The sequence below is a fragment of the Allobosea sp. CS1GBMeth4 genome (assembly GCF_900185715.1).
GTDB lineage: Bacteria > Pseudomonadota > Alphaproteobacteria > Rhizobiales > Beijerinckiaceae > Allobosea.
In genome coordinates this window covers 57,135-111,885 of the sequence record NZ_FYAS01000006.1, presented here as the reverse complement: position 1 = coordinate 111,885, position 54,751 = coordinate 57,135, and the positions used below count along the sequence as shown (strand labels likewise).

At 69.7% G+C, this 54,751-nt stretch carries 53 protein-coding genes; 33 read left to right on the top strand and 20 right to left on the bottom strand.

Annotated features, from left to right (window positions below; all coding sequences use genetic code 11):
• Positions 1 to 126 precede the first annotated feature (126 nt).
• A complete protein-coding gene (locus CS1GBM4_RS03205; RefSeq protein WP_186417243.1) occupies positions 127 to 555 on the bottom strand; it encodes a DUF2267 domain-containing protein in 429 nt (142 codons plus the stop codon).
• A gap of 124 nt (positions 556 to 679) precedes the next feature.
• Between CS1GBM4_RS03205 and CS1GBM4_RS03200 the strand changes: the two genes are divergently transcribed.
• Complete coding sequence (locus CS1GBM4_RS03200) at positions 680 to 973, top strand: hypothetical protein (RefSeq protein WP_186417242.1); 294 nt, start codon at positions 680 to 682, stop codon at positions 971 to 973.
• Positions 974 to 1,959: 986 nt separating this feature from the next.
• Here CS1GBM4_RS03200 and CS1GBM4_RS03195 read toward each other — a convergent pair.
• Both CS1GBM4_RS03195 and uvrB read right to left on the bottom strand, forming a co-directional pair.
• On the bottom strand, positions 1,960 to 2,298 hold the full coding sequence (locus CS1GBM4_RS03195) for a DUF559 domain-containing protein (protein WP_186417241.1): 339 nt from the start codon (positions 2,296 to 2,298) through the stop codon (positions 1,960 to 1,962).
• 233 nt (positions 2,299 to 2,531) lie between these two features.
• The gene (gene uvrB / locus CS1GBM4_RS03190; protein ID WP_186417240.1) at positions 2,532 to 5,216 is read right to left on the bottom strand and encodes an excinuclease ABC subunit UvrB; all 2,685 of its coding nucleotides are present in this window, start codon (positions 5,214 to 5,216) and stop codon (positions 2,532 to 2,534) included.
• A gap of 240 nt (positions 5,217 to 5,456) precedes the next feature.
• Here uvrB and CS1GBM4_RS03185 point away from each other — a divergent pair, with 240 nt between their 5' ends.
• Together CS1GBM4_RS03185 and CS1GBM4_RS03180 are read left to right on the top strand one after the other, a co-directional pair.
• Positions 5,457 to 6,785 carry an esterase-like activity of phytase family protein gene (locus CS1GBM4_RS03185; protein ID WP_244607022.1) on the top strand — a complete coding sequence of 443 codons (1,329 nt, stop codon included), beginning with the start codon at positions 5,457 to 5,459 and terminating at the stop codon, positions 6,783 to 6,785.
• Positions 6,786 to 6,985: 200 nt separating this feature from the next.
• Positions 6,986 to 7,345 (top strand): SPW repeat protein, encoded by a 360-nt coding sequence (locus CS1GBM4_RS03180; RefSeq protein WP_244607016.1) that lies wholly within the window; start codon positions 6,986 to 6,988, stop codon positions 7,343 to 7,345.
• Positions 7,346 to 7,388: 43 nt separating this feature from the next.
• Here CS1GBM4_RS03180 and CS1GBM4_RS03175 read toward each other — a convergent pair whose 3' ends face one another.
• The 8 genes from CS1GBM4_RS03175 to typA all read right to left on the bottom strand — a co-directional run bounded on the left by CS1GBM4_RS03175 (position 7,389) and on the right by typA (position 15,619).
• The gene (locus CS1GBM4_RS03175) at positions 7,389 to 8,168 is read right to left on the bottom strand and encodes an ATP-binding cassette domain-containing protein (RefSeq protein WP_186417237.1); all 780 of its coding nucleotides are present in this window, start codon (positions 8,166 to 8,168) and stop codon (positions 7,389 to 7,391) included.
• A 10-nt stretch (positions 8,169 to 8,178) separates the two neighbouring features.
• Positions 8,179 to 9,432 (bottom strand): sugar ABC transporter permease, encoded by a 1,254-nt coding sequence (locus CS1GBM4_RS03170; protein ID WP_244607021.1) that lies wholly within the window; start codon positions 9,430 to 9,432, stop codon positions 8,179 to 8,181.
• Positions 9,433 to 9,475: 43 nt separating this feature from the next.
• Complete coding sequence (xylF, locus tag CS1GBM4_RS03165) at positions 9,476 to 10,522, bottom strand: D-xylose ABC transporter substrate-binding protein (protein WP_244607020.1); 1,047 nt, start codon at positions 10,520 to 10,522, stop codon at positions 9,476 to 9,478.
• A 205-nt stretch (positions 10,523 to 10,727) separates the two neighbouring features.
• Entirely contained in the window at positions 10,728 to 11,963 is a 1,236-nt protein-coding gene (locus CS1GBM4_RS03160; protein ID WP_186417235.1) for a hypothetical protein, read from the bottom strand.
• 150 nt (positions 11,964 to 12,113) lie between these two features.
• Entirely contained in the window at positions 12,114 to 13,052 is a 939-nt protein-coding gene (locus tag CS1GBM4_RS03155; protein WP_186417234.1) for an aldo/keto reductase, read from the bottom strand.
• A gap of 24 nt (positions 13,053 to 13,076) precedes the next feature.
• Entirely contained in the window at positions 13,077 to 13,475 is a 399-nt protein-coding gene (locus CS1GBM4_RS03150) for a type II toxin-antitoxin system VapC family toxin (RefSeq protein ID WP_186417233.1), read from the bottom strand.
• Entirely contained in the window at positions 13,475 to 13,720 is a 246-nt protein-coding gene (locus CS1GBM4_RS03145) for a type II toxin-antitoxin system VapB family antitoxin (RefSeq protein ID WP_186417232.1), read from the bottom strand. Before CS1GBM4_RS03145 ends, CS1GBM4_RS03150 begins: the two co-directional genes overlap by 1 nt.
• A 75-nt stretch (positions 13,721 to 13,795) precedes the next feature.
• Complete coding sequence (gene typA, locus CS1GBM4_RS03140) at positions 13,796 to 15,619, bottom strand: translational GTPase TypA (protein ID WP_186417231.1); 1,824 nt, start codon at positions 15,617 to 15,619, stop codon at positions 13,796 to 13,798.
• A gap of 194 nt (positions 15,620 to 15,813) precedes the next feature.
• On the opposite strand from typA, the gene CS1GBM4_RS03135 reads away from it, so the two are divergent.
• On the top strand, positions 15,814 to 16,275 hold the full coding sequence (locus CS1GBM4_RS03135; protein WP_186417230.1) for an Rrf2 family transcriptional regulator: 462 nt from the start codon (positions 15,814 to 15,816) through the stop codon (positions 16,273 to 16,275).
• Positions 16,250 to 17,155, top strand: coding sequence for an NAD(P)/FAD-dependent oxidoreductase (locus tag CS1GBM4_RS03130; protein WP_186417229.1), 906 nt, complete (start codon positions 16,250 to 16,252; stop codon positions 17,153 to 17,155). Before CS1GBM4_RS03135 ends, CS1GBM4_RS03130 begins: the two co-directional genes overlap by 26 nt.
• A 26-nt stretch (positions 17,156 to 17,181) precedes the next feature.
• Here the strand turns inward: CS1GBM4_RS03130 and CS1GBM4_RS03125 are convergent, their stop codons facing one another.
• Both CS1GBM4_RS03125 and CS1GBM4_RS03120 read right to left on the bottom strand, forming a co-directional pair.
• Positions 17,182 to 17,541, bottom strand: coding sequence for a hypothetical protein (locus CS1GBM4_RS03125; protein WP_186417228.1), 360 nt, complete (start codon positions 17,539 to 17,541; stop codon positions 17,182 to 17,184).
• Positions 17,542 to 17,612: 71 nt separating this feature from the next.
• Entirely contained in the window at positions 17,613 to 18,866 is a 1,254-nt protein-coding gene (locus CS1GBM4_RS03120; RefSeq protein WP_186417227.1) for a TAXI family TRAP transporter solute-binding subunit, read from the bottom strand.
• A 165-nt stretch (positions 18,867 to 19,031) separates the two neighbouring features.
• Between CS1GBM4_RS03120 and CS1GBM4_RS03115 the strand changes: the two genes are divergently transcribed.
• From CS1GBM4_RS03115 to CS1GBM4_RS03070, 10 genes are all read left to right on the top strand, one after another.
• Positions 19,032 to 19,505 carry a DUF1772 domain-containing protein gene (locus CS1GBM4_RS03115; protein WP_186417226.1) on the top strand — a complete coding sequence of 158 codons (474 nt, stop codon included), beginning with the start codon at positions 19,032 to 19,034 and terminating at the stop codon, positions 19,503 to 19,505.
• 37 nt (positions 19,506 to 19,542) lie between these two features.
• Positions 19,543 to 20,247: a phosphoribosylanthranilate isomerase gene (locus tag CS1GBM4_RS03110; protein WP_244607015.1), complete on the top strand. Its 705-nt coding sequence runs from the start codon at positions 19,543 to 19,545 to the stop codon at positions 20,245 to 20,247.
• Entirely contained in the window at positions 20,244 to 21,461 is a 1,218-nt protein-coding gene (gene trpB / locus CS1GBM4_RS03105) for a tryptophan synthase subunit beta (protein WP_186417225.1), read from the top strand. Before CS1GBM4_RS03110 ends, trpB begins: the two co-directional genes overlap by 4 nt.
• 95 nt (positions 21,462 to 21,556) lie before the next feature.
• Positions 21,557 to 22,288 carry an SIMPL domain-containing protein gene (locus CS1GBM4_RS03100; RefSeq protein WP_186417224.1) on the top strand — a complete coding sequence of 244 codons (732 nt, stop codon included), beginning with the start codon at positions 21,557 to 21,559 and terminating at the stop codon, positions 22,286 to 22,288.
• A 288-nt stretch (positions 22,289 to 22,576) separates the two neighbouring features.
• On the top strand, positions 22,577 to 23,260 hold the full coding sequence (locus CS1GBM4_RS03095) for a helix-turn-helix domain-containing protein (RefSeq protein ID WP_186417223.1): 684 nt from the start codon (positions 22,577 to 22,579) through the stop codon (positions 23,258 to 23,260).
• Positions 23,257 to 23,643: a DUF488 family protein gene (locus tag CS1GBM4_RS03090; RefSeq protein ID WP_186417222.1), complete on the top strand. Its 387-nt coding sequence runs from the start codon at positions 23,257 to 23,259 to the stop codon at positions 23,641 to 23,643. Before CS1GBM4_RS03095 ends, CS1GBM4_RS03090 begins: the two co-directional genes overlap by 4 nt.
• Before the next feature lie 79 nt (positions 23,644 to 23,722).
• On the top strand, positions 23,723 to 24,664 hold the full coding sequence (locus tag CS1GBM4_RS03085) for a cysteine synthase family protein (protein ID WP_186417221.1): 942 nt from the start codon (positions 23,723 to 23,725) through the stop codon (positions 24,662 to 24,664).
• Between the two features lie 47 nt (positions 24,665 to 24,711).
• Complete coding sequence (trpA, locus tag CS1GBM4_RS03080; protein ID WP_186417220.1) at positions 24,712 to 25,578, top strand: tryptophan synthase subunit alpha; 867 nt, start codon at positions 24,712 to 24,714, stop codon at positions 25,576 to 25,578.
• Positions 25,579 to 25,612: 34 nt separating this feature from the next.
• Positions 25,613 to 26,512: an acetyl-CoA carboxylase, carboxyltransferase subunit beta gene (gene accD, locus CS1GBM4_RS03075; RefSeq protein WP_186417219.1), complete on the top strand. Its 900-nt coding sequence runs from the start codon at positions 25,613 to 25,615 to the stop codon at positions 26,510 to 26,512.
• Positions 26,513 to 26,546: 34 nt separating this feature from the next.
• Complete coding sequence (locus CS1GBM4_RS03070; RefSeq protein ID WP_186417218.1) at positions 26,547 to 27,869, top strand: folylpolyglutamate synthase/dihydrofolate synthase family protein; 1,323 nt, start codon at positions 26,547 to 26,549, stop codon at positions 27,867 to 27,869.
• 3 nt (positions 27,870 to 27,872) lie between these two features.
• On the opposite strand, the gene CS1GBM4_RS03065 is transcribed toward CS1GBM4_RS03070, so the two are convergent.
• Both CS1GBM4_RS03065 and CS1GBM4_RS03060 read right to left on the bottom strand, forming a co-directional pair.
• A complete protein-coding gene (locus CS1GBM4_RS03065) occupies positions 27,873 to 28,301 on the bottom strand; it encodes a type II toxin-antitoxin system VapC family toxin (RefSeq protein WP_186417217.1) in 429 nt (142 codons plus the stop codon).
• Positions 28,301 to 28,558, bottom strand: a complete 258-nt coding sequence (locus CS1GBM4_RS03060; protein ID WP_186417216.1) for a type II toxin-antitoxin system prevent-host-death family antitoxin — start codon at positions 28,556 to 28,558, stop codon at positions 28,301 to 28,303. The genes CS1GBM4_RS03065 and CS1GBM4_RS03060 overlap by 1 nt, the downstream gene beginning before the upstream one ends.
• Positions 28,559 to 28,630: 72 nt before the next feature.
• Here CS1GBM4_RS03060 and CS1GBM4_RS03055 point away from each other — a divergent pair, with 72 nt between their 5' ends.
• Together CS1GBM4_RS03055 and CS1GBM4_RS03050 are read left to right on the top strand one after the other, a co-directional pair.
• Complete coding sequence (locus CS1GBM4_RS03055) at positions 28,631 to 29,053, top strand: hypothetical protein (protein ID WP_186417215.1); 423 nt, start codon at positions 28,631 to 28,633, stop codon at positions 29,051 to 29,053.
• A gap of 14 nt (positions 29,054 to 29,067) precedes the next feature.
• The gene (locus tag CS1GBM4_RS03050; RefSeq protein WP_186417214.1) at positions 29,068 to 29,910 is read left to right on the top strand and encodes an aldo/keto reductase; all 843 of its coding nucleotides are present in this window, start codon (positions 29,068 to 29,070) and stop codon (positions 29,908 to 29,910) included.
• 120 nt (positions 29,911 to 30,030) lie between these two features.
• On the opposite strand, the gene CS1GBM4_RS03045 is transcribed toward CS1GBM4_RS03050, so the two are convergent.
• Positions 30,031 to 30,966 carry an acetamidase/formamidase family protein gene (locus CS1GBM4_RS03045; RefSeq protein ID WP_186417213.1) on the bottom strand — a complete coding sequence of 312 codons (936 nt, stop codon included), beginning with the start codon at positions 30,964 to 30,966 and terminating at the stop codon, positions 30,031 to 30,033.
• Between the two features lie 21 nt (positions 30,967 to 30,987).
• Complete coding sequence (locus CS1GBM4_RS03040) at positions 30,988 to 32,082, bottom strand: DMT family transporter (protein WP_186417212.1); 1,095 nt, start codon at positions 32,080 to 32,082, stop codon at positions 30,988 to 30,990.
• A 243-nt stretch (positions 32,083 to 32,325) separates the two neighbouring features.
• Between CS1GBM4_RS03040 and CS1GBM4_RS03035 the strand changes: the two genes are divergently transcribed.
• Entirely contained in the window at positions 32,326 to 33,420 is a 1,095-nt protein-coding gene (locus CS1GBM4_RS03035) for an AbrB family transcriptional regulator (protein ID WP_186417211.1), read from the top strand.
• A gap of 6 nt (positions 33,421 to 33,426) precedes the next feature.
• Here CS1GBM4_RS03035 and CS1GBM4_RS03030 read toward each other — a convergent pair whose 3' ends face one another.
• The gene (locus CS1GBM4_RS03030; RefSeq protein ID WP_244607014.1) at positions 33,427 to 34,224 is read right to left on the bottom strand and encodes a WecB/TagA/CpsF family glycosyltransferase; all 798 of its coding nucleotides are present in this window, start codon (positions 34,222 to 34,224) and stop codon (positions 33,427 to 33,429) included.
• 359 nt (positions 34,225 to 34,583) lie between these two features.
• Between CS1GBM4_RS03030 and CS1GBM4_RS03025 the strand changes: the two genes are divergently transcribed.
• The 9 genes from CS1GBM4_RS03025 to CS1GBM4_RS02985 all read left to right on the top strand — a co-directional run bounded on the left by CS1GBM4_RS03025 (position 34,584) and on the right by CS1GBM4_RS02985 (position 45,191).
• Positions 34,584 to 36,038: an undecaprenyl-phosphate glucose phosphotransferase gene (locus CS1GBM4_RS03025; RefSeq protein ID WP_186417210.1), complete on the top strand. Its 1,455-nt coding sequence runs from the start codon at positions 34,584 to 34,586 to the stop codon at positions 36,036 to 36,038.
• 101 nt (positions 36,039 to 36,139) lie between these two features.
• A complete protein-coding gene (locus CS1GBM4_RS03020) occupies positions 36,140 to 36,886 on the top strand; it encodes an SDR family NAD(P)-dependent oxidoreductase (RefSeq protein ID WP_186417209.1) in 747 nt (248 codons plus the stop codon).
• 69 nt (positions 36,887 to 36,955) lie between these two features.
• Complete coding sequence (locus CS1GBM4_RS03015) at positions 36,956 to 38,215, top strand: allantoate amidohydrolase (RefSeq protein ID WP_186417208.1); 1,260 nt, start codon at positions 36,956 to 36,958, stop codon at positions 38,213 to 38,215.
• Between the two features lie 206 nt (positions 38,216 to 38,421).
• Positions 38,422 to 40,014, top strand: coding sequence for an ABC transporter substrate-binding protein (locus CS1GBM4_RS03010; protein ID WP_186417207.1), 1,593 nt, complete (start codon positions 38,422 to 38,424; stop codon positions 40,012 to 40,014).
• 172 nt (positions 40,015 to 40,186) lie between these two features.
• Positions 40,187 to 41,200 (top strand): ABC transporter permease, encoded by a 1,014-nt coding sequence (locus CS1GBM4_RS03005; RefSeq protein WP_186417206.1) that lies wholly within the window; start codon positions 40,187 to 40,189, stop codon positions 41,198 to 41,200.
• Positions 41,201 to 41,213: 13 nt separating this feature from the next.
• Positions 41,214 to 42,104, top strand: a complete 891-nt coding sequence (locus CS1GBM4_RS03000; protein WP_186417269.1) for an ABC transporter permease — start codon at positions 41,214 to 41,216, stop codon at positions 42,102 to 42,104.
• A gap of 185 nt (positions 42,105 to 42,289) precedes the next feature.
• Complete coding sequence (locus tag CS1GBM4_RS02995) at positions 42,290 to 43,993, top strand: ABC transporter ATP-binding protein (RefSeq protein ID WP_186417205.1); 1,704 nt, start codon at positions 42,290 to 42,292, stop codon at positions 43,991 to 43,993.
• A gap of 37 nt (positions 43,994 to 44,030) precedes the next feature.
• On the top strand, positions 44,031 to 44,411 hold the full coding sequence (gene hpxZ, locus CS1GBM4_RS02990) for an oxalurate catabolism protein HpxZ (RefSeq protein ID WP_186417204.1): 381 nt from the start codon (positions 44,031 to 44,033) through the stop codon (positions 44,409 to 44,411).
• Positions 44,412 to 44,498: 87 nt separating this feature from the next.
• On the top strand, positions 44,499 to 45,191 hold the full coding sequence (locus tag CS1GBM4_RS02985; protein WP_186417203.1) for a GntR family transcriptional regulator: 693 nt from the start codon (positions 44,499 to 44,501) through the stop codon (positions 45,189 to 45,191).
• A 12-nt stretch (positions 45,192 to 45,203) separates the two neighbouring features.
• Here CS1GBM4_RS02985 and atzF read toward each other — a convergent pair whose 3' ends face one another.
• On the bottom strand, positions 45,204 to 47,003 hold the full coding sequence (atzF, locus tag CS1GBM4_RS02980) for an allophanate hydrolase (protein ID WP_186417202.1): 1,800 nt from the start codon (positions 47,001 to 47,003) through the stop codon (positions 45,204 to 45,206).
• A 282-nt stretch (positions 47,004 to 47,285) separates the two neighbouring features.
• Between atzF and CS1GBM4_RS02975 the strand changes: the two genes are divergently transcribed.
• The 6 genes from CS1GBM4_RS02975 (at position 47,286) to CS1GBM4_RS02950 (ending at position 53,591) form a co-directional block, all read left to right on the top strand.
• Entirely contained in the window at positions 47,286 to 47,972 is a 687-nt protein-coding gene (locus CS1GBM4_RS02975; protein ID WP_244607013.1) for an isochorismatase family cysteine hydrolase, read from the top strand.
• 15 nt (positions 47,973 to 47,987) lie between these two features.
• Positions 47,988 to 49,601 carry a regulator gene (locus tag CS1GBM4_RS02970; RefSeq protein WP_186417200.1) on the top strand — a complete coding sequence of 538 codons (1,614 nt, stop codon included), beginning with the start codon at positions 47,988 to 47,990 and terminating at the stop codon, positions 49,599 to 49,601.
• Complete coding sequence (locus tag CS1GBM4_RS02965) at positions 49,598 to 49,813, top strand: DUF4089 domain-containing protein (RefSeq protein ID WP_186417199.1); 216 nt, start codon at positions 49,598 to 49,600, stop codon at positions 49,811 to 49,813. Before CS1GBM4_RS02970 ends, CS1GBM4_RS02965 begins: the two co-directional genes overlap by 4 nt.
• Before the next feature lie 2 nt (positions 49,814 to 49,815).
• Positions 49,816 to 51,207: an AtzE family amidohydrolase gene (locus tag CS1GBM4_RS02960; protein WP_244607019.1), complete on the top strand. Its 1,392-nt coding sequence runs from the start codon at positions 49,816 to 49,818 to the stop codon at positions 51,205 to 51,207.
• Between the two features lie 173 nt (positions 51,208 to 51,380).
• Positions 51,381 to 52,190 (top strand): RES family NAD+ phosphorylase, encoded by an 810-nt coding sequence (locus CS1GBM4_RS02955; protein WP_186417197.1) that lies wholly within the window; start codon positions 51,381 to 51,383, stop codon positions 52,188 to 52,190.
• A gap of 183 nt (positions 52,191 to 52,373) precedes the next feature.
• The gene (locus tag CS1GBM4_RS02950) at positions 52,374 to 53,591 is read left to right on the top strand and encodes a carboxylate-amine ligase (protein ID WP_186417196.1); all 1,218 of its coding nucleotides are present in this window, start codon (positions 52,374 to 52,376) and stop codon (positions 53,589 to 53,591) included.
• Positions 53,592 to 53,787: 196 nt separating this feature from the next.
• Here the strand turns inward: CS1GBM4_RS02950 and CS1GBM4_RS02945 are convergent, their stop codons facing one another.
• The gene (locus CS1GBM4_RS02945; protein ID WP_186417195.1) at positions 53,788 to 54,675 is read right to left on the bottom strand and encodes a protein-methionine-sulfoxide reductase heme-binding subunit MsrQ; all 888 of its coding nucleotides are present in this window, start codon (positions 54,673 to 54,675) and stop codon (positions 53,788 to 53,790) included.
• Positions 54,676 to 54,751 lie beyond the last annotated feature (76 nt).

Genomic DNA, 54,751 nt, shown 5'->3' with positions numbered 1-54,751 from the left:
ATCCAACGCCAAGACGCCCGGAAAGGTTCGCGGCGAACCTCGGCCACCGAGCTGCGTTGTCCCAGGCGCAGATCAGGAGCAGCCCATGCCCGACATCCGTCCCGCCGCCAGCGGCGTCGCAGCCGCTCAGCCGTCCGGAACCGCCCAGAACGCCCGCGCCTCCGGCGGCAGCGCGTCGAGCATGCGCCGGAAGGCGTCGCGGTCGACATGGCGCCAGAGCGCGGCGGCGACATCGGCGATGCCGCTCTCGGGGAGGATGCTGTGATCGGTACGGAACGCCATCGCCTCCTTCGCCAGCTCGGCGCGCGAGGCGAAGGGCTTTTGCGCCTCGCCCGGCCGCCAGCCGAGCAGGAACATGGCGCCGAGGATCGCCGGCAGGGCCTGCGCGAAGGCGACCGTCTGCGCCACGCTCAGCCGCGCCCGGAAGGTGACGAAGACGGCGAGCACCGATTGCCAGCTCTGGTTCGTCGTGGCGTGGCCGAGCTGGTCGCGCGCGTCGACGAGGAAGCGCTCGAGGTCACGCGAGGCCCGGAGGAAGTCGCCCGGCACGGTCATGGCCACAATCCTAGCGCGCCGGCACGGCGCCCGGAACCGCGGCAGATGAACGCAAGCCGACCATCCCGTTCAGGCTGGGTTCCCCCGGCGTCCGCTTGAATCGCCACAACCAAAGGAGATGTCCATGCGCAAGTTTCTCATCGCCGCGGCCCTCGCGCTCGCCGCCGCCGCCACGCCGGCAGCGGCCGGCGAGGCCTTCGGCGGCGCCGCCGCGCTCGACAGGCTCGAGGCCAGCTATGTCCGCCACACCCGCGAGCACCGGATGTGGGAGATCGAGCGCAATCTCGAGCGCCGCGACCGCTATGAGCGCCGCCACCGCTATCGCGACGATTACGGCCATGGCTACCGTCGCGGCGGCCCGCCGCCCTGGGCCCCGGCCCATGGCCGGCGCGCGCATGATCGCTACGACCGCTTCTGAGCGGCCGCCCGCGCCCTTCGCCTCCCCCTGTCCCCCAAGGGCGAAGGGCGCGGGATCCCCTCTCCTGTAAGGAGAGGGGTCGGGGTGAGGTGTAGGCGGCTGGACCAGCGCCGCGAGCGCCCACCGCGCGGCCGGGTTCAGGCTAGCGATTCCTCTCCCGAACACCTCATCCCTGCCCTTCTCCTTCCAGGAGAAGGGTTCTGCGTCGTGCCTCCCGCGCCCAAGCTTTTCCCCGCCCGCAGGCTGATCCCGCGGGCGTCGTGCAGATGAGGGGCAGCGGAGCGCCGCGAGGCGCGTTGGTAGAGATCCGCATCCGTGAGCCAGGACGCGGCGCGGATGGATTGAGCCACCATCCGCACGCCCCGTGGCGCTCCGCCAGGCGGCGATTTGAAAGCTCCGGGCCGCGCTTCTGCGAAGCCGGTGGCGGGCGCGCCGCGCGGCCCTCGGACGCCAGTAGCCTTCTTCAGGCCGTCGCGTCCTCGAGCCGTCGCGCCGGCTGGTCGCCGCCGCTTCATCTAGCGAGCTCCTCGCGCAGGGATCGTAATGTCCCCAGGTCGGTTCCCGAAGCCTCCCGGGAGCGAGGCGCAACCCTCGCCCGCAGGCGCCGCACCCACCCCACCAATCAGCATGCCTCCGGTTGGCCGCCCCTCGGGGATGGGATGGCCGGGAGTATACGGGAGGTTCGGAGGGCGGGGATAAGTTGCCGAACTATCCCCGTTGGGCGCTGGAACCTCGACGGAACCCCTCTCCCGCATCGAAGTCGGGTCTACCCGACTTCGATCACTCTGAGAGCTGATCTCGGGCAGGCCCGAGATCAGTGGAGAGGGGCAGGGGTGAGGGACCGCCGCTGATTACTGAAACACGGCGGCACCGCTGCGCCTCCTGCGGTGAGGGCGGGCCCTCATCCGGCGCTCCGCGCCACCTTCTCCCATCCGGGAGAAGGCTGGGTCGAGGTTCCGGCGCCTCTCTCTCTCAGGTTCGCCCGCCTAAACCCTCAGCGCCGCCCTGATCGCTGCGACGAACTCGTCGCGATCGTCCAGCACCTGCCGGTTGGCGAAGCGCAGCACGGTGAAGCCGTGCCGCTCGATCTCCTGCGTCCGTGCCGCGTCGTAATCCCGCTCATGATCATGCTGGACGCCGTCCAGCTCGACGATCAGCCGGCGCTCGATGCAGACGAAATCGACGGTGTAGCCGAGCAGCGGCACCTGCCGCCGGAACCGAAGGCCGTCGAGCCGGCGATGACGCAGCAGCTCCCACGCAGCCTCCTCGGCCGGCGTCGCGCGCCGGCGCAGCCTGCGGGCGAAGCTGCGTTGCTCGTTGGTCATCGGACGAGGATGCCTCGGCGGGCGCTGCAACCGCAACGGCCTCGCTGGGAATGGATCACCTGAACCTCGTCCCAACCTTCTCCCGAATGGGAGAAGGTGGCGCGGAGCGCCGGATGAGGGCCTGCCCTCGCCGATTGAGGCCGCAGCGGCGCCGTTGCGTTCAGACAATCAGCGGCGGGCCCAAGCAACCGTACCGGCTCAATAAATGCTCCGAAGCGCGATCGGCGAACTGGCTACCTCCTTCTCCCCCGCCTCTCCTCCGCCCCCTTCGGCCGCGATTCCGGCACCGGGCCCATCTCGTCGAGCGTCGGCTTCCTGACGCGCGACGTCCCGGTCAGCAGCGGGCTCGGCTTGTCGCCGCGCTTCGGCCGCCCCTCGCCGCCGCCCCAATTGTGCGGGCCCATATCGGCGTCGGTCGGCTTGCGGGCGCGGGTCGGCAGGTTGGCCGAGGCGCCATAGCTGCGCTCGCCCTTGTACTTGCCGGCGCTCGCCTCGACCTCGCCCTGCCGCGCCAGCGGGTCGTCGGCGATGGCGAGCTCGGTCGCCTGCAGGCGCTTGATCTCGTCGCGCAGGCGGGCGGCGGTCTCGAATTCGAGGTCGGCGGCGGCCTCGCGCATGCGCTTCTCGAGATCGGCGATCGCGGCTTTCAGGTTGTGGCCGGCGATGGGCGCCTCGACCAGGCCCTTGTCGACGGTGACGTGGTCGCGCTCGTAGACCGAGCCGAGGATGTCGCCGATGGCGCGCTTGATCGTCTGCGGGGTGATGCCGTGCGCGGCATTGTAGGCGAGCTGCTTCTCGCGGCGGCGATTGGTCTCGGCCAGGGCCCGCTCCATCGAGCCGGTGACCTGGTCGGCATAGAGCACGACCTTGCCGTCGACATTGCGCGCGGCGCGGCCGATGGTCTGGATCAGCGAGGTCTCGGAGCGCAGGAAGCCCTCCTTGTCGGCGTCGAGAATGGCGACGAAGCCGCATTCGGGGATGTCGAGGCCCTCGCGCAGCAGGTTGATGCCGACCAGCACGTCGAAGGCGCCGAGGCGCAGATCGCGCAGGATCTCGATGCGCTCGATCGTGTCGATGTCGGAATGCATGTAGCGCACGCGCACGCCGTTCTCGTGCAGGTACTCGGTCAGGTCCTCGGCCATGCGCTTGGTCAGCACGGTGACGAGGGTGCGGTAGCCCTTGGCCGTGACCTCCCTGACCTCGTCGAGGAGATCCGCGACCTGGTGCTTGGCCGGGCGGATCTCGACCGGCGGGTCGATCAGCCCGGTCGGGCGGATGACCTGCTCGGTGAAGACGCCGCCGGTCTGCTCCATCTCCCAGCCGCCGGGCGTCGCCGAGACATGGATCGAGGCCGGACGCATCGCGTCCCATTCCTCGAAGCGCAAGGGCCGGTTGTCCATGCAGGAGGGCAGGCGGAAGCCGTATTCGGCGAGCGTCGCCTTGCGGCGGAAGTCGCCTTTGTACATGGCGCCGATCTGCGGCACGGTGACATGGCTCTCATCGGTGAAGACGAGGGCGTTGTCGGGCAGGTATTCGAACAGGGTCGGCGGCGGCTCGCCCGGCTTGCGGCCGGTGAGATAGCGCGAATAGTTCTCGATGCCGTTGCAGGAGCCGGTCGCCTCGATCATCTCGATGTCGAAGGTGCAGCGCTGGTCGAGCCTTTGCGCCTCGAGATAGCGGCCCATGCGGTTGAGCTCGTCGAGGCGGGCCTTGAGCTCCTCCTTGATCGACTTGACCGCCTGGTTCAGCGTCGGGCGCGGCGTGGTGTAGTGCGAATTGCCGTAGACCTTGATGAATTCGAGCTCGCCGGTCTTCTGTCCCGTCAGGGGATCAAACTCGGAGATCGACTCGACCTCGTCGCCGAACAGGCCGATGCGCCAGGCGCGGTCCTCATAGTGGGCAGGAAAGAGCTCGACCGTGTCGCCGCGCACGCGGAAGGTGCCGCGCGCAAAATCGTGCTGGGTGCGCTTGTATTGCAGCGCCACCAGGTCGGCGATCAGCTGGCGCTGCTCGATGCGCTCGCCGAGCTTCAGCGAGAAGGTCATCGCCGTATAGGTCTCGACCGAGCCGATACCGTAGATGCAGGAGACGCTAGCGACGATGATGACGTCGTCGCGCTCGAGCAGCGAGCGCGTCGCCGAATGGCGCATGCGGTCGATCTGCTCGTTGATCGAGGATTCCTTCTCGATATAGGTGTCGGAGCGCGGGACGTAGGCCTCCGGCTGGTAGTAGTCGTAATAGGAGACGAAGTACTCGACCGCGTTGTCGGGGAAGAAGCTCTTGAACTCGCCGTAGAGCTGCGCGGCCAGGGTCTTGTTGGGGGCGAGGATCAGCGCCGGGCGCTGCGTCTCCTCGATCACCTTGGCCATGGTGAAGGTCTTGCCCGAGCCGGTGACGCCGAGCAGGACCTGGTCGCGCTCCTGCCGGCGGATGCCGTCGACGAGATCGGCGATCGCGGCCGGCTGGTCGCCGGAGGGCTCGAAGTCCGAGACCATCTTGAAGCGGATGCCGCCTTCCGACTTCTCCGGCCGCTCGGGCCGGTGCGGCGTCCAGGGCTTGCCGGGCGCGATGAAGGGGCTGCCGGTCTCGAGCAGATGCTGCAGCGACTTCGCCGTCAGCGAGGCGGCGGTGTCGCCGTCGGAATCGGCGAAGGCGGCGTCCGCCTTCTTGGACAGCTTCCGCTTCTTCTCCGGAGCGGCCTCGTAGCCGGCCTGCGGCGTATCCTTGAAGCCGGCGGCGCCGCCCGGCACCGCCTTGCCGCGGTTGATCGCCGGGTTGAGCAGGTCGGCGAGATAGCCGTCGAGCGGCACGAGCTCGGGCTTGCTCGCCTTGGAGTTCGGCGTGCGCAGCGGCTTCTTCGCGGCTTTCGCCTTGGCGGCGGGCGCGGTGTCGGAGATCTTGTCGACGCTTTTCGGCATGGCGGCAATATGGGGGCGATTTGCGGCCGAAGCGAGAGGGCCCGGCGCGGCGGGGATGCGATTGGTGACAGCAGCTGGCAGGAGGGCGATGCGCCGTCCGAACGGCGGCGCGTCACGCAAGCGTCACGGCGCTGTCGCGCGGCTGCAAGGTCCGGGCGCGAAGCGGGGGTGTCCCGCCCTTCCGCAACGGAGCGTCCCATGCGCCTGCGCCTCGCCGCCGCCCTCCTCCTGTCGTCCACCATGCTCGCCGGCGCGCAGGATGCGCCGCAGGGAGCGCCGAAAGAGTTCCCGGCCAGGCTGGTCGGCCATGCTTTGCTGCCGGCCGACAGCATCATCCCGGCCCCGGCCGACGCGCCGGCCGACCTCAAGGTCTCCGGCAAGTTCACGACGCCGGGCAAGCGCGTCGAGCAGATCGGCAGCGTGATGGGTCTTTCGGGCGGGCGGCCGACCGGCCTTTCCACGCCCTTCGCCGGCCAGCCGGTGCAGGGCTTCTCCGGCATCCGCTCGCTGGGGAATGGCGAGTTCCTGGTGCTGACCGACAACGGCTTCGGCTCGAAGGTCAACTCGCCGGACGCGATGCTGTTCTTCCACCGGCTCAAGGCCGATTTCGCGGCCGGCAGGATCGAGCGCGTCGCGACCACCTTCCTGCACGATCCCGACAAGAAGGTGCCGTTCCGCATCGTCCACGAGGGCACCGAGAAGCGCTATCTGACCGGCGCCGATTTCGACCCGGAATCGATCCAGCCGATCGGCGGCAAATACTGGATCGGCGAGGAATTCGGCCCCTATCTGATCCGCGTCGACGCCAGCGGCAAGGTCGAGGCCGTGTTCGAGACCATGGTCGACGGCAAGCCGGCGCGCTCGCCCGACCATTACGCGCTGACCACGCCGGCGGCGCCGAACCTGCCGGTCGCGTTCAATGTCCGCCGCTCCAAGGGCTATGAGGGCATGGCGCAGTCGCCCGACGGGCGCTTCCTCTATCCGCTGCTGGAGGGCCCGCTCTGGAACGCCGAGACCAAGGGCAATGAGGAGGTCGACGGCAAGGAGGTGCTGCGCATCCTCGAATTCGACGTGCAGAACGAAAAATGGACCGGCCGCTCCTGGTTCTTCCCGCTCGAGCAGAAGGGCCTCGCCATCGGCGATTTCAACATGATCGACGCGACGACGGCGCTGATCATCGAACGGGACAATGGCGAGGGCACCGCCGACAAGGCCTGCGCCGCCGGCCAGAAGGGCCCGGACTGCTTCCACGACCTCGCGACGTTCAAGCGCATCGTCAAGATCGAGATGAACGACGCCAATGTCGGCAAGAGCGTGCGCAAGATCGGCCATATCGACCTGATGAAGATCGCCGATCCCGACCGGAAGGCGAAGCAGGGCGCGATCGACGGCGTGCTGCCCTTCCCGTTCTTCACCATCGAGAATGTCGATGTGGTCGATCTGGCGGGCGGCATCATCGTCGTCGGCAACGACAACAACCTGCCCTTCTCCTCCTCGCGCGACCCGAAGAAGGCGGACGACAACGAGCTGGTGCTGCTCTCGGTGAAGGAGCTGCTCGCGGCGAAGTAGGCGCGTCTTCGCCAAGTCACGGTGAAGTCGAGTCCCACGAGTCGCCCAGTCGTCATCTGTCGTCATGGCCGGCTCGCGCCGGCCATGATCGTTTTCGCCCTGTTGTTGAGCCGCCTCGACTTTAGGCGTATGATGATTTCGACCAAGCGCCTCGTGCGCGGGGCGCCGTGGCCGGATGATCGTCACTGATGGAGGTGATCATGATGACCGCGACGACTGGAAAGCGGCCGCAGGACTGGCTCAACCTGATCCTCGGGGCCGTTCTGTTCATCTCGCCCTGGGCGATGGGCTTCGTGGCGGAGACCATGCCGACCCGCAATGCCTGGCTGGTCGGCGCCGTGCTCGCCGTGATCGCGATCGCGGCGCTCACCGCCTTCGCCGAATGGGAGGAATGGGTGAACCTGGCGCTCGGCCTCTGGCTGATCGCCGCGCCCTGGATGCTCGGCTTCACCGGCAACTTCACCGCGTTCTGGACGCATCTGGCGCTCGGCCTGCTGACGGCCGCGGTCTCGGCCTGGGCGGTCTGGGACTACCGGCACGAGCCGCACGCCACCGCCTGAGCGACCGGCCGGGCCCGCCGCCGGGCGGGCCCGGTTCTTCGCTCTAGCTTCGCAGCGCGCCCGGCCCCGGCACAGCACCCGGCGGGCACTTGCCCGAGATGATCATGCCCAGCACCTCGTCCTGCGTGACGTCGCGGACATGGGCGGTGCCGACCACCTTGCCGTTCTTCATCACGCTGACGCGGTCGGCGAGATCGAAGACGTCGTGCAGATCGTGGCTGATCAGGAAGATGCCGATGCCCTGCTTCTTCAGTTCGAGGATGAGATCGGCGACCTGCTTGGTCTCGGCGGGCCCCAGCGCCGCGGTCGGCTCGTCCATGATCAGCACGCGGGCGTTGAAGTAGATGGCGCGCGCGATCGCGACCGACTGGCGCTGGCCGCCTGAGAGCGCCTTCACCGGCTCCTTGAAGCGGCGGAAATGCGGGTTGAGCCGCCCCATCACCTTGCGGGTCTCGGATTCCATGGCGCTGTCGTCGAGCGTGCCCCAGGAGGTCAGCAGCTCGCGGCCGAGGAAGATGTTGGCGGCGGCGTCGACATTGTCGGCGAGCGCGAGCGTCTGGTAGATCGTCTCGATGCCGTGGCGCTTGGCGTCGCGCGGCGAGGAGATCGACACCGGCTCGCCGGCGATCCTGATCTCGCCGGCGTCGGCGCGATAGGCCCCCGACAGGATCTTGATCAGCGTCGACTTGCCGGCGCCGTTATGGCCGAGCAGGCCGACGACCTCGCCGGCATGGAGATCGAGGCTGGCATGGTCGACCGCCTTGATGCCGCCGAAGGCGATCGAGATCTCGCGCATCTCGACGAGCGGCGTGGTCATGTCCATGGCGCCCTCCTCACCCGAGCCGCTTGCGATAGAGCCCGTCGAGCCAGACGGCGAGGACGAGCACGATGCCGACGACGATGTTCTGCAGGGGCGTGTCGACGCCGATCAGCACCATGCCGGATTGCAGCGACTGCATCACCAGCGCCCCCAGCATCGCGCCGGCGATGGTGCCGACGCCGCCGGCGAGCGACGTGCCGCCGATCACCGCCGCGGCGATGACGTAGAGCTCGTCGAGCTGGCCGGCCGAATTGGTCGCGGCATTGAGCCGGGCGGTCGAGATGCAGGCGGCGATGCCGACCAGAACCCCCATCAGCCCGTAGACCAGCATCAGCACCTTGCGCGTGTTGACACCGGAGAGCTGCGCCGCCTCGGGATTGCCGCCGATCGAGAAGACATAGCGGCCGAAGCGCAGGCGCCGCGCCAGGAAGCTCATGGCGACGCCGACCGCGAGCGCGAGCAGCACCGGCACGGCGAGGCCATGGCCGATGACGAGCCCGCCGGCGGGCCAGGTGCCGCCCTTCGCCTCGACCAGGCGGCGGGCGACGCCGGCCGGAAGGGCATAGGCGTTGGCGATCGTCACCGCGCCGAGCACGGTGCCGCAGGCGAGCGCGGCGAGCGCGATCTCGGCCCAGAGCGGGCGCAGGGCGAAGCCGTAGCGCTTGCGCCGGCGCCGGGCGAAAGCCATGCCCGCGACGATCAGGGCGCAGATGACGAGGCCGATCGCCCAGGAGGCGGAGGTGCCGATCGCGCCCTCGATGCCGCCGCCGAGCGGGCGGAAGCGCGAATCCATCGGCGCGATGGTCTGGCCTTGCGTGACCCACCAGGCGCCGCCGCGCCAGACCAGCAGCCCGCCGAGCGTGACGATGAAGGAGGGAATCGCGAGATAGGCGATCAGCGCGCCCTGGAACAGGCCGATCAGCCCGCCGAGCGCGATCGCCGCCGCGATCGAGAGCAGCCAGGTGGCGGGGTGCTCGAAGCCGAGCAGCTCGGGCAGCAGCCGCGCCTGGACGAGGCCCACGACCATGCCGACGAAGCCGAGCATGGAGCCGACCGAGAGGTCGATGTTGCGGGTGACGATGACCAGCACCATGCCGCAGGCCATCACCGCGATCGAGGCGGTCTGGACCGAAAGGTTCCAGAGGTTGCGCGGCGTGAGGAAGGCGCCGCCCGAGAGCCAGTCGAAGCCGAGCCAGACGGCCGCCAGCGCGGCGATCATGCCGATCATCCGCGCGTCGAACTCGATGGCGCGCAGATGATCGGCCAGCGTTTTCGCGTCCGGCGCCGGCTGGGCCGGCGCGGGGGCGAGTTCAGTCACAGGCCTTGACCTTGCCGGCGGCGACGCCCTGGCAGACGGCGGCCTTCGGCGCCCAGCCGGCCTCGATCACGACGCCGAGATTGTCCTTCGTCACCGGCACCGGCTTGAGGAAGAGCGCGGTCATCTTCGCCTTGGCCGGCCCCTGATCCCAGGCGGTCGCGCCGGCGATCTCGTTCAGCCTGGCGCCGCCGGCGAGCTTGATCGCGATCTCGGCGGCGTTGCGCCCGAGCTCGCGCGCATCCTTCCAGATCGTCACCGTCTGGGTGCCGAGCGCGACGCGGTTGAGGGCGGCGCGGTCGGCGTCCTGGCCGGAGACCGGGACCGAGCCGGCGAGGCCCTGGGCCGCCATGGCGGCGATGGCGCCGCCCGCCGTGCCGTCATTGGCGGCGACGACGGCGTCGACCTTGTTGGCGTTGCGCGTCAGGAACTGCTCCATGTTGCGCTGTGCGTTGGCCGGCAGCCAGCCGTCGGTATAGGCCTCGCCGACATTCTTGATCCTGCCGGCGTCGATCGCGGGTTTGAGCACCTCGATCGAGCCCTGATAGAGGAAGTTGGCGTTCGGGTCGGCGCTCGAGCCCTTGATGAAGACGTAGTTGCCTTCCGGCTTCGCCTTCTGGATCTCGCGCGCCATCATGCGGCCGACCTCGACATTGTCGAAGGTCAGGTAGAAGGCCTGCGGGATCTCGATCAGCCGGTCGTAGCCGACCACCGCGATACCCTCGTCGACCGCCTTCTGCACCGCCGGGCGGATCGCCTGCGCATCCTGCGCCAGCACGATGATCGCCTTGGCGCCGCGCGCGATCAGGCTCTCGACATCGGTGAGCTGCTTGGCGGGCGAGGATTGCGCATCGGCCGAGAGATAGGTGCCGCCGACCTTCTCGATCGCGGCCTTGATCGCCGCCTCGTCGGTCTTCCAGCGCTCCTCCTGGAAATTCGACCAGCTCACGCCGACGACCGGGCCCTTGCCCTGGGCGAAGGCGGGACAGGCGCTGCCGAAGGCCGCGAGCGCGAGGCCCGCGGCGAGAAGATGGCGTCTCAACACGGCGTTTCTCCCTCGTTTGCGACCGCCTCGATGGCGCGGCTCGTCGGATTGGGAGGAAGGTGAGCCCATCGCATCGGGCCCGTCAAGCCGGCGCCACGCAAAAACTGAGGGGCGCACCTCATTTTGTGCGGCCGAGCGCGCGAGCGGCAGGCGGACCGGTTCCAAACGGGAGCTTCGGCGCCGTGCGCGAGACGGAGCGGCGTCAGCGGCAGACCGCGTTGCGCAGCGTCGGCAGGCGCAGGAGCTCGGCCGCCGTGCCGCTGCGCTGCCAGCTCGCGGGGTTGCCGTCCTCCGCCGGCGGCTCGATCTTCAGCGACACCGCGGTCCTGTCGGTGAGGCCGCACAGCGTCTCGCGCAGGATGTCGGCGGTCATCGGCGCTTCGGGATCGCTGCCGTCCTCGTTGCGCGCGACGATGGGCGGGCCGTTCGGCAGCGACAGCGTGACGGTGCGCAGCCGCGTCGGGATCGGCGCGTCGCCGAAGAGGAGCCGCATCCGCAGGGCTGCGGTCTGCTGGTAGCGCCCCTCGCCGATCGACAGCGCGAGCCGCAGCCTGCCGCCGCGATGCGGGCCGAGCTCGACCGAGCCGATCGGCGTCGCCGGGGCGACCAGCGTCGCCGGGAGCACCGCGGCCGCATTGAGGTTCGCGGGCGCTCTCGGCGCCTGAGAGGCTCGCAGCCCCGAGAAGGCGAGCGTGGCCGAGCCGAGCTCCGTCGCGATCGTGGTCGCCAGCATCTCGTCGGGCTTGAGGTAGCGCATCGTGTCGGCGGGCGTGGATACCGTCACCTCCAGGAAAGAGCGATCGAGCCCCATGGCGTCGAGATGGCGCCTCATCCTGGCGTCGATCTCGCCGGTCGCCTGCTCCTGCTTGACCGTGCGCGTCTCGGTTCTCTCGTCGACCAGTTCCTTGCGCCCGCGCACGATCTTGTAATCGCGCACCGTCGTCGTCTCGGTCTCGACGATGGTCTGCTGGTGCACGCCGATGCGCGATTGCGGCGGGATGATCCGGCGCTGCCCGCCTGCGAGGAAGAGCGTGCAGGCCGAGGCGCAGAGCGGGCTGCGCTCGTCGATCGTGCCGAGCGCGGGGTCGCGCTGGCTGAAGACGGTGCGGGCGACGGCGATGTCGAGGCCGCTCTTGCGGGCGAGCTCGCCCATCGCGATCGCGACCTCGACCGTGCCGCCGGTCGAGTAGACCAGCAGCGGCACCTTGCGCCCGTTCAGGCTCGCGAGCGCACGACGCAATTCGCCGAGCGTCTCGCTGGTGATCGCACCCTGGGCAGCGAGCCATTCCCGGCAATCGGGTTCGCATGGCTCGGGGCTGCGCGTCAGCACGATGCGCATCGGCTCCGGCTGCGGCGCGGCGGCGGGCTTGTCCTGCGCCATGGCCGGCAGGACGGTCAGAGACAGGACGAACGCCAGAAAAAGGGCGATGCGCGTCACGAAGTCAGCGGCCTCCGCTGCGGTTGCGCAAGGGAAACCCAGGCGCAGGGATTTGACAACAGCCTCCCCGCCCCGTCGCGCGGGCAGGGAGACAGGGTTGATGCTTTGGCTGTGCCGTTGGGCGGCTTTGAGGCGCTCTCGCGGCGGATGTCAGCGCGTGATCGCGTCGATCTCGGCGAGCTCCTCGGCCGTCAGCGCCCAGTCCGCCGCCTCGACGTTGGCGGCGATCTGCTCGGGCTTCGTCGCGCCGGCGATGACGCTGGAGACGACCGGCTGGGCGGCCAGCCAGGAGAAGGCGAGCTCCAGCAGCGTCCTGCCGCGCGCCTCGCAGAAGGCGGCGAGCTTCTCGGTCCTGGCCCAGTTCGCCTCGGTCAGCACCTCGCCGGCGCGCTGCGCCTCGCGCGTCATGCGCGCGCCCTCCGGCAGCGGTGCGCCGCGCCGGTACTTGCCGGTGAGCAGGCCGTTGGCGAGCGGGAAATAGGGCAGCAGGCCCATGCCGAAATGCCGGGCGGCCGGAATCAGCTCCTTCTCGGCGCCGCGCACCAGGAGGCTGTACTCGTCCTGGCAGGAGGCGAAGCCCTCGAGGCCGAGGGTCTTCGCCGTCCAATGCGCATCGGCGACCTGCCAGGACGGCAGGTTCGAGCAGCCGACATAGCGGACCTTGCCCTGGCGGACCAGGTCGTCGAGGGCGCGCAGCGTCTCCTCGATCGGGGTGAGCGGGTCGGGCCGGTGCAGCTGGTAGAGGTCGATCCAGTCGGTCCGCAGCCGCTTCAGCGAGGCCTCGACCGCCTCGATGACATAGCGGCGCGAGCCGCCCTTCTTCACGCCCTCCTCGTCCATGTTCATGCCGAACTTGCTGGCGAGGACGATGTCCTTGCGGCGGGCGCCGAGCAATTCGCCGAGCGCGAGCTCCGAGCCGCCGCGATTGCCGTAGATGTCGGCGGTGTCGAACAGGGTGATGCCGTGCTCGATCGCGGCGTCGACGACCTTGCGCGCCGCCTCCAGGTCGATCCGGCCGCCGAAATTGTTGCAGCCGAGGCCGACGAGCGAGACGCGCAGGCCGGAGCGGCCGAGATTGCGGAACTGCATGGAAAACCCCTCTTGGACAGCTGTTCAGGCGAGATCGAGATCGGTGCGGGAGAAATCGCGGCCCTTGAACAGGATCGGGGCTCCCGCAGCACGGGCGCAAGCATAGGACATGCAGTCGGCCAGATTGAGCTGGGCCGGCGCACCCCGCCCCTTCCCGTAACGCTGGAAGGCCGCGACCGCCTCGCGCGCGATCGCATCGGTGATCGGCCTGACCGAGATATCGGCAATCTCGAGAAAAGCGTCGAAATCGGCTTCGACATCGACCGGTTCACGCGCCATCCGCGTCGCCAGCACCATGCAGGCTTCGAGACGCACCAATGGCGAGGTGAAGCGCGCCCCGGCTCGCTCCAGCTTGGCGGCGAACAGAGCCGCCTCCGGCTCCTTGCACAGGATCGCGACGAAGACGGAGGTATCGACGAACATCAGCGGGTCCAGAGCGCGTCGCGCTCGTCTTCGCGGACTTCGCGACCGCCGCTCCCGGCCTTGGCGAGGGCCTGGTCCGCCAGCCTCTCCAGCCGCTGCGCCAGCGGAACCCGCGCCTGCTCGCGCCGGAGCTCGGCTTCCAGCGCACCAACCACGGCCTCGGTGATCGTAACGTTGCGCAGCCCGGCGAGCTTGCGGGCCAGTTCGCGGGCCAGGGGGTTGCGGATGTTGAGCGGCGCGGCCATCGACATCCCTCCTGCCTTTACAGAAATGTAAAGGCGCGAAGGCGGAAAATCAACGCAGGGCTGCGCCGGAGGCGCTTACGCGACTTCCGCCTTCTGCTTCTGGGAGCGCTTGCGCTCGTTCGGGTCGAGGATCGCCTTGCGCAGGCGGATCGACTTCGGCGTGACCTCGACCAGCTCGTCGTCGTCGATCCAGGCGAGCGAGCGCTCCAGCGTCATCCGGATCGGCGGCGTCAGACGGACCGCCTCGTCCTTCGAGGTCGTGCGGATATTGGTGAGCTTCTTACCCTTGAGCACGTTCACCTCGAGATCGTTCTCGCGGGTGTGCTCGCCGACGATCATGCCCTGATAGACCTTCCAGCCGGGCTCGATCATCATCGGGCCGCGGTCTTCCAGGTTCCACAGCGCGTAGGCGACGGCCTCGCCGGTCTCCATCGCGATCAGCACGCCGTTGCGGCGGCCGGCGATCTCGCCCTTGTAGGGCAGATAGGCGTGGAAGAGCCGGTTCATGATCGCGGTGCCGCGCGTGTCGGTCAGGAGCTCGCCCTGATAGCCGATCAGGCCGCGGGTCGGGGCATGGAAGACCAGGCGCAGCCGGTTGCCGCCGGACGGGCGCATCTCCAGCATGTCGGCCTTGCGCTCGCTCATCTTCTGCACGACGACGCCGGAATGCTCCTCGTCGACGTCGATGACGACCTCCTCGATCGGCTCGAGCAGCTGGCCGCCCTCGTCGCGCTTCAGCACGACGCGGGGGCGCGAGACGCCGAGCTCGAAGCCCTCGCGGCGCATGGTCTCGATCAGGATGGCGAGCTGCAGCTCGCCGCGGCCGGAGACGACGAAGGAATCCTTGTCGGAGGATTCCTCGATCTTCAGCGCGACATTGCCCTCGGCCTCCTTGAACAGGCGGTCGCGGATGACGCGGCTCGTCACCTTGTCACCCTCGGTGCCGGCGAGCGGGGAATCGTTGACGGTGAAGGTCATCGACACCGTCGGCGGATCGATCGGCTGCGCCTTGATCGGGGTGTCGACCGAGGGATCGCAGAAGGTGTCGGCGACGGTGCCCTTCACCAGCCCGGCGATCGAGACGATGTCGCCGGCGACGGCCTCGTCGATCGGCTGGCGCTCGAGTCCGCGGAAGGCGAGGATCTTGGTGATGCGGCCGGTCTCGACGGTCGAGCCGTCGCCGGAGAGCACCTTGATGGTCTGGTTCGGCCGGGCGGTGCCGGAGGTGACGCGGCCGGTGATGATGCGGCCGAGATAGGGATTGGCCTCGAGCAGCGTGCCGATCATCCGGAAGGGGCCATCCTCGACCTTGGGCGCCGGCACGTGCTTCAGGATCAGGTCGTACATCGGCGCCAGGCCCTGGTCCTGCGGACCTTCCGGCGAGGGCGCCATCCAGCCCTGCTTGCCCGAGCCGTAGAGGATCGGGAAGTCGAGCTGCTCGTCGGTGGCGTCGAGGGCGGCGAAGAGGTCGAAGACCTCGTTGATCACCTCGGTGACGCGGGCGTCGGGCTTGTCGACCTTGTTGATCGCGACGATCGGGCGAAGGCCGAGCTTCAGGGCCTTGGAGACCACGAACTTGGTCTGCGGCATCGGGCCTTCGGCGGCGTCGACCAGCACGATGGCGCTGTCGACCATGTTGAGGATGCGCTCGACCTCGCCGCCGAAATCGGCGTGGCCGGGGGTGTCGACGATGTTGATGCGCGTGTCCTTCCAGACCACCGACGTGGCCTTGGCCAGGATGGTGATGCCGCGCTCCTTTTCGAGGTCGTTCGAATCCATCACCCGCTCGGCGACGCGCTGGTTCTCGCGGAAGGCGCCGGACTGCTGCAGCAGCTTGTCGACCAGCGTGGTCTTGCCATGGTCGACGTGGGCGATGATGGCGATGTTGCGCATGGACATGCGGAAAGGGCCTTGTGTCATGACCGCAAGCCGGCAGGGAAACCCCGGCCGGCTCAGCCTGTGTCTCGAGTGACTCTGGAATTCGTTGCGCTGCACATAAACGCTCGGCGCCGTTTGGGCAACCGCGGCGCCGCGATGCGTCCGCTATCCCGCCGCGCTTGACAGGCGCCTGATCAAGTAACAGTATAAGTTACATGAAACGGGACAGCCGGCTTTCCGCCACCCTGCACGTGCTGCTGCACATGGCCGATCGCGGCGCGCCGATGACGTCCGAGGAGCTGGCCGCCTGCCTGCACACCAATCCGGTGGTGGTCCGCCGCACCATGGCGGGCCTGCGGCGAGCCGGCCTCGTGCGTTCCGGGAAAGGCCATGGCGGCGGCTGGACGCTGGCGCGTGCCCTCGAGGCGATCACGCTGGGCGACGTCCATCGCGCGCTCGGCGAGCCCGCGCTGATCGCGCTTGGCCACCGCAGCGAAACCCCGCAATGCCTGGTCGAGCAGGCCGTCAACGCGGCGCTGGGCGAGGCCTTCGCCGAGGCCGAGGCGCTGCTCGCCGGCCGCTTCGACCGGGTGCGGCTGTCCGACCTCGCGGCGGATTTCAGCCGCCGCTTCGACGAACGGAGACGGACCCATGCCAGACACGACCACGCCCTATGACGCGATCATCGTCGGCGGCAGCTTCGCCGGACTCTCGGCCGGGCTGCAGCTGGCGCGGGCGCGGCGCCGCATCCTGGTGATCGACGAGGGCAGCCGGAGAAACCGCTTCTCCAGCCATTCGCACGGCTTCCTCGGCCAGGACGGACGCGAGCCGGCGGCGATCGTCGCCGAGGCGAAGGCGCAGCTGCTCGCCTATCCGACGGTCACATGGCGGGAGGGCAGGGCGAGCGAGGCGCGGGCCGAAGCGGACGGCTTCAGCATCGCCGACGGCGACGGCGGCCGGCACCAGGCCCGGCGCCTGCTGCTGGCGACCGGGCTGCGCGACGAACTGCCGGAGATCTCGGGCCTGAGGGAGCGCTGGGGCAGAAGCGTGCTGCACTGCCCCTATTGCCATGGCTACGAACTCGGCGGAGGCCGGCTCGGCGTGCTGGCGAGCGGCACGCATTCGGCGCAGAAGGCGGCGCTCGTCGCCGATTGGGGCGAGGTCACGCTGTTCCTGAACGGGGAGCCGGAACCGGATACGGAGCAGCTCGCCCTTTTGGCGCGGCGCGAGGTCGCGCTAGAGCGGACGCGGCTGGCAGGCATCGAGGGCCAAGGCGAGGCGATGAGCGGCATCAGGCTCGCCGACGGGCGCCTCGTCCCGCTCAAGGCGCTGTTCGCCACCGGCCGGGTCTGCCCGGCGAGCCCGATCGCGGCCGAGCTCGGCTGCGAGCTGGAAGACATGCCGTTCGGCGTGATCGTGCGCGCCGACGAGTGGAAGCGGACCAGCGTGCCGGGCGTCTTCGTCGCCGGCGATGTCGCGGTCGCGCGGCACAGCATCGCCTCGGCCGTCGCCGATGGCGCGACCGCCGCGGTCGGCCTGCATCAGTCGCTGCTGTAGCGCCGCCGCGGCCGAGAGCCTGGCGATCACGACTTCCGGCAGGCGAAGGGCATGAAGGTCGAGGAGACGCCGGCGTTCATGCCCGCCATCACCATGACATTGGCGAAGTTGAGCTCTTCGGTGCTGCGCGGGCAGACATCGGGCGGGTTCCGGCAGCCCGAGGCGATGAAGGCTTCGTTGCGGGCGAGGAACTCCTCGCCGAGCCCCTTCCTGCCGAAGCGCCTGAGCGCCTCGTCATAGGCGCTGCGCCAGCGCTGGCATTTCACGTCCGGCCAGGTTCCCGTGATCTGCGACGGCGGCGCCGGCTCGGTCTGCGCCGATGTCGGCGCGGTGGCGGAGAGCGCAAGCAGCGTCCCGAGGGCAAGCGAGGCGAAGGTCGAGCTCATGGCGATGTCCGGAGGCTGTCGGTGGGCCGCGCCGCCGGCATGGCCGGGCTTTGCGGCAGGATTGAAGCGGCTCAGTCGGCCGCGGCCTCCAGCAGCGCGATACGCCGCTCCGCGGCGGCGCGGCCGAGCTGGTCCATGGCGAAGCGATAGGCGCCGATGCCGCCGGAATCGATGTCGCCGCGCGCATAGTTCGCCAGCACGCCGGCGAGGATCGCGTCGGCCTCGCGCTCCATCGCCGCCAGCTCCGGCTCGTCCGCCGCCGTGCGCATCGCGCCGAGCAGGACGACGAGCCGGCCGAGATCGGCCATCGCCCGCTTGCGGCGCGTCGCGCTCTCGACGCCGAGCAGGCCGGCGGCGCCGGAGCCGACGAGCGAGAGCGCCATCACGCCGAGATAGAACCAGTCGCCATAGCGCTCGAAGAAGCTCTCCTGCTCGCCGTCGATGAAGGCGGCGGCGCCGGAATGCACCGCCAGCGGCGCGTCCTTGTCGGTGGCCGGCGCCTCCAGCCCCTGGATCGCCGGCAGATCGGCGGCGAGCGTCACCCGCAGCGAGAGGATCGCGCCGACGAGCTCGCCGACCCGGTTGTCGTCGAGCGTCTGCGCCGCCATCAGGCGCGAGGTGATCGAGATGCTCGGCAGGTTCTCGGCCGGCAGCGGCGGATCGCCGCCGAGCGCGCCGCGCACGATCTCGCCCGATTCGATCGCGCGGTTGCGGGCGGCGAGCGCATCGGCCTCGCGGATCGGGATGACGGTCGGATGCTCGCCGAAGGCCCGGCGGAGGCGCGAGCCGACTTCGGTGACGACGCGGGCATTCAGCGCGTTGACGGCGAAGAGCGCGTCGATATGCCTCTCGGCGATGGCGGCCTGGACGTCCTCCGGGCCGAGCGCCACGACCGTCACCTCCTCCAGCCGCACCTCGTATTGCGAGAGCACGAGCTTCAGCAGCTCGAGATTGCCGGCGGGAGCGCGCACCACGCCGATGCGCTTGCCGCGCAGGCCGGAGACGCGATCGATGCCCAGATCGCCGGGGCCGATGAAGAAGGGGAAGCTGCGGCGGGTGATCAGCGCCGTGTCGGCCTTGGCCGGCAGGGCGATGTCGGGGCGGACGATGGCGAGATCGACCTTGCCGGCGTCGATCTTCCTCGCGCTCTCGGCCGAGCCCTCGGTCAGGACGAGGCGCAGGCGCACCGGCTTCTTCTCGCGGCTGAGGCCCTGGACCAGGGCGGCGGCGAGCCGGGCATCGTCCGAGCCGAGCGGGCCGACGGCCAGGGTCAGCGTCCGCGGCTGGGTCCAGAGATAGACGGCGAGCGCGAGGAGTCCGGCCATCAGCAGGAGCGCCGCCAGACCTGCGAAGAAACGCCGCCCCATAGCTTAGCCTGACCGTGCCCTTCGTCGCCGCTGCGGTGCGCAGGCCTCGCGGCGGATCATGTCATAAATGGGGCACCGTGAAACCACCTTGTCACCCTGCGAGTTCGCATCGTGGAGGGATGCATGACCCGGCTTCGGATCTGGCAGTTCCTGGCGATCATGCTCGCGGCGCTCTCGCTCGGGCCGTCCTATGCGCATGTGCTGGAGGCCGTGCCGCGGCTGAGCGAGTGGGCGCCGGAGCTCTGGCGCGAGGCCACGGTGTTCGCCGGGCAGTTCCGCTATTTCGCGCTGATCGGCGCGCCGGTCGAGATCGGGACGATCGTGACGGCCGGCATTCTCGCCGTGCTGTCGCGCCGCCTGCGCGGCGTCTTCGCCTTCGCCCTGGCGGGCTGCCTGCTCTACGCCCTCTCCCTCGCGGTCTGGGCGGCCTGGGTCGCGCCCGCCAACGCCATCCTCGCGACCTGGCAGCCCGGCCCGATCCCGCCGGAGTTCGACGCCGTCCGGCTGCGCTGGGAGAGCGGTCACATGGCGGTCGCCGCGCTCAAGCTGCTCGGGCTCGGCGCCATCGTGATCTCGACGCTGCGGGACCGCCGGTAGCCCGCTCCCTCCGCCGTGCTTGCCGGCGACGCCGTCCATGCCCTATTGCCAGCCCATGCCGCACCGCGACGACACCTTCGCCATCAAGATCTGCGGGCTCTCGACACCGGAGACGCTGGAGGCGGCGCTCGCCGCCGGAGCCGAGATGATCGGCCTCAACTTCCACCCGAGGAGCCCGCGCTATGTCACGCCGCAGCGCGCGGCCGAGCTCGCCGCCCCGGCCCGCGGCAGGACGCAGATCGTCGCGCTGATCGTCGACTACGCGCCGGAGCAGGCGGCCGAGCTCGCGCGGATCCTGCGCCCGGACTGGCTGCAGCTGCACGGCAGCGAAGGACCGGAGCAGGTCGCCGCGATCAGGCGGGCGACCGGCCTGCCGGTGATGAAAGCGCTCGGCATCGCGACGGCCGCCGATCTGGAGCAGGTCGCGCAGCATCGCAGCGTCGCCGACCGCCTCCTGCTCGACGCCAAGCCGCCGAAGGACGCCGCCTATCCCGGCGGCCACGGCAGGCCGTTCGACTGGAGCCTGCTCGCCGGCCTCGACCCGGCTTTCCGCTTCATGCTATCGGGCGGGCTCGTTCCGGCGAATGTCGCGGAGGCCGTCCGCATCACCAGGCCGGCCGGCGTCGACGTCTCCTCCGGGGTCGAGAGCGCACCGGGCGTCAAGGATGCCGGCAGGATCGCGGACTTCGTGAAGGCCGCCCGCGCGGCGGCAGCAGAGTTGAAGAAGGCAGGCCAGGCATGAACGCGCCGCACACTCCGAACAGCTTCCGGAACGGCCCGGACGAGAACGGCCGCTTCGGCCAGTTCGGCGGCCGCTTCGTCGCCGAGACGCTGATGCCGCTGATCCTCGAGCTGGAGCAGGCCTACAACGCCGCCAAGGCCGATCCCGCCTATCACGCCGAGATGGCGGCGGGCCTGAAGCACTATGTCGGCCGGCCCTCGCCGCTCTATTTCGCCGAGCGGCTCACGGAGCATTTCGGCGGCGCCAAGATCTACCTGAAGCGCGAGGAGCTGAACCACACCGGCTCGCACAAGGTGAACAATGTGCTCGGCCAGATCCTGCTCGCCCGGCGCATGGGCAAGAAGCGGATCATCGCCGAGACCGGCGCCGGCCAGCACGGCGTCGCGACCGCGACGCTCTGCGCCCGCTACGGGCTCGAATGCATCGTCTACATGGGCGCGGTCGACGTCGCCCGGCAGGCGCCGAACGTCTTCCGCATGCAGATGCTGGGCGCCACCGTGGTGCCGGTCGAATCCGGCACCAAGACGCTGAAGGATGCGATGAACGAGGCGCTGCGCGACTGGGTGACCAATGTCGCGTCGACCTTCTACTGCATCGGCACGGTCGCCGGCCCCCATCCCTATCCGGCGATGGTGCGCGACTTCCAGTCGATCATCGGCAAGGAGACGCGCGAGCAGATGCAGGAGGCGGAAGGCCGCCTGCCGGATTCGCTGATCGCCTGCATCGGCGGCGGCTCGAACGCGATGGGCCTGTTCCACCCCTTCCTCGACGACGCCAGCGTCGAGATCTACGGCGTCGAGGCCGCCGGCCACGGCATTCCCTCCGGGCTGCACGCGGCCTCGCTGACGGGCGGGCGCCCCGGCGTGCTGCATGGCAACCGCACCTATCTGCTGATGGACGAGGACGGTCAGATCAAGGACGCCCATTCGATCTCGGCCGGGCTCGACTATCCCGGCATCGGCCCGGAGCATTCCTGGCTGCACGATATCGGCCGCGCCACCTATCTCTCGGCGACGGACGAGGAGGCGCTCGAAGCCTTCCAGCTGATCTCCAAGCTCGAAGGCATCATCCCGGCGCTGGAACCGGCGCATGCCCTCGCCCGCGTCGCCGATCTCGCCCCGAAGAAGCCGAAGGACCATCTGATGGTCGTCAACCTCTCCGGCCGCGGCGACAAGGACATTCCGCAGGTGGCGGAGATCCTGGCGGCGCGCTGACCCGCATCGTCCTGATGCTGCCCCAATAGGTTGCGCATGGTCGCGCCGCGGGAGCGCTGCCGCTTCCGCAGACCATGCCTCAGCGAAGGACGATCATGTCGAAGAGAGCCCTCATCATCGCCGCGCTCGCGGCGCTGTCCGCCCCCGTCCAGGCCCAGACCGCCGGCCCGCTGGCGCCGGCGGAAGGGATCGTGATCCAGACCACCGGCGAAGTCCGGGTGAAGCCCGATCTCGCCACCGTCCAGGCCGGCGTGGTCAGCGAGGGCAAGACCGCGGCCGAGGCGCTGGCGAAGAACACGCCGGCGCTGGCCAGGCTGATCGAGGCGGTGAAGGCCGCCGGCGTCGCCCAGGGCGATCTCTCGACCTCGCAGGTCGCGCTGACGCCGCGCATGACGCAGCCCTCGGCTTCGTCCTCGCCGCAGCCGCGCGCGGCGAGGATCGACGGCTACGAGGCGCGCACCGGCATCACCGTGATCGTGCGCGACATCGCCAGGGCCGGCCCGCTGATCGACGCGCTCGTCGCGGCCGGCGCCAACGACATGTCCGGGATCAGCTTCGGCCTCGCCGACGAGGACAAGGCCAAAGACGAGGCCCGCACCAGGGCGGCGGAAGCGGCGCGCGCCCGGGCCGAGATCTATGCCAAGCGCCTCGGCGTCAAGGTCGGCGAGCTCGTCTCGATCGTCGAGGCGGAAGCCGAGCCGCCGGTGCGGCCGATGGCCGATGCGCGCGCCTATCGCATGGCGGCCGGCGCGGCGCCGATCCAGGTCGAGCCGGGCGAGGTCACCATCAGCGCGGCGCTGCGCACGGTCTGGCGGATCGAGAAGTAGCTCGTCCCCTTCGGACGGATCCCTCTGCGAAAGCTGGAAAGGCTGGAGCCCCTCCCCCTGCCGGGGAGGGTAGGGGTGGGGGGCGCAAAGCCAGAGCGAATTGGGCGCCAATCGTGCCGTTTCGCTGCTGCAATCCTCCGGTCACCCCCCATCCCCACCCCCTTCCCGACAAGGGGGAGGAGAGGAGCTTGAGCGAGCCGCGTTTTGCAGAGACGTCCGGAAGGGTGCGCATTGACGCGGTCCGGATTTCGGACCGCGTCGGCGCCAATCCCGTGCTAGGCTGGCGCCATGACAGCCTACGGCCAGTTCTGCGCGATGGCGCGCGCCCATGAGACGCTCGGCGGGCGCTGGACGCTGCTGATCGTGCGCGAGATGCTGTGCGGCGCCAGCCGCTTCAACGACATCCGCCGCGGCATTCCGCGCATCTCCAGGACCATGCTGTCGGAGCGGTTGCAGGCGCTGGTCGCCGCCGGCGCGATCCGGCGCTGCGAAGGCGCGGCCGGCCCCGAATACGCGCTGACCGAGGCGGGACAAGAGCTCGCCGAGCTGGTCAAGGCGATGGGCGTCTGGGGCCAGCGCTGGCTGCCGCGCCAGGCCGAGCGGGACGATCTCGACCTCGAGCCGGTGCTGGTCGACATGCAGCGGCGCGTGCGCTTCGCGGCGCTGCCGGACGAGCCGCTGGTGGTACGGTTCGAGATCGCCGGCCATCCCGTCCGCTTCCTGCTGCTCAAGCGCACCGAGGCTTCGTTCTGCAGCCAGAACCCGGGCTTTCCGGAAACGCTGGTGCTGCGCGGCCCGCTGCCGGCGCTGGTTTCCTGGTGGCGCGGCGATGTCGGCTTCGCCGGCAGCCGCAGGCTCGGGCTGTCGCTGACCGGGCCGCGCGAGCTGGTCCAGGCCTTTCCCGGCTGGTTCGCGCTCTATCTCTTCGCCGGCGTCGCGCCGGCGCATCCCGACAGGAGGGCCAGCGCATGAGCGTCCGCATCGTCCGCCTCGGCACCCCGCGCGATCCCTCCGAGGGCACGCGCATCGGCACGGTCAGGCGCGTGCCGCGCGGCGTGCCGAAGGAGCGCTACGCCAGCGAGGACTGGTTCGACGTCTGGTTCCCGGTGCTGTCGCCGACGCCGGAGCTGATGGCGCAGGCCAAGGCCGCGCAGAGCGAGAAGAACTGGGCCGGCTTCGCCCGCGCCTTCAAGGCCGAGATGGCGGAGCCGGCGCCGCGCCACGCGCTCGACCTGCTCGCGACCCTGTCGCAGACGAGCGACTTCTCGGTCGGCTGCTATTGCGAGGACGAGGCGCGCTGCCACCGCTCGGTGCTGCGGGTGCTGCTGGCCGAACGCGGCGCCAGCCTCGCCTGAGCCGGTCCGGATTTCGGACCTGACGGGATGCCGGTTTCCGGCGAGAAGGCGAAATGCCCCTCGCCGAAAGGACCGCCGCATGACCCAGCCGACCATCCTCGCGCGTATCGGCCGAACCGCGCTCGTCCCGCTGCGCCATGTCCTGCCGGCCAATGGCGCGCGCATCCTGCTCAAGCTCGAAAGCGAGAACCCGACCGGCAGCATGAAGGACCGGATGGCGCTCGCCATGATCGAGGCGGCCGAGGCGGACGGGCGGCTGAAGCCCGGCGGCGCCGTGGTCGAATATACCGGCGGCAGCACCGGGGTCTCGCTGGCGCTGGTCTGCGCCGTGAAGCGCCATCCGCTGCACATCGTCACCTCCGACGCCTTCGCCCGCGAGAAGCTCGACCACATGGCGATCCTCGGCGCGCGGCTGACGGTGATCGCAAGCGAGAGCGGCAGGATGACGGAGAAGCTGACTCGCGACATGATCGCGACGGCGGGCGAGATCGCGCGGGAGAGCGGCGCCTTCTGGACCGACCAGATGCAGAACCGCGACCAGCTGTCCGCCTATGAGGCGATGGCGGCGGAGATCTGGGAGCAGACGCAAGGGCGCATCGACGGCTTCGTCCAGAGCGTCGGCACCGCGGCCTCGCTGCGCGGCATCGCCGCCGGCCTGCGGGCGCGGAACGAGACCATCCGCATCACCGCCGTCGAGCCGGCGGAATCGCCGGTGCTGTCGGGCGGCGCGCCGGGCGCGCACAAGATCGACGGCATCGGCGCCGGCTTCGTCGTGCCGCTCTGGCAGGACGATATCGCCGGCGAGATCGAACGGGTCTCGACCGACGAGGCGCGGGCGATGGCGCTGCGGCTGGCGCGCGAGGAAGGCCTGTTCGCCGGGCTCTCGACCGGCGCCAACGTCATCGCCGCCTTGCGGCTGGCCGAGCGCCTGACGCCGGATGCGACGGTGGTCAGCGTGATGTGCGACACCGGCATGAAATATTTCGGCAGCTACCGGGCGGCGCTCGCGGCCGCGGGCTGATGCGCGCCCTCTCGCCAGCCGGGCGCGGCCATGCTAACCGCTCCGGCATGACCGAGACCGGACAAACCCGCATCGAAGCCCGCTTTGCCGCCTGCGCTGCCGCGGGCCGCGCCGCGCTCGTGACCTTCATCACCGCCGGCGACCCCGATTTCGAGACCGGCAGCGCCATCCTGAACGCCTTGCCGGCGGCTGGAGCCGACATCATCGAGCTCGGCGTGCCGTTCACCGACCCGATGGCGGACGGCGTGCCGGTCCAGCTCGCCGGCCAGCGCGCCCTCAAGGCCGGCCAGACGCTGAGGAAGACGCTCGCCATGGTCGGAGCCTTCCGCAAGGCTGGCCACGACACGCCGATCGTGCTGATGGGCTATTACAACCCGATCTGGGCCTATGGCGTCGACGCCTTCCTGCGGGACGCCCGCGCGGCCGGCGTCGACGGGCTGATCGTCGTCGACCTGCCGCCCGAGGAGGACGAGGAGCTCTGCCTGCCGGCGCTCGCCGCCGGCCTCAGCTTCATCCGCCTGGCGACACCGACCACCGACGACAAGCGCCTGCCGCGCGTGCTGCAGAACACCTCCGGCTTCGTCTACTATGTCTCGATGACCGGCGTGACCGGCGGCACGATCGCGAATTACGACGCGGTCGGCGCAGCGGTCGGCCGGATCAAGCAGCATACCCGGCTTCCGGTCGCGGTCGGCTTCGGCGTGAAGACGGCGGCCGACGCGGCGGCGATCGCCCGGGGCGCCGACGGCGTCGTCGTCGGCTCGGCGCTGGTCGAGCGGGTCCGGCTCTCGCTCGATGCCGACGGCAAGGCCACGGAAAAGACGGTTTCGGCTGTCACCTCGCTGGTCGCCGAGCTCGCGGCGGGCATCCGCTCGGTCGCGGAGGCCGGATCGCCGCAGGCGGTTTCGGCCTGAGCCGGCTGCGCCCGCGTAGTTCAAGGATGATCCGATGAACTGGATTTCCGAAGTCGTCCGTCCGCGCATCAAGACGCTGTTCAAGCGCGAGACCCCGGAGAACCTCTGGATCAAATGCCCGGATTCCGGGCAGATGGTCTTCCACAAGGACGTCGAGGCCAACGGCTTCGTCATCCCGGGCTCCGACCACCATATGCGCGTCACGGCGCAGGACCGTCTGCGGCTGACCTTCGACGAGGGCAAATGGCTCGACGTGCCGCTGCCGGAGGCGGTGGCCGATCCGCTGAAGTTCCGCGACGAGAAGCGCTACACCGACCGGCTCAAGGACGCCCGCACCAAGACCGGCGCCGCCGACGCCTTCAAGGTCGGCTATGGCCGCGTCCAGGGCTTGCCGATGACGATCGCGGTGCAGGACTTCCACTTCATGGGCGGCTCGCTCGGCATGGCGGCGGGCGAAGCCTTCATCAAGGGCGCCGAGACCGCGATCGAGAAGAAGACGCCCTATGTCGTCTTCGCCGCCTCGGGCGGGGCGCGCATGCAGGAAGGCATCCTCTCGCTGATGCAGCTGCCGCGGACCACTGTCGCCGTCCGCATGCTGCGCAAGGCCGGCCTGCCCTATTTCGTCGTCCTGACCAATCCGACCACCGGCGGCGTCACCGCCTCCTACGCCATGCTGGGCGACGTGCACATCGCCGAGCCGGGCGCCCTGATCGGCTTCGCCGGGCCGCGCGTGATCGAGCAGACGATCCGCGAGAAGCTGCCCGAGGGCTTCCAGCGCTCCGAATACCTGAAGGACCACGGCATGGTCGACATGGTCGTGCATCGCCACCAGATCCCGGCGACTTTGGCGCGGCTCGGCCGGCTCCTGACCAGGCAGCCGCTGCCGGCCGTCAACGCGCCGGAAGCCGAAGCGCTGGCGGCCGGCGCGGCCTGATCGTCCCCAGCCCGGCCGGGAGGCCGGTGTCCGCATGAGCACATCCGACCTGTTGCTGGCGCGCTTCCTCGCGCTGCATCCCAAGCTGATCGACCTCTCGCTCGGGCGCATATTGCGCCTGCTCGAGCGGCTCGGCGATCCGCAGAAGACGCTGCCGCCGGTGATCCATGTCGCCGGCACCAACGGCAAGGGCTCGACCATCGCCTTCATGCGGGCGATCCTCGAAGCGGCCGGCCTGTCGGTGCATGTCTACACCTCGCCGCATCTGGTGCGCTTCCACGAGCGCATCAGGCTCGGACGCCCGGGCGGCGGGCGCTTCGTCGACGAGGCGCTGCTGGTCGATGCGCTGGAACGCTGCGAGAAGGCCAACGCCGGCGAGCCGATCACCTTCTTCGAGATCACCAACGCCGCCGCCTTCCTGCTCTTCTCCGAGCACAAGGCCGATGTCGTGCTGCTCGAGGTCGGCCTCGGCGGGCGCTTCGACGCGACGAACGTGATCGACCACCCCGCCTGCACGGTGGTGACGCCGGTCTCGCTCGATCATTCCGAATATCTCGGCGACAGCGTCACCAAGATCGCCGGCGAGAAGGCCGGCATCTTCAAGCGCGGCGCCCCGGCGGTGATCGCGCCGCAGGAGCCGGAGCCGACCGCCGTGCTCGAAGCCGCGGCGGAGCGCGTCGGCGCCTCGAAGATCCTCGTCGGGATGCAGGACTTCAACGTCCACGAGGATGGCGGGCGGCTGGTCTATGAGGACGGCGACGGCCTGCTCGACCTGCCGCTGCCGCGCCTCGCCGGCCGTCATCAGCACGTCAACGCCGGCACGGCGCTCGCGGCCCTGCGCGCCGCCGGCTATGGCGGCCTGCCGGCCTTCGCCTTCGAGCGCGGCATGACGGAGGCCGAGTGGCCGGCGCGGCTGCAGAGGCTGGCGCGCGGCAAGCTCGCCGAGCTCGCGCCGGCCGGGGCCGAGCTCTGGCTCGACGGCGGCCACAATCCCGATGGCGGGCGCGTGCTCGCCCAGGCCATGGCCGATCTCGAGGAGAAGAACCCGGCGCCGCTGGTGATGATCGCCGGCCTGCTCGCGACCAAGGACGCGCGCGCGACGCTCGCTCATTTCAAGGGGCTGGCGCAGGGCCTGTTCGCGGTCTCGATGCAGAACCAGCTCGCGGCGCGCCCGGCCGAGGAGGTCGCGGCGCTGGCGCGCGAGGCGGGACTCAAGGCCGAGATCGCCGGCTCCGTCGAGCAGGCGCTGATGGAGATCGCCCGGCGCGGCTGGACGGCGCCGCCGCGCATCCTGATCTGCGGCTCGCTCTATCTCGCCGGCGAGGTGCTGGCGGCCAACGGCACGCCGCCGGTGTGATCTTCACCTTCGCGAAGCCGAATCGAGCCACGGATTGAATGTCGCCACCCCGCAGGCGGCGAAGTCTTTCGTGTTGCGCGTAGCCACCGTCAAGCCATGAACGGAGGCGGTCGCCGCAATGATGCTGTCTCGGTCCAGCTTCGGGTCGGGGACATGCAGGGGCGCGCATCGAAACGCGGCGGCGAGATCGAACGACAGGACTCGCCCTTCGAAGCTCGGCAGCAATTGCGTGCGCAGCCAATGTCTCAGAAGACCGGCCTGCGAGCCGTCCCGCCGGTCCAGCAGAAGAATGCCCTGCTCGATCTCCATGATGGTGACGACGGACAGGAACAGCCGCTCGGCAGGGATGGATCGCGCCCACGCCTCGACCTGCGGGTGGGTTCTCGAGCGACGGCGCAGTTCCGAAATGACGTTCGTGTCGAGCAGGAACATCAATCGAAATCGGCCGGCTTGAAGCTGGAATTCCGCAAGCGAGGTGGACCGAACTCGAAATCGGCATCCGGATTCGGATCGCCGACCGCCTCCGCCAGGCTCATCCCCTTGCCGGCAAGCCGGCGATACTCGGCGATCGTCAGGAGGACATGCGAAGGCTGGCCACGGTCGGTAATGAAGACCGGGCCGTGCTGGGCCGCCTTCTTGGCGCGGCCGACATCCTGGTTGAATTCGCGGCTGGACAACGTCGTCGGCATCGGCACACTCCTGCCATCCCTGAATGTAGATATGTTGCTACATTCTGCAAGCGCTCGTCGGCAAGGAGAGCCATGCCAATTCCCGGACGGACGACGCTCGGGCTGATCCTGCTCTGCGGCGCACTCGGCGGCTGCGTGACCTCGGGCGACAGCGTCGATTCCGCCCCTGACGGAATCGACCGTGTCGTCGCCGGCGAGCCGGCCTTCATGCAGCAGACCTACATGACCATGGACGAGCGCTGCCGGCAGGTGACGCGGCCGAGCGCCGTGCTGACGCAGAAGCCGCGGCACGGCACGGTCAGGATGCTGACGCACAGGGCCAGGGCGGTCTACGGACCCGGCTCCTACGCGCATTGCGACGGCAGGCTCGGGAATTCGCTCGCCTTCGAATATACCTCCGCCCCCGATTATCGCGGCCGCGACGGCTTCACGGTGCGGGTGCGCTATGCCGACGGCGAGATCCGGCATGGCCGCTACGAGATCGAGGTCCGCTGAGGGAGGATACCCGGATGAAGCAGGCTTTCGGCAAGGGCGGAGCGAGCGTCCCGCGGATCGGCCAGGGCACCTGGAACATCGAGCGTGCCCCGCGCAGCGAAGCGGTCGCGGCGCTGCGACACGGGCTCGATCTCGGGCTCTGCCATATCGACACGGCCGAGATGTATGGCGACGGCCGGGCCGAGGAGATCACCGGCGAGGCGATCGCCGGGCGGCGCGACGAGGTCTTCCTGGTCTCGAAGGTGCTGCCGCACAACGCCTCGAAGGCCGGCACGCGCAAGGCCTGCGAGCAGTCCCTGCGCCGGCTCGGGACCGACCGGCTCGATTGCTACCTGCTGCACTGGCGCGGCTCCTACCCGCTGGCCGAGACCTTCGCGGCCTTCGAGGAGCTGCTCGCCGAGGGCAAGATCCTGTCCTGGGGCGTCAGCAATTTCGACGTCGCCGATCTCGATGAGGCGCTGCGCATCGCCGGCCCGGGCAAGATCGCCTGCAACCAGGTGCTCTATCATCTGCGCGAGCGGGCGATCGAGCATGCGGTGCTGCCATGGTGCGAGCGGAACGGCGTGACCGTGACCGCCTACAGCCCGTTCGGGCAGGATGATTTCCCGGAAGAGCACTCGGCGCAGGGCAAGGTGCTGAGCGAGATCGCGGCCGCCCATCGGGCGAGCCCGCGCCAGGTCGCCCTCGCCTTCCTGACCCGGCGCCCCCCGGTCGTCGCGATCCCCAAGGCGGCGAAACCGGGCCATGTCGAGGACAATGCCGGGGCGCTCGGGCTTCGGCTCGGCGACGAGGACATCGCCCGGCTCGACGCCGCCTTCCCGCGCGGGCGCAAGCCGCGCGGGCTGCCGATGCTGTGAGGAAAGGCGCCATTCTCGGACGCTGCGAAGCGGAGATCCGGGAATCTCAAGACGAGAAGCCGCCGGCCAGCGCCCCTCCGGCCCGAGATGCTCGGGGCAAGCCCGAGCATGACGAGCCGATTACGCCACCAGGCTCTTCGGCAGCATGCAATGGATGCCCTTGGAGCCGTTGACGGTCTGGGTGACGCGCAGATCGGCGGCGAGGCTGCAGAGCATGTAGGCCTCGTCACGCGAGAGCCTCGTGCGCTCGGTGATCAGCGCGATCATGTCGCGCAGCGCATCCTTCGCGCAGATGTCGAGATCGGGATCGATGCCCATGGTAATGTGGTGGCTCGCGGTCTCCGCCCGCGGCATGGCGAAGGAGAGATCCTCGCGCAGGTGGAACTCGAAGGTGCCTTCCAGCGCCGTCTCGATCGCGGTGATGCAGACCTCGCCGTCGCCCTGCGCGCCATGGCCGTCGCCGCAGGAGAACAGCGCCCCCTCGACGAAGACCGGCAGATAGAGCGTCGCGCCGGCGCCGAGCTCCTTGTTGTCAAGATTGCCGCCGAAGGCGCGCGGGATCAGCGAGGTCAGCCTGCCCCAATGCGGCGGCGGGGCCGTGCCCATCACGCCGAAGAAGGGCGCCAGCGGCAGTTCCATGCCCCAGGGCAGGCCGGCGACGTTGCGCTCGCGGTCGAGATGGATGAAGCGGAAGGCGTGATAGTCGAATTCCTCCGCCAGCGTGCCGCCGAGCGGCCGGAACATGGTGTAGCCGAAATCGGTGCGCGGCTCGACGCTCCGGATCCGCACCTCCAGCACCTGGCCGGGCCGCGCGCCCTTCACCGCGACCGGGCCGGTGAGGATGTGGCCGGGCAGCATGCGCTCGGCCCCAGCGTGGATCTCGTGGATCTCCGGCGGGATCGTCGCATTGCCTTCGGGCAGATGGGCAGGGCCGCCGGTGACGGTGCGGATGGTCACGCTGTCGCCGCTCTCGATCTCGAGAACCGGCTTCAGCCCGGCGTCGAAATAGCCCCAATGGCAGGTGGCGAGCGAGGCATCGAGCTGGTGATGCGTCATGGGCGTCTCGTGGCTTGAGCGTCAGGGCGGGGAGGGCGGGTCGGGGCCGATGCGGCCGCGGGCATTGCGGCGCATGGTATAGAGCGTCGCGCCGATGACGATGGCCGACCCGACGAGCGTCGTCAGCGTCGGCACTTCGGCGAAGAAGACGAAGCCGGTGAAGCTCGCCAGGATCAGCCGGCTGAAATCGAGCGGCGCCAGCGCCGCCGCCTCGCCGACCTGATAGGCCTTGGTGATCAGCCATTGCCCGGCGGTGCCGAACAGGCTGAGCAGCACCAGCCAGAACCATTGCTCGCCCGTCGGCCAGACCCAATAGGCCCAGGTCGGCCAGGCGAGGGCGACGATCAGCACCAGCCCCTGGTAGATCAGGATCGTCTCGGTGCGCTCGCTGGTGCCGAGGATGCGCACGCTGATGGTGATGCCGGCGCCGAACAGCGCGCCGCCGAGCGACATCAGCGCCCAGACGTTCAGCCCTTCGGCCGACGGGTTGAGCATGATCAGCACCCCGAGAAAGCCGAAGATGGTCGCGATCCAGCGCGCCGCGTCGACGCGCTCCTTGAGGATCAGCACGGCGGCGATCGTGACGAAGAGCACCTGGCTGAAGCTGATCGCGGTGGCCTGCGCCAACGGGATGTGGATCAGCGCGCTGAAGCCGCAGAGCATCGAGGCCAGCGTGATCAGGCCGCGAAAGACCTGCAGGACCGGCCGGTCGGTCCTGAAGGCAAGAGGCAGGCTGCGGCCGGCGACGGCGAAGACCACGGCGCTCATGATGATCTGGCGGATCATCAGCGTCTCGACCAACGGGATCGCTGTGCCGAGATGTTTGAAGGCGCCGACCATCACCGCGTAGACCAGGAGCGCGGTGATCATGTAGACGGTGCCGCGCAGGTTCGGGCTCGCCCTGCGCCACCACAGGCCGGTGCGATCGCGGCGGGCGGCGAGCCAGGTCTCGCGGGACGGCGCCGACAGGACTGGCGGCAGCGGCCGCTCCGGCGCGAGCGATGCGGGCGGTTCGGCCGGACTGCCGTCCTCGTCGGCCGAAGGCGGCAGAGCCTCGGCCAGGCCGATGGCCTCGCTGCCGCGGCCGGTTGCGTCCGAAAGGCGGTCTTCGCTCATCGCTGCCCCGAGCCGGGCGGGAACGCCGACGGCCTATCAGATATCTGCAGGACCGGACCCTGACCGATTTTCCGCCCCTGCGTCAGTGGCTTGCCGGCATGGCAGGGTTGCCGCCAGCTCCAGCCGTTCCGCCGCGAGGGCAGGGGCGGCATGCCGAGAGAGCCCTGCCGCCGCCATGCGGATCGCGTATAGCAGCGCCGTGGCGCCGCCATGGATATGCGTCTCAGGGAGGGGATCGGGGCGATGCGGGATCTGCTGAGGGATGCGGTCAACGGCGTGCGCGACCTGTCGCCGCGACGCTTCCCCTGGCGGCGTTTCCTGTTCGCGCTCGCGCTCGGCGCGGCCGGCGGCTGGCTCTTCGCGCATTACCGCCTGCCGCTGCCCTGGATGCTCGGCTCCATGGTGTTCTGCACCGCCGCGGCCATCGCGCGGGCGCCGGTGGCGGCACCGCCGGTGATCCGTCCGCCGATGTCGGCGGTGATCGGGGTGATGCTGGGGTCCGGCTTCAAGCCGGAGATCATCGCGCAGATGCCGAACTGGCTGCCGACGATCGGCGGGCTGGTGCTGTTCATGATCGCCTGCGGGCTGTGCTGCGTCACCTATTTTCGCCGCGTCGCCGGCTATGATCCCGTCACCGCCTTCTTCTCGGGCATGCCGGGCGGGCTGGTCGAGATGGTGATCACCGGCGAGGAAAAGGGCGGCGATGCCCGCACCATCGCGCTGATCCACTCCGCCCGCATCCTGCTGGTGGTGATGACGCTGCCCTTCATCGTGCAATGGCTCGAAGGCGTCTCGCTGGGGATCAACCGCAATACCGGCCCGTCCATGGTCCAGACCTCGGCGCTGGGCTGGTTCTGGCTGGTCGCCAGCGCGATCGCCGGCGTGATGCTCGCCCATGTGCTGCGGCTGCCGGCGAAGCAGTTGCTCGGACCGATGCTGGTTTCGGCCGCCGTGCATGTCGCCGGCCTCAGCGATTCCGTGCCGCCCTACGAGATCGTCAACGTGGCGCAGCTGATCCTCGGCGTCACCATCGGCTGCCGCTTCGTCGGCACGGCGCCGCAGGCGATCCTGCGCATCCTCATGATCTCGGTGGGCTCGACGGTGATCCTGGTGGCGCTGACGCTGGTCTTCGCCTTCCTGGTGGCGCACGCCTCGCGCTATCAGCCGGTGCCGCTGATCCTGGCCTATTCGCCCGGCGGGCTCGCCGAGATGAGCCTGATCGCGCTGGCGCTGCACACCGAGGTCGCCTTCGTCGCGGCCCACCACATCGTCCGGGTCTTCCTGGTGATGATCGGCGCCGGGCCCCTCTTCGGCTTCATCGGCGGGAAGAAGCCGTAAGCGCCGTCAGGCGCTGCGCCGCGCCAGCTTCTGGCGCAGCACGCGCAGGAGGAAGGCGGGGTTGCCGACGACATAGCGCCGCCAGAGCCGGCGCGGCTCGAGCCAGAGCCGATAGACCCATTCCAGCCGCAGCGCGCGCACGGTTTCCGGCGCGCGCGCCACCTCGCCGGCGAGGAAGTCGAACAGCGCGCCGATGCCGGCCGCGACCGTGCAATGGCGGGCGTCGATCCGTCTGGCGATCCACTCCTCCTGCCTCGGATTGCCGAAGGCGACCAGCAGCAGGTCCGGCCGCTCACGTTCGAGCCGCTGCAGCAGGGCCGGCTCGTCCTCGGGCGCGAAATAGCCATGGCCCAGCACGGCGAAGCGATGCTGCGGATAGTCGCCCGCCAGACGTGCCGCCGCGCGCTCGGCGACGCCGGGCCGGCCGCCGAGCAGCATCACCGAGAGCGGGCGCGTCCGCGCGGCGAGGATCGCCGGCGTGAAATCGGTGCCGTTGAGGTTGGCCGGAAAGGCGGCGCCGTAGAGCAGGCGCGAAGCGAGGTCGATGCCGATCCCGTCCGGCAGGACCAGAAAGCCGGCGAGCCGCTCGCGCAGGCGGGGATCGCGCGCGGCGATGTTGACGAGGTTGGCGTTGCAATAGGCCAGATGCAGGTGACGGCCTTCGTCGAAGGCGGCGCCGATCAGGGCGAGCGCCTCGGCGCGCGTCAGCGCCGCGACCGCGACGCCGGCGATGTCGCGTCGCGGCGGCTCCGGCAAGGCGGCGGCCATTCTTCGCTGCGGCGGCTTGAAGAGGACGGCGTTCATCTCGATCGCTGCTGGCGCACGTCGCGAGCCCGACGGCGCCATGCCTGTCTCGGCACGATCCCCATCCCGGTCAAGCGGAACCCCGCCATAGGGTGAACGGCGCCTTCCTCCGGCCCGGCGACCGGCGCGGGGCGCAGCGATCCGCCCGCTGTCCCGGAATGGCACGAAACGCGGCTGCGCCACCGCGGCATGCCGTCCGAATGCGCCGATTCCAGGCCGTTTCCCTACGGATCGGCCGCATGCCGCCGCGGCACCGGCCTTGCCACCTCGGCGGACGAGGCGGCCTTCGGCGCAGCTCCTGTGCCGAATCCGGACCGTCTGTGGCCGGCCCTCGCCGGCCCCGGAGCGAGCACGGAATGATGAGCGTCAACGACCTGAACTACGAAGTCGCCACGGCAGCCGACCAGCGCGCGAATGCCTTGCGTCACTGGATCGGGCTGATCACCGCGCTGATCGACGCGGCCGTCGTCCTGGCCGTGGTCGGCGGGATCTCGCTGGCCTATCACCTCGTCGCCTACCGCCATCTCGGCAACGACAAGATCACCGCCGAGCTCGCCTCGATGATCGCCGCGATCTTCGTCTTCACCAACCTGCTGCGCGGCCGCTACCGGCTGGAGAACTACCTCTCGACCAAGGGGCAGGTCGGCTCGGCCTTCACGGTCTGGAACGTGACGATGATCGCCTTCGTCGCCATTGTGTTCATGGCCAAGGTCAACGACCAGTATTCGCGCGCCGTCGTCCTCGTCACCTATGTCGCCGGCGTGCCGCTGATCGCGCTCGCGCGCTCGGCGGTCGTCCAGACCATCTCGATGGCGTCGAAGACCGGGCGGATCACCTCCGAGCGCGTCTTCCTGATCGGCCGCGAGAGCGATGTGATGTCCTTCGTCTCGCGCCATCAGCCCTGGAATATCGGCTTCTCGATCGTCGATGTCGCCTTCCTGCGCAGCAACGACGCGCGGCGCATCAACGACCCCGCGGCGGCGCTCGCCGCCGACCTCGCCATCGCCTCGGCCCGGGCGCGCGATCTCAAGCCGGATGCGGTGTTCATCGCCCTGCCCTGGTCGGACCAGGAGACGATCGACGCCTGCGTCGACGCCTTCATGAACCTGCCGGTGGCGATCCATCTGACGCCGGAGCGGATCATGGACCGCTTCGACAACCCGCATATCGTGCGCATCGGCTCGCTCGCCTCGCTGCGCCTGACCCGGCCGGCCCTGTCCTTCGCCCAGATCCTGTTCAAGCGCGTCTTCGACGTGCTGGCCGCGAGCGCGATCCTGCTCCTGAGCCTGCCGCTGCTCCTGCTGATCGCGATCGCGATCAAGCTCGATTCGAAAGGCCCGGTGCTGTTCCTGCAGCGCCGCTACGGCTTCAACCAGGAGCCGTTCCGCATCTTCAAGTTCCGCACGATGACAACCACCGACGACGGCGAGGTGGTCAAGCAGGCGACGCGCAACGATCCGCGCATCACCCGGGTCGGTGGCTTCCTGCGGCGCTACAATCTCGACGAGCTGCCGCAGCTCATCAACGTCATCGCCGGGCAGATGTCGCTGGTGGGTCCGCGCCCGCACGCGCTGGCGCACGACCGCGAGTTCCAGCGCAAGATCGCGCTCTATGCCAGGCGCCACAACGTCAAGCCCGGCATCACCGGCTGGGCCCAGGTCAACGGCCTGCGCGGCGAGACCGACACCGACGAGAAGATGGCGCGGCGCATCGCCTACGACCATTGGTACATCGACAACTGGTCGTTCTGGCTCGATATCGGCATCCTGCTGCGCACCGTGTTCAGCCCGCGCGCCTTCCGCAATGCGCGCTGAGCGCCAGCCTGGCGCAACCCTCCCCCGAGCCATCGCGGCTAGGCGCTGGCCGGCTTTGCGCTAGAGTTCGCCGGCCAGCTTCAGGGAGGGGCGTCTTTCACATGAACCAAATCGATTTAAAGGGCCGCGTCGCCATCGTCACCGGTGGCGCGCAAGGCATCGGCCGGGCCGTCGCCGAGCGCCTCGCGACCAGCGGCGCCAAGGTCGCGATCTGGGATCTCGACGGCAAGCTCGCCCAGGAGGCGGCGGCGGCGATCGGCGAGGGCGCGAGCGGGCTCTCGATCGACGTGACCGACGCCAGGGCGGTCAATGCCGCCGCGGCCGAGCTGGAACAGCGCCATGGCAGCGTCGACATCCTCGTCACCAGCGCCGGCATCGCCGGGCCGAACCTGAAGACCTGGGAATATCCGCTCGACGAATGGGGCAAGATCATGCGCCTCAATGTCGACGGCACGCTGCACTGCTGCCAGGCGGTGATCCCCGGCATGATCAAGCGCAATTACGGCCGGCTCGTGCTGGTCGCCTCGATCGCCGGCAAGGAGGGCAATCCCAACGCCTCGGCCTATTCGGCCTCCAAGGCGGCGGTGATCGCGCTGACCAAATCGCTCGGCAAGGAACTGGCGCAGCAGGACATCGCGGTGAACTGCATCACCCCGGCCGCCGCCCGCACCCGCATCTTCGACCAGATGAGCGAGGAGCATATCGGCTACATGCTGGCCAAGATCCCGCGCGGGCGCTTCCTGCTGCCGGAAGAGGTCGCCGCGATGGTCGCCTTCCTCGCCTCGGCCGAGAACAGCTTCACCACCGGCGCGGTCTTCGACCTCTCGGGCGGGCGCGCGACCTACTGACATCAACCGGACCTGAAAGGCAAAAGCGGGCTGGCCACGGCCGTGGCCAGCCCGCTAGATTGAGACCCCATGACCGCCTCCCTGCCCTCTCCCGCCGTGCTCGGCGCCCGCGCCTTCGCCGCCCTGTCCGGCATCAACCGCTTCAGCGACGAGCCGGGCAAGCTGACGCGGCTCTATCTGTCGCCGTCGCACCGGCAGGCGGCCGAGTACGTCAAGGGGGCGATGGAGGTCGCGGGCCTCACCGCCTTCATCGACGCCGCCGGCTCGGTGCAGGGCCGGCGCGAGGGCGCGACCCCCGGGCTGCCGGCGGTGCTGATCGGCTCGCATATCGACACCGTCCGCGACGGCGGCCGTTTCGACGGCAATCTCGGCGTCGTGGCCGGCATCCTGGCGGCGCAGGCGATCCGCGACGCCGGCATCACCCTGCCCTTCGCGCTCGAGGTCGTCGCCTTCGGCGACGAGGAGACGGTGCGCTTTCCGACCTCGCTGTCGACCTCCTCGGCGCTGGCAGGGCAATACGACCCGGCCTGGCTCGACTCGCGCGATGCCGACGGCGTGAGCTTGCGCGACGCGCTCGTCGCCTTCGGCGGCGACCCGGCCGGGATTCCGGCGCTCGCCCGCAAGCCCGGCTCGGTCAAGGCCTATCTCGAGGTTCATATCGAGCAGGGCCCGGTGCTCGAGATCGAGAACGAGGCGGTCGGCATCGTCACCGCCATCAACGCCCAGAGCCGCGCCCGCGTCCGCGTGACCGGCGAGGCCGGCCATGCCGGCACGGTGCCGATGCGGCTGCGCAAGGATGCGCTTGCCGCCGCCGCCGAAATGGCGCTGGCGCTGGAGGAGGTCGCGCGCGGGCACGACCAGGCGGTGGGCACGGTCGGCGTGTTCCGGCCCGACCCCGGCGCCACCAATGTCGTGCCGGGCGCAGTCGACTTCACCATCGATTATCGCGCCCCCTCGGGCGAGACCGTCGCCGCCATGGAGCGGGACGTCGCGCAGCGTTTCGGCGAGATCGCGGCCCGGCGCGGCGTCGGCCTGACGATCACGCCCTATTCGCACGAGGAGGCGACGCCGATGGCGGCCGAGCTGCAGGAGGCCTTCGCCGCCGGCATCGCCCGCACCGGCTCCAACCTTTCGGCCAGGCGCCTGCCCTCGGGCGCGGGGCACGACGCCATGGCGATGGCGCGGCTGTGCCCGTCGGCCATGCTGTTCGTGCGCTGCGAGAAAGGCATCAGCCATTCGCCACTGGAGGCGATGAGCGAACTCGACGCCGGCATCGCGATCCGCGTGCTGATCGAGACGGTCCTGGAGCTGGCGCGGCGCGAGGGCTGACAGGCCGCCGTTCCCACCTCCGGCAGGAATGCCTAATTGGTGAGCAGAAATTCGCCGATTGTATGCAAAGTTAGGCGCGCCGGCGCACGGCGGGCCGCGGAATCCGTGCTGCCGGGCCGCTGCGATCCGGCACGGTAACTGCATTGGCCTCCCCGACAGGAAGCGCCGGAGCCCTGGAAAGGGCCCCGGCACAGGGGGAGAACACAATGGCTATCACGCGTCGCGCGGCTATCGCCGGAGGTTTGGCCGCTCCGTTCGTCATCAGGCAGGGCGCGAGCGCACAGGCGCCGAGCCGCAGCGAGACGCTCCTCCTCGTGCAGGAATACGGCCCGAACAGCCTGGACATGCAGGGCATCGGCTCGTCGCAGCCGGTCAATGGCGTCGCGCTGAACTGCTATGACCGGCTGCTGCGCTTCAAGCCCGTGCCGATCCCGGGCGGCGGCGGCCATCAGGTCGCGATGGGCGAGCTCGAAGGCGAGCTCGCCGAGAGCTGGCAGCTCGCCTCCGACGGCATGAGCTGCACCTTCAAGCTGCGCGACGCCAAATTCCACTCCGGCCGCCCGGTCAGCGCCAGGGACGTGAAATGGTCGCTCGACCGCGCCGTCTCGATCGGCGGCTTCGCGACCACGCAGATGAATGCCGGCTCGCTCGAGAAGCCCGAGCAGTTCGTCGCCCTCGACGACAAGACCTTCCGCATCGACTTCGTCCGGAAGGACAAGATGACCATGCCGAACCTGGCGGTCACCATTCCCTTCGTCTTCGATTCCGAGCTCGCCATCAAGAACAGCGGCGGCGACCCCTGGGCGAAGGATTTCCTCAAGAACAACATCGCCGGATCCGGCGCCTTCAGGGTGGAGAGCTGGAAGCCCGGCGTCGAGACGATCTATGTCCGCAACGACGATTGGGCTTGCGGCAAGCGGCCGCAACTGCGCCGCATCATCGCCCGCGACATCGCCTCGCCCTCGACGCGGCGGGCGCTGATCGAGCGCGGCGATGCCGACATCTCCTACGGGCTGCCGCCGAAGGACTTCAAGGACCTCGCCGATGCCGGCAAGGTCAATGTCGTCGGCGTCCCGATCCCGAACGGTGTCTGGGGGCTCTATCTCAACGCCCAGGTCGGCCCGTTCAAGGATGTGCGCCTGCGCCAGGCCGTCGCCTGGGTGCTGCCCTACGACAAGATCCTGCAGGCCTCGCTCTTCGGCCGCGGCGTCGACATGTCCGGCGGGCCGGAACTGCCGAAGCCGGCCTGGCCGCAGCCCTTCCCCTACAAGACCAATCTCGACAAGGCGAAGGAACTGGTCGCGGCGGCCGGCGGCGGCTTCTCGACCACGCTGCAATTCGACGCCGGCAACGCCACCGTCGCCGAACCGATGTCGGTTCTGATCAAGGAGGCGCTGGGCGCGATCGGCATCAATGTCGAGATCTCGAAGGTGCCGGGCGCGAACTTCCGCACCGAGATCGCCAAGAAGACCAATCCGATGACGCTGAACCGCTTCGCCGGCTGGCTCGACTACCCGGACTACTACCTGTTCTGGACGATGCACGGCAACAATTCGATCTTCAACATCGCCAACTACCAGAACCCCGAGCTCGACAAGATGATCGACGCCGCCCGCTTCGCCGGCGACAGGGCCGACTATGAGAAGACCGTGGTCGAGTTCATCAAGCTGGTGAACCGCGAGGTGCCGATGATCCCGATCTCGCAGCCGACCCACGACGTCGCGATGCAGAAATCGATCGGCGGCTACCAGTTCCAGCCCTGCCGCGAGCCGGACTTCCGCTACCTGACCAAGGCTTGAGCTGGCCGTCATTCCGGGCGGCCCGCAGGGCCGAGCCCGGAACCCGTGAGCACCGTCGACACCGAGGAGGCGCAGCCATGCCGTCGCTCCCATCCGTCACCCTCGCTTTCATGGGTTCCGGGCTCGCGCCCATGGCGCGCCCCGGCCAGACGGCGACAGCGGAGGTCTGCACATGCTGCGCCTGATCGCCGCCCGGCTGAAGACGACGATCCCCTCGATCCTCGGCGTCATCGTCGTCACCTTCCTGCTGACGCGGGTGCTGCCGGGCGACACGGCGGCCTATTTCGCCGGCCCGGCGGCGACGCCGCAGGCGATCGCCGAGATCCGCGGCAAGCTCGGGCTCGACCAGCCGCTGCCGGTGCAGTTCGTCGCTTATGTGAAGGCGCTGGTGCAGGGCGATCTCGGCCAGTCGCTGACGACGGGGCAGCCGGTCACGGCCGATCTCGCCCAGCGCCTGCCGGCTTCGGCCGAGCTCACCCTGTTCGGCCTGCTGATCGCGATGGCGGTGGCGCTGCCGCTCGGCGTGCTGGCGGCGGTCCGGCAGGGATCGTGGATCGACCATCTCTGCCGCGTGGTGGCGACGGCCGGCGTCTCGCTGCCGGTGTTCTTCACCGGGCTGCTGCTGGTCTACGTCTTCTATTTCATCCTCGGCTGGGCGCCGGCGCCGCTCGGCCGGCTCGACGTCTTCTTCTCCGAGCCGCCGCGCGTCACCGGCTTCCTGCTGATCGACAGCCTGATCGCCCGGGAGCCGGAGACCTTTCGCGCCGCGCTCGCGCAGATCCTGCTGCCGGCGCTGACCCTGGCGATCTTCTCGCTGGCACCGATCACGCGGATGACCCGCGCCGCGATGCTCGCCGTGCTCAGCGCCGATTTCGTCCGCACGGCGCGGGCGAGCGGCCTGTCGTCGCGCACGGTCATCGGCATCTATGCCTTCCGCAACGCCATGCTCCCGGTCGTGACCACGCTCGGCATGGTCTTCTCCTTCCTGCTCGGCGCCAATGTGCTGGTCGAGAAGGTCTTCGCCTGGCCGGGTGTCGGCTCCTACGCGGTCGAGGCGCTGATCGCCTCGGACTACGCGCCGATCCAGGGCTTCGTGCTGACCATGGCGATCCTCTACGTCGCGCTGAACCTGGCGATCGACATCCTCTACGGCGTGATCGATCCGCGCGTACGGCTGGAGGGCTGAGGCGATGAACGAGATGAGCAAGGTCGAGCCCGCCCCGCTGCGCCTCGAGGCGCCGCCGTCGACATCGCTCTGGAGCCATGCCAGGCATGTCGTCTCCGAGAACCCGGTGACGGGGCTCGCCTTCGGCCTGTTCGCGCTGATCCTGTTCGCCGCGGTCTTCGGGCCGCTGGCCGTGCCCTACGACCCGCTCGCCTCCAACACCAGCGCGGCCCTGAAGCCGCCCAGCACCGCCCACTGGTTCGGCACCGACCAGCTCGGCCGCGACATCTTCAGCCGCGTCGTGGCGGCGACGCGGCTCGACTTCAGCATCGCGGTCGCCTCGGTCGCGCTCGTCTTCCTGCTCGGCGGGCTCGCCGGTGTCGCCGCCGGCTTCTTCGGCGGCTGGGTCGACACGGTCGTCGGGCGCGTCGCCGACACGATCATGGCGTTTCCGCTCTTCGTGCTCGCCATGGGCATCGTCGCGGCGCTCGGCAATTCGGTGACGAACATCGTCCTCGCCACGGCGATCATCAATTTCCCGCTCTATGCCCGCATCGCGCGGGCCGAGGCCAATGTCCGGCGCGAGGCCGGCTTCGTCCAGGCGGCGCGGCTCTCGGGCAACTCGGAATGGCGGCTGCTGCTCACGCAGATCGTGCCGAACATCATGCCGATCATGGCGGTGCAGATGTCGCTGACCATGGGCTATGCGATCCTCAACGCCGCCGGCCTTTCCTTCATCGGTCTCGGCGTGCGCCCGCCGACGCCGGAATGGGGGATCATGGTCGCGGAGGGGGCGAGCTTCATCGTCTCGGGCGAGTGGTGGATCGCCTTCTTCCCCGGGCTGGCGCTGATGACGGCGGTGTTCTGCTTCAACCTTCTGGGCGACGGCGTGCGCGACCTCGTCGACCCGCAGCGGAGGAACTGAGGGATGACGGACTGGCGTCGGAACCACGCCGTCATTCCGGGGCTCGCGCAGCGAGAGCCCGGAACCCTTGAGCTCCGCGAGGCCGGGAAATGGCATCGGCGTCGAGCCTGCCCGGTATCGGGGGATGTTCACGGGTTCCGGGCCTGCCGCTGCGCGGCATCCCGGAAAGACGAGGGAGACCGGACATGACCGCCCAGCCTCTGCTCGATGTCAGGAATCTGACGGTGGAGTTCGCCACCCGCCGCGGCACGGTCCGGGCGGTGAAGGCGATCGACATCAGCGTCGGCAAGGGCGAGACGGTCGCCATCGTCGGCGAATCCGGCTCGGGCAAGTCGGTCACCTCCTATGCGGTGGTGCGCATCCTCGACCGGGCCGGCCGGATCGCCGAGGGGACGGTCAGCTTCTCCGGCGTCGACCTCGTCGCAGCCAGCGAAGCCCAGATGCGCGATCTGCGCGGGCGCGAGATCTCGATGATCTTCCAGAATCCGCGCGCGGCGCTGAACCCGATCCGCAAGGTCGGCCGGCAGATCGAGGACGTGCTCGTCCAGCATGTCCAGGCCACCCGGGCGACGGCGCGGGCGAAGGCGATCGAGGCGCTGGAGAAGGTTCGCATCGCGCGGCCGCAGGAGCGCTACGACGCCTATCCCTTCGAGCTCTCCGGCGGCATGTGCCAGCGCGTCGTGATCGCGCTGGCGCTGGCTTGCCAGCCGCAGCTCCTGATCGCCGACGAGCCGACGACGGGGCTCGACGTCACCACCCAGAAGGCGGTGATGGACCTGATGGTCGAGCTCACCCGCGAGCGCGGCATGTCGACCATCCTCATCACCCATGATCTCGGCCTCGCCGCCGCCTATTGCGACAGGGTGGTGGTGATGGAGAAGGGGAGCGTGGTCGAGACCGCGGCCGCAGCCGAGATCTTCCGCAATCCGCAGCATCCCTATACCCGCCGGCTGATGCAGGCGACGCCGCGTGTCGGCATGCAACTGCGTGACCTCCTGCCGGACGCTCCGGCAGGAGCGATGGCTGCTCCCCTGAACGAGGTGCCGAACCCGGATCAGGCTGGCGCTCCGCTGCTCCTCGTCGAGAACCTGGTCAAGGAGTATCCGCGCCCGCAGGCCGGCTCCCTGCTGGCGAAGCTGACTGGCAGGACGGAGCCCGAAAAGCCCGCCTTCCGCGCCGTCGACGGCATCGGCTTCACGGTCCGGCGCGGCGAGACCCTCGGCCTGGTCGGCGAATCCGGCTGCGGCAAGTCGACCACCTCGATGATGCTCAACCGCCTGCTCGATCCGACATCGGGCCGGATCGTCTTCGACGGGCACGACATCGGCGCGATTCCGGCGAAGCAATTCGCGCTGGCGCCGCTGCGCCGGCGCATCCAGATGGTCTTCCAGGACCCGACCGACAGCCTGAACCCGCGCTTCACCGCCGAGCGCGCCATCCTCGACCCGATCCTGCGCCTGGGCTCTCTCAAGGGCCGCGACGCCCTGCGCGCCCGCTGCGAGGAGCTCGCCACGCTGGTCGGCCTGCCGGTCGAGCTGCTCGACCGCTTCCCGCATCAGCTCTCCGGCGGACAGAAGGCGCGCGTCGGCATCGCCCGCGCCATCGCCCTCGAGCCGGACCTCGTCATCCTCGACGAGCCGACCGCGGCGCTCGACGTCTCCGTGCAGGCGGTTGTGCTCAACCTGCTGGAGGAGCTGAAGCAGCGCCTGCGCATGAGCTACATCTTCGTCTCGCACGATCTCAACGTGGTGCGCCTGCTCTGCGACCGGGTGATCGTGATGCGCGCCGGCCGGATCATCGAAGAGGGCACGGCCGAAGCGGTGCTGGGCGCGCCGCAGGCCGACTATACCAGGGAACTGCTGAGCGCGATCCCGCACCCGCCCCTGTGAGCTGCGGCGGGCGGCACGAGACGATGAGGACACGCCGATGAAGATCAACGAGCCGGCCGTGCTGGCCGAAGTCGAAGCGGCTTTCGCCGAATACGAGCGGGCGCTGACGAGCAACGACGTCGCGACGCTCGACCGCCTGTTCAAGGACGCGCCCGAGACGCTGCGCTACGGCATCGGCGAGAACCTCTACGGCCATTCGGAGATCGCCGCCTTTCGCTCGGCGCGTTCGCCTGTCGGCCTGGAGCGCACCCTGGAGCGCACCGTCATCACCAGCTATGGCGAGGCGATGGCGACGGCCAACACCCTGTTCCGCCGCGACTCGATGGCCGGAAAGATCGGGCGGCAGAGCCAGACCTGGGTGAAATTCCCGGAAGGCTGGCGCGTGGTCGCGGCGCATGTCAGCGTGATCCCCGAATGAGCCCGACCGGCCGCGGTCATCTGCATGACGCTGTGGCCCGCGCCTGCTAAGAACGGCGAAGCGAATCCGCCACTCCGGACGCAATCGATGCCGCGCCCCGCCGCCCTTTCCGATATTTCGAAGCCGGCGCCGCAGCCCCGCACCAGAACGGAAGCGCTGCGGGCCAGCCTCGCGGACGACATCGTCTCCGGCAGGCTGGAGCCGGGCACACCGCTCGACGAGCAGGAGCTCGCCACTCGTTTCGGCGTGTCGCGCACGCCGGTGCGGGAAGCGATCCGCCAGCTGTCGGCCTCCGGGCTGGTCCGCGTCCGCCCGCATCGCGGCGCCGTCGTCGCCCTGCCGACGCCGCGCGAGCTGAACGACATGTTCGAGGCGATGGCCGAGCTCGAGGCGCTCTGCGCCGGGCTCGCCGCCCGCAACATGACCGTCGCGGAGCGCCACGGGCTCGAAAGACTGCACGAAGCACTGCGCCTTCTCGTCCAGAAGGGCGATCCGGCGCCCTATCACGAGACGAACGAGGCGTTCCACGCGGCGATCTATGCCGGATCGCACAATGGCTATCTCGCCGAGCTGGCCCTGATGACGCGGGCTCGCGTCGCGCCGTTCCGCCGCGCCCAATTCCGGGCCGCCGGCCGTCTCGGCAGGTCCTACACGGAGCATGACCTGATCGTGCAGGCGATCCTGCGCGGCGACCAGACAGGCGCATCGGCAGCGATGCGCACCCATATCGGCATCGTGCGCGATGCGTTCCGGAGCTATGTGGAAGCCACGGACAGCTAGAGCATTTTCGAGTTAGGCCGCGCTCGCCTGCGCCGTGACAAAGGCGCGCCAGCCGCCGAGATCGGTGACGTCGCGGGCGCCATCGGTCGCGGCCGCCTCGCAGAGGAAACCCTTGACCCGCGTGCCGTCGGCGAGCGCGAGCGTGCCGATGCCGAGCGGCGCCGGGATGCCGGCGACGAAGGCGCCGAAGCCCGCGACCGGCAGCGACCAGACCTCGAGCGCGATCGCCGCGCCTTCGCCCGGGCGCACCCGCAGCAGGCCGGGGCGCGCCGGCGGCCCGCCCGGCAGGGCGAAGAGGCGGTAATCGGCCGTGGTGGTCGTGGCGCGCAGGAAGCTGCCGCCGAGCGCCGTCAGTTCGCCGTTCAGCGGCATGCCGGAGAGATGGGCGCCGACCACGGCGATCTCGACCGTGCCGGGCGCGGCCGCTGCCGGCGGCACGGGAGAGCCCGGATGCGGCGCTCCGGTCGCCCCGAGCGGCAGGGCCGCGGCGGCATGGAAGGCGCTGCCGATCCCGGCCAGCGCCGCGTCGTAGCCGCTCGGTGCGATGAAGGTGACGCCGCTCGCCGTGCCGTCCGCCGCAAGGCCAGCCGGTACGGCGAGCGCGCAGAGATCGAGCAGGTTCACGAAATTCGTGTAGCGGCCGAGCATGGAATTGGCGCCGATCGGGTCGGCCGCCATCTCGGCCAGCGTCACCGGCCGCGGCGCCGTCGGCACCATCAGCGCGTCGAGACCCTTCAGCGCGGCGCGGGCGGCCAGGGCGAGCTCGGCGAGACGATAGCGCGCCGCGAAGGCCGCCGCGGCGTCCGGCATGGGCTTGCCGGCGATCACGGCGCGGATCACCGGCAGGATCGCCTCGGGATCGCGCGCGAGCAGGTCGCGGATGGCGAGCCGGCGCTCGGCGACCCAGGGCCCGTCATAGAGCAATCGCGCCACCTCGTAGAACGGCGTCATCTCGATCGGCGCGATCTCGGCGCCGAGATCGCGGGCCTGCGCGACGGCGCGCGCGAAGCTCGCCTGCGCGGCGCCGTCACCGGCAAAGTCGAGATCGCGCTCGCATGGCACGCCGAGCCGCAGATGCGGCGGGCAGGCCCCGAGCCGCCCGAGCGGGACGGGACGCGAGAACGGGTCGCCCGCATCGGGACCGGCCACGACCTGCAGTGCCAGCCAGGCGTCCTCGACCGTCAATGCGAAGACCGAGACGCAGTCGAGCGTGCGGCAGGCCGGCACGACTCCCGAAGTCGGAACCAGGCCGGGGCTGGGCTTCAGGCCGACGAGGTTCTGCAGGCCGGCCGGGACGCGGCCGGAGCCGGCGGTGTCGGTGCCGAGCGCGACCGGGACGATGCCGGCGGCGACGGCGCTGGCCGAGCCGGAACTGGAGCCGCCGGGGACGAGGTCGGCCCGCAAGGCGTTGCGCGGCACGCCATAGGGCGAACGGGTTCCGTTGAGCCCGGTCGCGAACTGGTCGAGATTGGTCTTGCCGATGACGATCGCGCCGGCGGCCTTCAGCCGCGCCACCGCGCCGGCGTCCCGCTCCGGCGTATAGGCATAGGCCGGGCAGGCGGCGGTGGTCGGCAGGCCGGCGACGTCGATATTGTCCTTCACCGCGACCGGCACGCCCCAGAGCTCCCGGCCCTGCGGACCTTCCGCCTGCAGACGCTCGGCCTCCGCCAGCGCCTCCGCCTCGGGCTTCAGGCCGATGAACAGAGCCGGATCGCCATGGGCGCGCAGGCGCCGATAGACCGCGGCGATCGTCTCGCCGATCGAGCGGCTGCCGTCATGGTGGCTGGCGAGGATGCTGGTCAGGGTCGGCACTCGAACAAATCCTTTCCCATATCTGCTTAAATGATAGGCATATGCTGGCGTGTTGCATGCGAAGATTATGCAACTAGGCGCGGCCACCCGATTCCGCACGCGGCCTCCGTCAGCGGCGACCGGCCATTTCCGCCGCAGCGAGGCCGCGCCGAGCGCGGAATCGTCGGGGATTTCTCAAGGCTGACGGGCACGTGCGGGCTCTCCTGGTCCAGCCGCGCCGCGGGAAGGCCGGCGGGCACAGCCCTTGCAAAGCCCATTCCGTCAGCCCCGACGGAGGCCGCCTTGAGCCAGGCCGAGATCGCAGCGCAGCCTTTCCCGCTCCAGGCCGACCTGGCACGCGCCGCGCTCGTGCTCATCGACATGCAGCGCGATTTCCTCGAGCCGGACGGCTTCGGTGCCGCGCTCGGCAACGACGTCGCGCGGCTGAGGGCGGCGGTCGAGCCCTGCCGGCGCATCCTCGCCGGGGCGCGGGCTGCCGGCATGCTCGTCATCCATACCCGCGAGGGCCATCGGCCGGACCTCTCGGACGCGCCGCCCGCCAAGCTCGAGCGCGGGCCGCCGGACAAGCGCATCGGCGCGCCCGGGCCGATGGGGCGCATCCTGATCCGTGGCGAGGTGGGGCACGACATCGTCCCGGCGCTGGCGCCGTGCCCCGGCGAGCCGGTGATCGACAAGCCCGGCAAGGGCGCCTTCTACCAGACCGATCTCGACCTGATGCTGCGCAACCGCGGCATCGAGACGCTGCTGGTGTGCGGCGTCACCACCGAGGTCTGCGTCCACACCACCGTGCGCGAGGCCAATGATCGCGGCTATCGCTGCCTCGTGCTGGGCGATGCCTGCGCCTCCTATTTCCCGGAGTTCCACGAGGTCGGCCTGCGCATGATCGCGGCCCAGGGCGGGATCTTCGGCTGGGTTTCGACGACGGATGCGGTGCTGGCGGCCCTCGGCGTGCCGGACCGGGCGGCCTGACGAGAGGAGGGGGAGATGGCGACGACGACGGCTATGAAGACGGCCTCGCCGAGGCTCTGGACGCCGGGCGACTGGAACGGGCTGTTCGGCTTCGGCACCAATATCCTGGTCAACCTCCTCGTGCTGACCGGCCTGTTGCAGTTCGTGCTGAAGATGCCGGGCCAGATCGTCTTCGGCCGCATCCTGCCGGCGCTCGGGCTGATGATGCTGCTCTCGACCGGCTATTACGCCTGGCTCGCCTGGAAGCTGGCGAAGCAGACCGGCCGCGACGATGTCTGCGCGCTGCCGTCCGGCATCAGCGTGCCGCACATGTTCGTCGTCACCTTCGTGATCATGCTGCCGATCGCGAGCATGACGGGCGACCCGGTCAAGGGTTGGGAGGCCGGCCTGGTCTGGGTCTTCTTCCAGAGCTTCATCCTGATGATCGGAGGCTTCATCGCCCCCGTCGTCCGCAAGATCACGCCGCGCGCAGCCCTGCTGGGCACGTTCGCCGGCGTCTCGATCGCCTTCATCTCGATGCGGCCGGCGCTGGAGATCTTCCTGACGCCGGCGATCGGCCTGACCTGCCTCGCCATCATCATGGTGAGCTGGTTCGGCGGCCTGCGCTATCCGCGCGGGATTCCGGCCGGGCTGGTCGCCATCGCCTTCGGCATGGCCGTGGCGTGGGGCGCGGCGCTGCTCGGGCTCGACGTCGGCGGCCTGAGCCTCGCCGGGCTCGGCGCCGCCTTCGCCAATTTCGGCTTCGCGCTGCCGCTGCCGGCCTTCGACCACGTCTTCTCGGGCTTCAGCTATCTCGGCATCGTCCTGGTGACGGCCATCCCCTTCGGCATCTACGACCTCGTCGAAGCGATGGACAATGTCGAGAGCGCGGAAGCCGCCGGCGATCACTATCCGACGACGCGGGTCCTGACGGCCGACGGCGCCGTCTCGCTGATCGGCTGCCTGATGGGCAACCCTTTCATCAACGCGGTGTATATCGGCCATCCCGGCTGGAAGGCGATGGGAGGACGCATCGGCTACTCGGCAGCGACCGGGGTGATCGTCGCCGCGCTGTGCTGGTTCGGGGTCGTCGCGCTGCTGCTGGCGCTGGTGCCGATCGTCGCGATCTCGCCGATCCTGCTCTATATCGGCATGCTGATCGGCGCGCAGGCCTTCCAGACCACGCCGGCCAGCCACGCCCCCGCCATCGTGCTGGCGCTGACGCCTCATCTCGCGGCCTGGGCCAAGGTGCTGGTCGACGGCGCGCTCGGCGCCGCGGGCACCAGTGCGGCGGCGGTCGGCCTCGACAAGATGGCCAGCATGGGCGTGCTCTATCGCGGGCTCGAGCTGATGGGCGGCGGCGCCATCCTCTCCGGCCTCGTCCTCGGCGCCATCGCCGTCTTCGTGATCGAGAAGCAGTTCCTCAACGCCGCCGCCTTCGCCGCCGCCGGCGCGGTGCTGACCTATTTCGGGCTGATGCATGGCGAGGCCGTCGGAGTCGGCAAGGGGCTCGGCGTCACGCCCTCGCTCAGCCTGGGCTATGCCATGGTCGCCGGCTTCCTCTGGCTCTGCGCCCGTCAGCTCGCGGGCGAGCGGGCGCCGGAGACGATCGCGAGCGCGCCGCCTGCCCGGCTGGAGCCGGCGGAATGAGCGAGGCGAAGCAGGCGTTCGACCCGGCTGCCCATCTCGATGCGATGGCGCCGGCGCTCGGGCTCGCGATCACGGCGGAGCAGCGCGAGGGCGTGATCCGGTTCCTGGCCGCGGCGGAGGCGATGGCGAAGATCGTGCAGGCGGCGCCGATCGCCGAGGACGTGCTCGAGCTCGCGCCGGTCTTCCGGCCCGGGCGGGAGGTGACGGCGTGAGCATCGACGTCTTCGCCCCGGCGCATCGGATCGCGGCGCAGGTCCGGTCAGGTACGATCAGTGCCGAGGCCGTGCTCCGCACTTTCCTCGACCGGATCGGCCGGATCGATAGCGAGATCAACGCCTTCACCGATGTGACGGCCACGCGCGCGCTCGCCCAGGCCGCCGCGATCGACAGGGCCCGCGCCGCCGGCGAGCCGCTCGGCCCACTCGCCGGCGTGCCCTTCGCCGCGAAGAATCTGTTCGACATCGCGGGCCTGCCGACGCGGGCCGGCTCGAAGATCAACCGCGAGCGGCCCCCTGCCCGGCGCGACGCCGTGCTGATCGAACGCCTGACGGCGGCCGGAGCCGTGCTGATCGGCGGGCTGAACATGGGCGAATACGCCTATGATTTCACCGGCGAGAACGCCCATGACGGCCCTTGCCGCAATCCCCATGACCTCTCGCGCATGGCCGGCGGTTCCTCGTCCGGCTCCGCCGCGGCGACGGCGGCCGGCATGGCACCGATCTCGCTGGGCTCGGATACCAACGGCTCGATCCGCGTGCCGTCCTCGCTCTGCGGCGTGTTCGGCCTGAAACCGACCTATGGCCGCCTGCCGCGGACGCGCAGCTTTCCGTTCTGCGATTCGCTCGACCATCTCGGGCCCTTCGCGCGCGACGTCACCGATCTGGCCCTCGCCTACGATCTGCTGCAGGGGGCGGACACGGACGACCCGGCCTGCACGCCGCGACCGGTCGAGCCGGTCTCGGCGCGGCTGGCGCAGGGCGTGGCGGACCTGCGGATCGCCGTAGCGGGCGGGCATTTCGCCACCGACGGCCTGCCGGAGGCCGCCGCCGCCGTCGGCGCGGTGGCTCGCGCACTCGCCGCGACGCGGACCGTGGCGCTGGAGGGTGCGCCGGTCGCGCGGGCGGCGGCCTTCCTGATCACCAATGCCGAAAGTGCGGCCCTCCATCTCGCGCGCTTGCGGGAGCGGGCCGACGATTTCGATCCCGACACGCGCGACCGCTTCCTCGCCGGGGCGATGCTGCCGGCGGGCTGGTACATCCAGGCGCAGCGGGCGCGACGCTGGTTCCACGACGCGATGATGCAGGTCTTCGAGGAGGTGGACCTGATCATCGCCCCAGCGACGCCCTGCCCGGCACCGCCGATCGGACAGAAGACGCTGGACGTGCGAGGGGAACTCCTGCCGCTGCGCCCGAGCCTCGGGATCTTCACCCAGCCGATTTCCTGCGTCGGCCTGCCGGTCGCGGCCGTGCCGGTCTCCGGCAGCGGGCTGCCGATCGGCGTGCAGCTGATCGCTTCGCCCTGGCGCGAGGATTACTGCCTGAGGGCGGCCTACGTCCTGCAAGGCATGAAGGTTTGCAGTGCCGAGCCGCCGAAGGCGATCGGATGAGTGCCGGCGCCGACATCACGGACTATCCGACGCGGAACACCCCGATGCCACGCCGGTGCAGCTCACCGTGACGCCGTCCCGCGACGGCTCGCGAACGATCGTATCGCGGGCAACCGAGCCACGAAGGTTCGTGACGATCCGGAACAGCCGAAGCCCCGGCAGGTTTCCAGCCCATGACGGAGGTCACGGTGCCGTTCGCCGCCGTGCCGTCCACAGCCGGCGTGCGACGCATGGGTGACGGAAAAGCAGAAGCGAGAGCCGCGGCCTTCACGTCCGCGGACGATTTCCTCGCCTTCCGGCGGGAGATCTCGCTCGATCGGCGCTATTTCAGGTCGCGCCGATCGGAACGGTTCGTCAGGGCCGTCGCGGCGAGCTGCAGGACGAGGTTGCGCACGATCGCCGCGGGCTCGCGCTTCTGGCGTGCCCAGCTCGGCCATCGCTGGAGCGAGGACGGCGACGGGCGCGACAGGCTGCCGCGCCCGCATCAGCCCGAGCGCATGGTGCCGCTGGAGGACCGGGCGCCCGAAGGCCGCGTCAACGCCAAGGGCATCCCCTGCCTCTATCTGGCGACGACGCCGGAGACGGCGATGTCGGAGGTCAGGCCCTGGATCGGCTCGACGATCACCCTGGGCCAGTTCGAGACCAGGAAGGCGCTGTCCGTCGTCGACTGCTCGCTGGTTCATCCCGGGCAGAAGGACCGGACCGAAGCCGAGCGGCGCGAGGCCGCCGTGTGGGCGCATATCGACCGGGCCTTCTCCTTCCCGGTGCTGGCGAGCGACGATGTCGCCGACTATGCCGCCACCCAGCTTCTCGCCGAGCTTTTTCGCTGCGAAGGCTATGACGGTGTGGTCTACAAGAGTGCCTTCGGGGCGAACGGCTTCAATCTCGCCCTGTTCGATCTCGACAGCGCATCCCAGCTCGGTGCCGAGCTCTTCGAAGCCAGGACGATCCGCTACCGCTTCGCGCCGATCGAGAAAAGGTGAGGCGTTCCCCGCCCGTCGCTGATGCCGGGCGAAGCGTCGGCCACAGATGTGGCGCGGTGCCCGGAGGGCGATCCCCCCAATCCGTCAGCGCGACCTGCGCCCCGGCGGAACGAGGACACGACCGGCGAGTTGTGGAGTTTCCAGCGAGTGGCTGGGGCACGAAGCAAGCCTGCCGAGATCGCGATGACCCTGGAGACCGCCGAAGACGCGGAAACCGAGAGCCCGGCTTCTCGCCCTCCGGCGGACGGGCCGACCTATAGTTTTGGCATCGAAGAGGAATATTTCGTCGTCGATCGCAAGCATGGCGGCATCGCGCGGGAGCTTCCTTCGGGGCTGTTCAAGGCTCTGGCGCGCCGGTTCGGCGAGCACGTCATGACCGAGCTGCTCCAATGCCAGGTGGAGATCGCGACACGGCCGCATGTTTCGGTCCGGGAGGCGCGGGAGGACCTCGTCTCCTACAGGCGCGGCATCGCCGAGATCGCCGGCGAGTTCGGCTTCGGGATCATTGCCGCGGGAACCCATCCGTTCGCGCGGCGGCACCAGCTGCAGCGCACGCGCAAGCGGCGCTATGAGAGGGTGATCGCCGATCTCAAGCTGATCGGCCTGTCGAACGCGGTGTCCGGCCTGCACGTCCATGTCGAGGTGCCGGACCGGCAGCGCCGCGTCGAGATCATGTACCGCATGATCCGCTATCTGCCGGTGCTGCTGGCGCTCTCGACCTCCTCGCCCTTCTGGGAGGGCGAGGACAGCGGCCTGAAGAGCTATCGAACCGCGCTCAACCGGATGCTGCCCCGGTCGGGCCTGCCGGAGCCGTTTCGATCGATGGACGAGTACGAGGCCTATGTCGCGACGCTGGTGCAGGGAGGGATCATACCGGATGCGAGCTATGTCTGGTGGTATCTGCGACCTTCGCTGAGGCACCCGACACTTGAATTGCGCGTCAGCGATTGCTGCACCTGTGTGGACGATACGCTCGCCATCGCCTCGCTCTATCGCTGTCTCGTCCGGCATCTATGCCTGAACGACCAGAGCGAGAACGGACTGAGCTCGACCGACCGGGCGCTGATCGACGAGAACCTCTGGCGTGCATTGCGGTACGGCAGCGACGGCACATTCCTCGAGCCCGAGAGCGGCGAGGCGAAGCCGTTCCGACAGGAGGTGTCGAGCATGCTGGATCTCGTCGCCGCAGACGCGGCCGCGCTCGGCTGCGAAAACGAGATCAGGCATATCCAGGAGGTGATCTGCGCGCGCGGGACCTCCGCCCATCGTCAATCGGCGATCTACAAGGCTGCCCGGACCGCCGGGCGCTCCCGTCTGGCCGCGCTGCGGGACGTCGTTCGCTGGCTCCGGCTCTCGACCGAGGCCGGCACATTGATCGACTTCGACGATCCACCGGACTGACCTCGGTCGGTACCGGGCGCTTGTTCCGGCGGCCCGCTGCAAGGCTCGCGCGCGTCATCGGAAGCTCGCGGCCGCCTCTTCTTCGCATGCCGGCAGAGCACGCCGCCAGTGCGCGCGCCTTGCGCATCCGCTTGGCGAGCGCAAGCTCGGCGACCCTGGCGGATATGGCCGGGCCGAAGCGTTCGAGGGCCGCGGGTCAAGCCCGCGCATGGCGACGCAGCCCTGACGGCCTCGGCTCCGGCCTGCGGATGAGATGCAGAACGGCGAGGGCGAGCCCGACGAGCGCGACCCAATGGCCGGGCCGCAGCGCCGTCCAGTCCTGATAGACGACGATATCGGCATTGGCCTGGAAGATCAGCCAGGCGGAAGCCCCCGTCGCGAAGGCGTACCACGCGGTTTCCGCCAGGGCGGTGGCGAGGCCGGCCGCGAGCGCGGTCAGCGCCAGGGAGCCGAAGCCCAGGGGGATGCCGAGCCGGTTGAGCCCGCGATAGGCCATCAGCAGCGCGAACAGGCCGGCGAGCAGCACCGGCTGGGTGACGTCGATCTTCGACTGCAGCGCGAAATGGAACAGGCCGAGGCAGGCGATCGGGTAGACGAGGTTGTGCAGGCGCTGCCAGCGGGCCGAGCCGAGGCGGCGGATCATGCCGTCGGTCGAGGTGATGCCGAGCGCGACGAGGCCGATGAGCGCGGTGATGCCGACGACGAGATAGACGCGCTTGACGATCTCGGAGAGGATCAGCCCCCAATCGAAGGCGAGATCGATGCAGTAGAGCGAAAGATGACCGAGGCCGTAGGCGAGCACCGACAGGCCGAGCATGCGCCGGATGCCGATCAGCCTGTTCCAGTCGAGGATGCGGCGCAGCGGCGTCACCGCCAGGGTCAGGACAAGGATGCGCAGGGCCCAGGTGCCGGTGTCGTGCACGGCCTGCGTCCAGGGCTTGGAGCCGAGCTGATGGGTCCAGGCCTGAAGAGCGAGGATCAGGGCCGGGACGAGCACGAGCGCGAAGCAGCCGGCGCGTAGCGCGGAGAAGCGCCCCTGCCGATCGTTCCACGGCCAATAGCCGCCTGGTCCTGCCGAAGTCATGAGCTCTGCCTTGCTGTCGATCGCTTACGCGAATACGCCAGAATCGCTGCGAAGGTTACGCACGGCCGCGCACAAG

Coding starts and splice junctions, on each gene's coding strand:
- hpxZ (WP_186417204.1), top strand. CDS start 44,031: ATGAAGATCAACGAGCCGGCCGTGCTGGCCGAAGTCGAAGCGGCTTTC.
- CS1GBM4_RS03095 (WP_186417223.1), top strand. CDS start 22,577: ATGACAGCCTACGGCCAGTTCTGCGCGATGGCGCGCGCCCATGAGACG.
- CS1GBM4_RS03145 (WP_186417232.1), bottom strand. CDS start 13,720: ATGGCCGCGCCGCTCAACATCCGCAACCCCCTGGCCCGCGAACTGGCC.
- CS1GBM4_RS03010 (WP_186417207.1), top strand. CDS start 38,422: ATGGCTATCACGCGTCGCGCGGCTATCGCCGGAGGTTTGGCCGCTCCG.
- CS1GBM4_RS03120 (WP_186417227.1), bottom strand. CDS start 18,866: ATGGCCGGACTCCTCGCGCTCGCCGTCTATCTCTGGACCCAGCCGCGG.
- CS1GBM4_RS03135 (WP_186417230.1), top strand. CDS start 15,814: ATGAAACGGGACAGCCGGCTTTCCGCCACCCTGCACGTGCTGCTGCAC.
- CS1GBM4_RS02955 (WP_186417197.1), top strand. CDS start 51,381: ATGACGGAGGTCACGGTGCCGTTCGCCGCCGTGCCGTCCACAGCCGGC.
- CS1GBM4_RS03125 (WP_186417228.1), bottom strand. CDS start 17,541: ATGAGCTCGACCTTCGCCTCGCTTGCCCTCGGGACGCTGCTTGCGCTC.
- CS1GBM4_RS03050 (WP_186417214.1), top strand. CDS start 29,068: ATGAAGCAGGCTTTCGGCAAGGGCGGAGCGAGCGTCCCGCGGATCGGC.
- typA (WP_186417231.1), bottom strand. CDS start 15,619: ATGTCCATGCGCAACATCGCCATCATCGCCCACGTCGACCATGGCAAG.
- CS1GBM4_RS02970 (WP_186417200.1), top strand. CDS start 47,988: ATGGCGACGACGACGGCTATGAAGACGGCCTCGCCGAGGCTCTGGACG.
- uvrB (WP_186417240.1), bottom strand. CDS start 5,216: ATGCCGAAAAGCGTCGACAAGATCTCCGACACCGCGCCCGCCGCCAAG.
- trpA (WP_186417220.1), top strand. CDS start 24,712: ATGACCGAGACCGGACAAACCCGCATCGAAGCCCGCTTTGCCGCCTGC.
- CS1GBM4_RS03100 (WP_186417224.1), top strand. CDS start 21,557: ATGTCGAAGAGAGCCCTCATCATCGCCGCGCTCGCGGCGCTGTCCGCC.
- CS1GBM4_RS02965 (WP_186417199.1), top strand. CDS start 49,598: ATGAGCGAGGCGAAGCAGGCGTTCGACCCGGCTGCCCATCTCGATGCG.
- CS1GBM4_RS03175 (WP_186417237.1), bottom strand. CDS start 8,168: ATGGACATGACCACGCCGCTCGTCGAGATGCGCGAGATCTCGATCGCC.
- CS1GBM4_RS03185 (WP_244607022.1), top strand. CDS start 5,457: ATGCTCGCCGGCGCGCAGGATGCGCCGCAGGGAGCGCCGAAAGAGTTC.
- CS1GBM4_RS03155 (WP_186417234.1), bottom strand. CDS start 13,052: ATGCAGTTCCGCAATCTCGGCCGCTCCGGCCTGCGCGTCTCGCTCGTC.
- CS1GBM4_RS03025 (WP_186417210.1), top strand. CDS start 34,584: ATGAGCGTCAACGACCTGAACTACGAAGTCGCCACGGCAGCCGACCAG.
- CS1GBM4_RS02950 (WP_186417196.1), top strand. CDS start 52,374: ATGACCCTGGAGACCGCCGAAGACGCGGAAACCGAGAGCCCGGCTTCT.
- CS1GBM4_RS02995 (WP_186417205.1), top strand. CDS start 42,290: ATGACCGCCCAGCCTCTGCTCGATGTCAGGAATCTGACGGTGGAGTTC.
- CS1GBM4_RS03065 (WP_186417217.1), bottom strand. CDS start 28,301: ATGTTCCTGCTCGACACGAACGTCATTTCGGAACTGCGCCGTCGCTCG.
- trpB (WP_186417225.1), top strand. CDS start 20,244: ATGAACGCGCCGCACACTCCGAACAGCTTCCGGAACGGCCCGGACGAG.
- CS1GBM4_RS03205 (WP_186417243.1), bottom strand. CDS start 555: ATGACCGTGCCGGGCGACTTCCTCCGGGCCTCGCGTGACCTCGAGCGC.
- accD (WP_186417219.1), top strand. CDS start 25,613: ATGAACTGGATTTCCGAAGTCGTCCGTCCGCGCATCAAGACGCTGTTC.
- CS1GBM4_RS03200 (WP_186417242.1), top strand. CDS start 680: ATGCGCAAGTTTCTCATCGCCGCGGCCCTCGCGCTCGCCGCCGCCGCC.
- CS1GBM4_RS03040 (WP_186417212.1), bottom strand. CDS start 32,082: ATGAGCGAAGACCGCCTTTCGGACGCAACCGGCCGCGGCAGCGAGGCC.
- CS1GBM4_RS03035 (WP_186417211.1), top strand. CDS start 32,326: ATGCGGGATCTGCTGAGGGATGCGGTCAACGGCGTGCGCGACCTGTCG.
- CS1GBM4_RS03020 (WP_186417209.1), top strand. CDS start 36,140: ATGAACCAAATCGATTTAAAGGGCCGCGTCGCCATCGTCACCGGTGGC.
- CS1GBM4_RS03195 (WP_186417241.1), bottom strand. CDS start 2,298: ATGACCAACGAGCAACGCAGCTTCGCCCGCAGGCTGCGCCGGCGCGCG.
- CS1GBM4_RS03015 (WP_186417208.1), top strand. CDS start 36,956: ATGACCGCCTCCCTGCCCTCTCCCGCCGTGCTCGGCGCCCGCGCCTTC.
- CS1GBM4_RS03005 (WP_186417206.1), top strand. CDS start 40,187: ATGCTGCGCCTGATCGCCGCCCGGCTGAAGACGACGATCCCCTCGATC.
- CS1GBM4_RS03115 (WP_186417226.1), top strand. CDS start 19,032: ATGACCCGGCTTCGGATCTGGCAGTTCCTGGCGATCATGCTCGCGGCG.
- CS1GBM4_RS03060 (WP_186417216.1), bottom strand. CDS start 28,558: ATGCCGACGACGTTGTCCAGCCGCGAATTCAACCAGGATGTCGGCCGC.
- CS1GBM4_RS03090 (WP_186417222.1), top strand. CDS start 23,257: ATGAGCGTCCGCATCGTCCGCCTCGGCACCCCGCGCGATCCCTCCGAG.
- CS1GBM4_RS03000 (WP_186417269.1), top strand. CDS start 41,214: ATGAGCAAGGTCGAGCCCGCCCCGCTGCGCCTCGAGGCGCCGCCGTCG.
- CS1GBM4_RS03085 (WP_186417221.1), top strand. CDS start 23,723: ATGACCCAGCCGACCATCCTCGCGCGTATCGGCCGAACCGCGCTCGTC.
- CS1GBM4_RS03070 (WP_186417218.1), top strand. CDS start 26,547: ATGAGCACATCCGACCTGTTGCTGGCGCGCTTCCTCGCGCTGCATCCC.
- CS1GBM4_RS03130 (WP_186417229.1), top strand. CDS start 16,250: ATGCCAGACACGACCACGCCCTATGACGCGATCATCGTCGGCGGCAGC.
- CS1GBM4_RS03045 (WP_186417213.1), bottom strand. CDS start 30,966: ATGACGCATCACCAGCTCGATGCCTCGCTCGCCACCTGCCATTGGGGC.
- CS1GBM4_RS03055 (WP_186417215.1), top strand. CDS start 28,631: ATGCCAATTCCCGGACGGACGACGCTCGGGCTGATCCTGCTCTGCGGC.
- CS1GBM4_RS03110 (WP_244607015.1), top strand. CDS start 19,543: ATGCCCTATTGCCAGCCCATGCCGCACCGCGACGACACCTTCGCCATC.
- CS1GBM4_RS03150 (WP_186417233.1), bottom strand. CDS start 13,475: ATGTTCGTCGATACCTCCGTCTTCGTCGCGATCCTGTGCAAGGAGCCG.
- CS1GBM4_RS03180 (WP_244607016.1), top strand. CDS start 6,986: ATGATGACCGCGACGACTGGAAAGCGGCCGCAGGACTGGCTCAACCTG.
- CS1GBM4_RS02945 (WP_186417195.1), bottom strand. CDS start 54,675: ATGACTTCGGCAGGACCAGGCGGCTATTGGCCGTGGAACGATCGGCAG.
- CS1GBM4_RS03030 (WP_244607014.1), bottom strand. CDS start 34,224: ATGAACGCCGTCCTCTTCAAGCCGCCGCAGCGAAGAATGGCCGCCGCC.
- CS1GBM4_RS02985 (WP_186417203.1), top strand. CDS start 44,499: ATGCCGCGCCCCGCCGCCCTTTCCGATATTTCGAAGCCGGCGCCGCAG.